General features: G+C 52.1%; 46 protein-coding genes, 14 tRNA genes and 2 rRNA genes (1 of these 62 running past the window's edge). 14 read left to right on the top strand and 48 right to left on the bottom strand.

Translation table 11 applies throughout. The annotated features are described in order from the left end of the window. The 8 genes from KNP95_RS10835 to KNP95_RS10870 form a co-directional block, all read right to left on the bottom strand. Nucleotides 1–736, bottom strand: partial view of a long-chain-fatty-acid--CoA ligase gene (locus tag KNP95_RS10835; RefSeq protein ID WP_214837088.1) — the start only. It extends 812 nt beyond the left edge of the window; 736 of the gene's 1548 nt are visible here — the first part of the coding sequence; the start codon lies at nt 734–736; its stop codon lies beyond the left edge, outside the window. Between the two features lie 103 nt (nt 737–839). Further along, nucleotides 840–1313 (bottom strand): PTS sugar transporter subunit IIA, encoded by a 474-nt coding sequence (locus KNP95_RS10840; protein ID WP_131472251.1) that lies wholly within the window; start codon nt 1311–1313, stop codon nt 840–842. Nucleotides 1314–1470: 157 nt separating this feature from the next. Beyond that, nucleotides 1471–2460 carry a lipoate--protein ligase gene (lplA, locus tag KNP95_RS10845; protein ID WP_021066701.1) on the bottom strand — a complete coding sequence of 330 codons (990 nt, stop codon included), beginning with the start codon at nt 2458–2460 and terminating at the stop codon, nt 1471–1473. Nucleotides 2461–2528: 68 nt separating this feature from the next. Next, a complete protein-coding gene (locus KNP95_RS10850; protein WP_241764605.1) occupies nt 2529–3416 on the bottom strand; it encodes a Cof-type HAD-IIB family hydrolase in 888 nt (295 codons plus the stop codon). A gap of 89 nt (nt 3417–3505) precedes the next feature. Next, nucleotides 3506–4891 (bottom strand): protoporphyrinogen oxidase, encoded by a 1386-nt coding sequence (gene hemG / locus KNP95_RS10855; RefSeq protein ID WP_214720269.1) that lies wholly within the window; start codon nt 4889–4891, stop codon nt 3506–3508. Next, nucleotides 4884–5813 (bottom strand): ferrochelatase, encoded by a 930-nt coding sequence (hemH, locus tag KNP95_RS10860; protein ID WP_021066704.1) that lies wholly within the window; start codon nt 5811–5813, stop codon nt 4884–4886. Before hemH ends, hemG begins: the two co-directional genes overlap by 8 nt. After that, entirely contained in the window at nt 5810–6859 is a 1050-nt protein-coding gene (hemE, locus tag KNP95_RS10865; protein ID WP_021066705.1) for a uroporphyrinogen decarboxylase, read from the bottom strand. Before hemE ends, hemH begins: the two co-directional genes overlap by 4 nt. Before the next feature lie 116 nt (nt 6860–6975). Beyond that, a complete protein-coding gene (locus tag KNP95_RS10870) occupies nt 6976–7281 on the bottom strand; it encodes a MerR family transcriptional regulator (RefSeq protein WP_214837091.1) in 306 nt (101 codons plus the stop codon). 129 nt (nt 7282–7410) lie between these two features. Here KNP95_RS10870 and KNP95_RS10875 point away from each other — a divergent pair, with 129 nt between their 5' ends. Further along, nucleotides 7411–8709, top strand: coding sequence for an ammonium transporter (locus tag KNP95_RS10875; RefSeq protein ID WP_214720270.1), 1299 nt, complete (start codon nt 7411–7413; stop codon nt 8707–8709). A 39-nt stretch (nt 8710–8748) separates the two neighbouring features. On the opposite strand, the gene KNP95_RS10880 is transcribed toward KNP95_RS10875, so the two are convergent. Both KNP95_RS10880 and KNP95_RS10885 read right to left on the bottom strand, forming a co-directional pair. Beyond that, entirely contained in the window at nt 8749–9879 is a 1131-nt protein-coding gene (locus tag KNP95_RS10880; protein ID WP_214837093.1) for an ABC transporter permease, read from the bottom strand. Continuing rightward, the gene (locus tag KNP95_RS10885; RefSeq protein ID WP_214720272.1) at nt 9876–10613 is read right to left on the bottom strand and encodes an ABC transporter ATP-binding protein; all 738 of its coding nucleotides are present in this window, start codon (nt 10611–10613) and stop codon (nt 9876–9878) included. Before KNP95_RS10885 ends, KNP95_RS10880 begins: the two co-directional genes overlap by 4 nt. 167 nt (nt 10614–10780) lie before the next feature. Between KNP95_RS10885 and KNP95_RS10890 the strand changes: the two genes are divergently transcribed. After that, nucleotides 10781–11035 carry a GlsB/YeaQ/YmgE family stress response membrane protein gene (locus KNP95_RS10890; RefSeq protein WP_021066710.1) on the top strand — a complete coding sequence of 85 codons (255 nt, stop codon included), beginning with the start codon at nt 10781–10783 and terminating at the stop codon, nt 11033–11035. 47 nt (nt 11036–11082) lie between these two features. Here KNP95_RS10890 and KNP95_RS10895 read toward each other — a convergent pair whose 3' ends face one another. Further along, complete coding sequence (locus tag KNP95_RS10895; RefSeq protein WP_214837095.1) at nt 11083–12132, bottom strand: hypothetical protein; 1050 nt, start codon at nt 12130–12132, stop codon at nt 11083–11085. Nucleotides 12133–12264: 132 nt separating this feature from the next. On the opposite strand from KNP95_RS10895, the gene KNP95_RS10900 reads away from it, so the two are divergent. After that, entirely contained in the window at nt 12265–12693 is a 429-nt protein-coding gene (locus KNP95_RS10900; protein WP_214837098.1) for an HIT family protein, read from the top strand. A gap of 54 nt (nt 12694–12747) precedes the next feature. On the opposite strand, the gene KNP95_RS10905 is transcribed toward KNP95_RS10900, so the two are convergent. Continuing rightward, nucleotides 12748–13077: a hypothetical protein gene (locus KNP95_RS10905; RefSeq protein WP_241764606.1), complete on the bottom strand. Its 330-nt coding sequence runs from the start codon at nt 13075–13077 to the stop codon at nt 12748–12750. A gap of 174 nt (nt 13078–13251) precedes the next feature. Here KNP95_RS10905 and KNP95_RS10910 point away from each other — a divergent pair, with 174 nt between their 5' ends. Next, on the top strand, nt 13252–13608 hold the full coding sequence (locus KNP95_RS10910) for a hypothetical protein (RefSeq protein ID WP_021066714.1): 357 nt from the start codon (nt 13252–13254) through the stop codon (nt 13606–13608). Nucleotides 13609–13667: 59 nt separating this feature from the next. Beyond that, nucleotides 13668–14231: an HTH-type transcriptional regulator Hpr gene (locus KNP95_RS10915; RefSeq protein WP_021066715.1), complete on the top strand. Its 564-nt coding sequence runs from the start codon at nt 13668–13670 to the stop codon at nt 14229–14231. Here the strand turns inward: KNP95_RS10915 and KNP95_RS10920 are convergent. Next, nucleotides 14215–14553, bottom strand: coding sequence for a DUF1878 family protein (locus KNP95_RS10920; protein ID WP_242679007.1), 339 nt, complete (start codon nt 14551–14553; stop codon nt 14215–14217). The two genes, KNP95_RS10915 and KNP95_RS10920, sit on opposite strands and share 17 nt — an antisense overlap. A gap of 151 nt (nt 14554–14704) precedes the next feature. On the opposite strand from KNP95_RS10920, the gene KNP95_RS10925 reads away from it, so the two are divergent. Next, nucleotides 14705–15703, top strand: a complete 999-nt coding sequence (locus tag KNP95_RS10925) for a peptidylprolyl isomerase (RefSeq protein WP_214720275.1) — start codon at nt 14705–14707, stop codon at nt 15701–15703. A gap of 40 nt (nt 15704–15743) precedes the next feature. Here the strand turns inward: KNP95_RS10925 and KNP95_RS10930 are convergent, their stop codons facing one another. After that, a complete protein-coding gene (locus KNP95_RS10930) occupies nt 15744–16616 on the bottom strand; it encodes an HD domain-containing protein (RefSeq protein ID WP_214720284.1) in 873 nt (290 codons plus the stop codon). Nucleotides 16617–16788: 172 nt separating this feature from the next. Between KNP95_RS10930 and KNP95_RS10935 the strand changes: the two genes are divergently transcribed. The 3 genes from KNP95_RS10935 to KNP95_RS10945 all read left to right on the top strand — a co-directional run bounded on the left by KNP95_RS10935 (nt 16789) and on the right by KNP95_RS10945 (nt 19118). Continuing rightward, nucleotides 16789–17700 carry a magnesium transporter CorA family protein gene (locus KNP95_RS10935; RefSeq protein ID WP_214752342.1) on the top strand — a complete coding sequence of 304 codons (912 nt, stop codon included), beginning with the start codon at nt 16789–16791 and terminating at the stop codon, nt 17698–17700. A gap of 68 nt (nt 17701–17768) precedes the next feature. Further along, nucleotides 17769–18860 carry a DNA polymerase IV gene (gene dinB / locus KNP95_RS10940; protein ID WP_251138528.1) on the top strand — a complete coding sequence of 364 codons (1092 nt, stop codon included), beginning with the start codon at nt 17769–17771 and terminating at the stop codon, nt 18858–18860. Nucleotides 18861–18899: 39 nt separating this feature from the next. Continuing rightward, on the top strand, nt 18900–19118 hold the full coding sequence (locus KNP95_RS10945; RefSeq protein WP_214720277.1) for a YhzD family protein: 219 nt from the start codon (nt 18900–18902) through the stop codon (nt 19116–19118). A 34-nt stretch (nt 19119–19152) separates the two neighbouring features. Here the strand turns inward: KNP95_RS10945 and KNP95_RS10950 are convergent, their stop codons facing one another. The 4 genes from KNP95_RS10950 to KNP95_RS10965 form a co-directional block, all read right to left on the bottom strand. Then, the gene (locus KNP95_RS10950) at nt 19153–19644 is read right to left on the bottom strand and encodes a hypothetical protein (RefSeq protein WP_214837100.1); all 492 of its coding nucleotides are present in this window, start codon (nt 19642–19644) and stop codon (nt 19153–19155) included. Between the two features lie 62 nt (nt 19645–19706). Next, nucleotides 19707–21455, bottom strand: coding sequence for an SLC13 family permease (locus KNP95_RS10955; protein WP_251138529.1), 1749 nt, complete (start codon nt 21453–21455; stop codon nt 19707–19709). A 157-nt stretch (nt 21456–21612) separates the two neighbouring features. Then, nucleotides 21613–21984 (bottom strand): YlbF/YmcA family competence regulator, encoded by a 372-nt coding sequence (locus KNP95_RS10960; protein WP_021066724.1) that lies wholly within the window; start codon nt 21982–21984, stop codon nt 21613–21615. 35 nt (nt 21985–22019) lie between these two features. Further along, nucleotides 22020–23111: a DUF445 domain-containing protein gene (locus KNP95_RS10965; protein WP_214720286.1), complete on the bottom strand. Its 1092-nt coding sequence runs from the start codon at nt 23109–23111 to the stop codon at nt 22020–22022. A gap of 76 nt (nt 23112–23187) precedes the next feature. On the opposite strand from KNP95_RS10965, the gene KNP95_RS10970 reads away from it, so the two are divergent. Together KNP95_RS10970 and KNP95_RS10975 are read left to right on the top strand one after the other, a co-directional pair. Beyond that, nucleotides 23188–24039 (top strand): PucR family transcriptional regulator, encoded by an 852-nt coding sequence (locus tag KNP95_RS10970; RefSeq protein ID WP_214837104.1) that lies wholly within the window; start codon nt 23188–23190, stop codon nt 24037–24039. A 103-nt stretch (nt 24040–24142) separates the two neighbouring features. Then, nucleotides 24143–25243: an ABC transporter ATP-binding protein gene (locus tag KNP95_RS10975; protein WP_214720281.1), complete on the top strand. Its 1101-nt coding sequence runs from the start codon at nt 24143–24145 to the stop codon at nt 25241–25243. A 46-nt stretch (nt 25244–25289) separates the two neighbouring features. On the opposite strand, the gene KNP95_RS10980 is transcribed toward KNP95_RS10975, so the two are convergent. The 3 genes from KNP95_RS10980 to KNP95_RS10990 all read right to left on the bottom strand — a co-directional run bounded on the left by KNP95_RS10980 (nt 25290) and on the right by KNP95_RS10990 (nt 28548). After that, the gene (locus KNP95_RS10980) at nt 25290–25940 is read right to left on the bottom strand and encodes an amino acid ABC transporter permease (RefSeq protein WP_214752337.1); all 651 of its coding nucleotides are present in this window, start codon (nt 25938–25940) and stop codon (nt 25290–25292) included. After that, nucleotides 25937–26695: a transporter substrate-binding domain-containing protein gene (locus KNP95_RS10985; protein WP_214837107.1), complete on the bottom strand. Its 759-nt coding sequence runs from the start codon at nt 26693–26695 to the stop codon at nt 25937–25939. The genes KNP95_RS10980 and KNP95_RS10985 overlap by 4 nt, the downstream gene beginning before the upstream one ends. Nucleotides 26696–26820: 125 nt before the next feature. Continuing rightward, a complete protein-coding gene (locus KNP95_RS10990; protein ID WP_214837110.1) occupies nt 26821–28548 on the bottom strand; it encodes a phospho-sugar mutase in 1728 nt (575 codons plus the stop codon). Between the two features lie 99 nt (nt 28549–28647). On the opposite strand from KNP95_RS10990, the gene KNP95_RS10995 reads away from it, so the two are divergent. Then, the gene (locus tag KNP95_RS10995; protein ID WP_029595991.1) at nt 28648–29466 is read left to right on the top strand and encodes a sulfurtransferase; all 819 of its coding nucleotides are present in this window, start codon (nt 28648–28650) and stop codon (nt 29464–29466) included. A gap of 13 nt (nt 29467–29479) precedes the next feature. On the opposite strand, the gene KNP95_RS11000 is transcribed toward KNP95_RS10995, so the two are convergent. The 4 genes from KNP95_RS11000 to KNP95_RS11015 are packed head-to-tail and all read right to left on the bottom strand — an operon-like array spanning nt 29480 to nt 35674. After that, nucleotides 29480–31912 (bottom strand): glycogen/starch/alpha-glucan phosphorylase, encoded by a 2433-nt coding sequence (locus KNP95_RS11000; RefSeq protein WP_214837113.1) that lies wholly within the window; start codon nt 31910–31912, stop codon nt 29480–29482. A 22-nt stretch (nt 31913–31934) separates the two neighbouring features. Further along, nucleotides 31935–33374 carry a glycogen synthase GlgA gene (glgA, locus tag KNP95_RS11005; protein WP_214832574.1) on the bottom strand — a complete coding sequence of 480 codons (1440 nt, stop codon included), beginning with the start codon at nt 33372–33374 and terminating at the stop codon, nt 31935–31937. A 10-nt stretch (nt 33375–33384) separates the two neighbouring features. Continuing rightward, a complete protein-coding gene (gene glgD / locus KNP95_RS11010; RefSeq protein WP_214837116.1) occupies nt 33385–34485 on the bottom strand; it encodes a glucose-1-phosphate adenylyltransferase subunit GlgD in 1101 nt (366 codons plus the stop codon). Between the two features lie 34 nt (nt 34486–34519). After that, the gene (locus tag KNP95_RS11015) at nt 34520–35674 is read right to left on the bottom strand and encodes a glucose-1-phosphate adenylyltransferase (protein ID WP_214837119.1); all 1155 of its coding nucleotides are present in this window, start codon (nt 35672–35674) and stop codon (nt 34520–34522) included. A gap of 152 nt (nt 35675–35826) precedes the next feature. Here KNP95_RS11015 and KNP95_RS11020 point away from each other — a divergent pair, with 152 nt between their 5' ends. Next, a complete protein-coding gene (locus tag KNP95_RS11020; protein ID WP_251138531.1) occupies nt 35827–37614 on the top strand; it encodes a transglycosylase domain-containing protein in 1788 nt (595 codons plus the stop codon). 30 nt (nt 37615–37644) lie between these two features. On the opposite strand, the gene KNP95_RS11025 is transcribed toward KNP95_RS11020, so the two are convergent. The 7 genes from KNP95_RS11025 to desA form a co-directional block, all read right to left on the bottom strand. Further along, the gene (locus KNP95_RS11025; RefSeq protein WP_214837124.1) at nt 37645–38535 is read right to left on the bottom strand and encodes a hypothetical protein; all 891 of its coding nucleotides are present in this window, start codon (nt 38533–38535) and stop codon (nt 37645–37647) included. After that, nucleotides 38532–39089, bottom strand: a complete 558-nt coding sequence (locus tag KNP95_RS11030) for a DUF5366 family protein (RefSeq protein WP_021066738.1) — start codon at nt 39087–39089, stop codon at nt 38532–38534. The genes KNP95_RS11025 and KNP95_RS11030 overlap by 4 nt, the downstream gene beginning before the upstream one ends. Nucleotides 39090–39315: 226 nt before the next feature. Beyond that, complete coding sequence (gene trmL / locus KNP95_RS11035; protein WP_021066740.1) at nt 39316–39789, bottom strand: tRNA (uridine(34)/cytosine(34)/5-carboxymethylaminomethyluridine(34)-2'-O)-methyltransferase TrmL; 474 nt, start codon at nt 39787–39789, stop codon at nt 39316–39318. A gap of 10 nt (nt 39790–39799) precedes the next feature. Then, nucleotides 39800–40243 carry a methylated-DNA--[protein]-cysteine S-methyltransferase gene (locus KNP95_RS11040; protein WP_214720468.1) on the bottom strand — a complete coding sequence of 148 codons (444 nt, stop codon included), beginning with the start codon at nt 40241–40243 and terminating at the stop codon, nt 39800–39802. Continuing rightward, entirely contained in the window at nt 40224–41372 is a 1149-nt protein-coding gene (queG, locus tag KNP95_RS11045) for a tRNA epoxyqueuosine(34) reductase QueG (RefSeq protein ID WP_214832619.1), read from the bottom strand. Before queG ends, KNP95_RS11040 begins: the two co-directional genes overlap by 20 nt. A gap of 78 nt (nt 41373–41450) precedes the next feature. Then, nucleotides 41451–41521 (bottom strand) — tRNA-Gly (locus tag KNP95_RS11050). A gap of 225 nt (nt 41522–41746) precedes the next feature. Continuing rightward, entirely contained in the window at nt 41747–42766 is a 1020-nt protein-coding gene (gene desA / locus KNP95_RS11055; RefSeq protein WP_214720467.1) for a Delta(5) desaturase DesA, read from the bottom strand. A 293-nt stretch (nt 42767–43059) separates the two neighbouring features. Here desA and KNP95_RS11060 point away from each other — a divergent pair, with 293 nt between their 5' ends. Then, nucleotides 43060–43719: a DUF6241 domain-containing protein gene (locus KNP95_RS11060; RefSeq protein ID WP_214837126.1), complete on the top strand. Its 660-nt coding sequence runs from the start codon at nt 43060–43062 to the stop codon at nt 43717–43719. A gap of 41 nt (nt 43720–43760) precedes the next feature. Here KNP95_RS11060 and KNP95_RS11065 read toward each other — a convergent pair whose 3' ends face one another. From KNP95_RS11065 to KNP95_RS11140, 16 genes are all read right to left on the bottom strand, one after another. Then, the gene (locus tag KNP95_RS11065) at nt 43761–44801 is read right to left on the bottom strand and encodes a DUF2332 domain-containing protein (RefSeq protein ID WP_214837132.1); all 1041 of its coding nucleotides are present in this window, start codon (nt 44799–44801) and stop codon (nt 43761–43763) included. Between the two features lie 160 nt (nt 44802–44961). Next, nucleotides 44962–45042: transfer RNA gene (locus KNP95_RS11070), tRNA-Leu, on the bottom strand. Nucleotides 45043–45051: 9 nt separating this feature from the next. Then, nucleotides 45052–45125 (bottom strand) — tRNA-Cys (locus KNP95_RS11075). Nucleotides 45126–45133: 8 nt separating this feature from the next. Then, nucleotides 45134–45208: transfer RNA gene (locus tag KNP95_RS11080), tRNA-Gly, on the bottom strand. 4 nt (nt 45209–45212) lie between these two features. After that, nucleotides 45213–45287, bottom strand: a tRNA-Gln gene (locus KNP95_RS11085). A 6-nt stretch (nt 45288–45293) separates the two neighbouring features. Beyond that, nucleotides 45294–45369 (bottom strand) — tRNA-His (locus tag KNP95_RS11090). Nucleotides 45370–45387: 18 nt separating this feature from the next. After that, nucleotides 45388–45458 (bottom strand) — tRNA-Trp (locus KNP95_RS11095). Between the two features lie 3 nt (nt 45459–45461). After that, nucleotides 45462–45545, bottom strand: a tRNA-Tyr gene (locus KNP95_RS11100). A 3-nt stretch (nt 45546–45548) separates the two neighbouring features. Beyond that, nucleotides 45549–45624: transfer RNA gene (locus KNP95_RS11105), tRNA-Phe, on the bottom strand. Between the two features lie 27 nt (nt 45625–45651). Then, nucleotides 45652–45727 (bottom strand) — tRNA-Asp (locus KNP95_RS11110). 7 nt (nt 45728–45734) lie between these two features. Further along, a tRNA-Met gene (locus KNP95_RS11115) sits at nt 45735–45808 on the bottom strand. A gap of 17 nt (nt 45809–45825) precedes the next feature. Next, nucleotides 45826–45900: transfer RNA gene (locus KNP95_RS11120), tRNA-Glu, on the bottom strand. A 19-nt stretch (nt 45901–45919) separates the two neighbouring features. Then, nucleotides 45920–46010: transfer RNA gene (locus KNP95_RS11125), tRNA-Ser, on the bottom strand. Nucleotides 46011–46023: 13 nt separating this feature from the next. Then, nucleotides 46024–46098 (bottom strand) — tRNA-Asn (locus tag KNP95_RS11130). Nucleotides 46099–46106: 8 nt separating this feature from the next. Continuing rightward, a 5S ribosomal RNA gene (gene rrf / locus KNP95_RS11135) occupies nt 46107–46222 on the bottom strand. Between the two features lie 98 nt (nt 46223–46320). Then, nucleotides 46321–46403 (bottom strand): 23S ribosomal RNA (locus tag KNP95_RS11140); the annotation flags it as partial.

A 46403-nucleotide genomic window follows, 5' to 3' on the forward strand; every position in this document is an offset into this window, starting at 1 on the left:
CGTCCTGCGGTGAGAATTTTGGCAAGATGACAATCGTCGCCCCGCGCAGGAGCGGTGCGTTGACGATGACCGTCAAACAGAAGACGTGGAACATCGGTAAGGCGGCGAGCGCTTTGTCTTCCGGCGTGATCTCCAAATACTCCCCGATCGAATGGGCGTTCGAGAACAAGTTGAGATGTGTCAACAAGGCGCCTTTCGGTTTCCCGGTCGTCCCGCTCGTATACAGGATGACAGCGACCTCGCCCTCATCGACTTCGACCACTTCAGCTTTCGTCGTCGCGAACGCCTCGCTGAACGGTAAGAACTCGATGTCCCCATCCCGCTTCAACGCCGGTACGTCTGCATACGGGACCGAGATGACGAGTCGGAGTCGCGGTAAGTTCGTGAGTGCGGCTTCCGCTTGCGCGACGAGCGGCGACAACGCGACAATCGCCTTTACGTCGCCATCGAGCAAGATGTAGGCCATCTCATCCGGTGTGTATGTAGGGTTGATCGGAATGACGACCCCACCTCGGGCGAGCACCGCGAAATACGAAATCAAGAACGCGGGGCTGTTGCCGAGGACGAGCGCGACGTGGTCGCCTTGACCGATGCCTTTTTGCTCGAGCGTCGCCGCCATCGCCTCGACTTGTCCATAGAACTGTCCGTAGCTGACCGTGTCTTCCCCAAACACGTAGGCCGCCTTGTTCGGATGCGCGGCCACCACGCCTTGTAGTGCCGTGACTAAGTTTGCCATGATAATCCCCCTTTGAAAATGAATGACTATTCACTTTTGAGCCGTAAAAAAGAGCACGGCAGCCGCGCTCTTTTTCAGTTATCTTCATTGTACATGAAACGCCTCAATAAGAAAACGCTTTCAAGTCCATCGTCTGCAAATGATACAATCCGGTCCGGCTCTGTACGTGCACGAGCGCCTGTAACGTCTCATCGTCCATGAGCAAGTCGTCCATCAACTTATGGAGCGCCGACTGTTTCGCTTCCGTCGTCGCCGTGATGAAGAAAATCGCTTCGGCCCGAATACTCTCTCCCGCAATCGTCTGCATCGCAAACGGTTGATTGAGATGCAACAAGGTGATGCCGTCTTGTTTTGCGACGTGAAGCGGTACATCGACGACAGCGACCGGTACGGCGACATCGGTAACGCCCGACGGGATCGTCCGCTCTTGCTCCGTCACGACGCGCGCGAACGTGTCATTGACGATACCTCGACCTTCGAGTTCAAGTCCAATCGCTTGGACGGCGAGATCAAATGTCGGTTGCTCCGTCACCCACATCAAATTCGTGTCCATCCATTCAGTGATAAATCGATACATATCGTTTCCTCCCATTGGTTGACTCCATCTCACGAAAGCGCTTGCACTGATTATGATACGCCTCGCCGGAACGACACGCAACGGTCCAGACAACCTGTCACGAAAACGCCAAAAAGAAAGACCTCTGTAGGGAGGCCCTTCTGCATGAAAACCCGCTTCAGCTAATGAGATCGACGAGTTCTTCGAGCTCGACGTTGCCGAAGTAATGTTTGACGTCAAGCTGTGACAATTGTTCCCGAATCGCGCCGCGTTCGAACCGCGTTCCGACGAGGGCTTGTTCGACGTCATGGATATCCCCGACACCGAAGAAGTCCCCATAGATTTTCGCTTCCGTGATTGTACCCTTGTTGACGTTCAAGCGGACGTCGATCGTACCAATCGGGAATCGACGTTTCGACTCGACATCAAACTTCGGCGATTTCCCGAAGTTCCAGTCCCAGTTCGCATAGCGCTCTTTCGAGATATCCTGAACGATTTCCCAGTCCTCATCGCGAAGCACGTAACGTTCTGGTTCCTGTCCGTCATAAATCGAATGGAGCAGCGCCTCGACAAAGTGCTCCATCGCCATCTCTTCTTCTAAGAACTCCGTGATGTTGGCGACACGGCTACGGACCGACTTGATGCCTTTTGAACGCATCTTCTCTTCCGAGACGTTGAGCGAGTTGACGACTTCCTCGATGTTCGAGTTGAACATGAGTGTTCCGTGGCTGAACATACGGCCGCGCGTCGTGAACTGGGCGTTCCCGCTGATTTTCCGTTCGCCGACTTGGATATCGTTACGTCCCGTCAACTCTGCCTCGACGCCGAGTTGCTTCAAGGCGTCGACAATCGGTTGCGTGAACTTCTTATAGTTGTTGAACGAGTTGCCGTCATCTTTTGTGATGAAGCTGAAGTTCAAGTTGCCCTCATCATGATAGACAGCACCGCCGCCTGACAAACGACGGACGACGTCGATGCCGTTCTCTTCGATATACTTCAAGTTAACTTCTTCTGATGTGTTCTGGTTCTTGCCGATGATGATCGACGGGCCGTTAATATAGAACAAGAAATAATCCTCATGCTCGACGTTCAAATGTTTGAGGATATACTCCTCGACCGCCAAGTTGAGTTTCGGGTCCCGGATATCCGGGTTGAAAATAAATTTCACAGTAGGTTCCTCCTAAGGATAATCGTTAATTGTATTATACGAGACGGCGGCCCGGCGCTACAACTTGTTTACTTCCATTCCCCGTTCATGACGCGCTTCAATGCGTTCGCGACGCCGTATTCGTCATGACGCTCTGTGACGTGGTGGCTAATGGCAATCAAGTCTTCGTGACTATTGCCCATCGCGATCGCTTTACCGGCCACCTCAAACATCGGGACATCGTTCAAGTTGTCCCCGATGACGACGACTTCCGATAAATCGACGCCGAAATGCTCGGCCAATTTTTTGACGCCGTGCCCTTTATCAGCCCCGTTCGCCATGACTTCGATATTGTCATTGCCTGAAGACGTGACGTAAACGCCTTCCACGCGCTCATCGATTTCCGTCCATAGTGAGGACATCTTCTCGAAATGACTCGAAAAGGCGATGAATTTATAGACGCGTCCGGCCTCATTCTTGATGAAATCCTCGATGTCTTCGACGAGACGGACGTCCTCGTTGACGTAATAACGTTTTTGGAAGAACTCATACATCTCGAGCGACCGCTCATCGCCGTTCTGCTTCAAGTTCTCCATCGTCGCATCGATCAAATCGAGTCGGCTCGCGACGAGGCCCGCCTCTGAATACATTTCATAGAAGACGTCCGAATATTTGTGGTCTTGATGCAACACCGACACGACCTCGAGCGCCTCTTCTGTCGTCAAATCGATTTCATGTAGCACTTCACCCGTTTCCGTCAGCACGCGACCGCCGTTCGAAGAGACGATCGGGCACGTGAGGCCCACCTCGTCGAGAATCTCTTTCGCGTTGAAGTAATTGCGTCCCGTCGCAATCGCAAAGCGAATCCCTTGTGCTTCTGCCGCACGGACGATTTCTGCCGTCTCAGGTGCAATTTTCGTGTGGTTGTGCAGAATCGTGCCATCCATATCGGATACGAACAATTTGTACGTTGTCATCAACATCCACTCCTCTTTTTCTGTTTCGCTTATAACTATAACAAAAAGAGAGGCCATCGGAATAATCCGACACCTCCCTTCATGAATCTTTAACCTTCTTCTGCGAGCGCTTTGATTTGTTCATGGACGCTCTTGATGCAGTCTGGCATGCCGATTCCGTCATAGGCGATGCCTGCGAGCAAGATCCCTGGATAGACGCGGCCCATCTCGGCGCGCAACGCGCGGACCCGATCGGAATGGAAGACGGCGTAAGGTGGCAACCCGTCCCGAAGCCGGCTGACGACCGTCTCGAGTGGCGCTGCTTTAATCGTCATCAAGCCGCCAAGGTCACGTAACGCCGTCGCGACAATCTCCTCATCTGACGCATCGACGATCTCATCGGCGCCCGGACGTCCGAGAAAGACGCGCAGGACGTGATACCCTTCCGGCACGGCATGCGGCCATTTTTGGTCGATGAACGTGCACGCCGTAATCGTCACATCCGCCTCTTGGCTCGTGACGAAGCCCGTCCCGATGAACGGCAACTCGATATCGTCTTCTTTGAATACGAGCGAACACGTCGCCGTCGCGTGCGGTTTCATATCCGCGAGAAAATTACTGTCGACTTTCGGTAAGAACTGACGGATGAGCCGAGGCGGGACCGTCAAGATGAGGTGGTCGGACTCGATATCGCCTCGATTCGTCAGCAGGCGATAGCCGCCTTCAATCTCCTCGACTTGTTCGACCGAACAGTTCAAGATGATCTCGGTGCGCTCTAGTCGCTCGGCAAGACGATCAGTGAGCGACTTCAAGCCTCGCTTGAGTGAAGCGAACTGTCCAACTTTCTTGGCGCCGACTTCCGCGACCCGTTGTTCAGGACGCAAGTGTCGCATCCCTTCATACAAGTTCCCATGTTTCTTCTCGCCTTCGATAAACTGAGGGAACGTCGACAAAGCGCTCATCTGATCGATGTCTCCCGCGTAAATCCCGGAAAGAAGCGGTTCGATCAGCCGGTCGACGATCGGGTCCCCGACACGTTCACGCAAGTACAAACCAAGGGAGACGTCCGTTTCCGGTGCTTCGACGTCCGGTGGCGATAAGAGCATCGCCCGGAGCGCGGCATGTTCTTCGTCCGATAAGAGTGTCGTGTCCTTGAACGCATCGACGTCGAGCGGGATGCCCATGACCGTCTGTTTCGGAATCGGATGCAGCCCGTCATGATGGAGCACGTACGCTTGCCCGACCCCGTTCCGGACGATTTCATCGCCGAGACCGACGTCATGAATCAAGTCCGTCATCGCTGTCTTGCGGAACACGTACGAGTCGGGACCTCGTTCGACCGCAAATTCCCCCGTTTCAAACGTATCGATTTTCCCGCCTAACCGTCCGCTCGTCTCGACGAGCTTGATCGTGACGTCGTTCGGTAAATAACGCTCGGCATAAAAAGCGGCGGTGAGACCTGTGATCCCACCACCGACAATCGTTACATTACGCATGATGTACAATCACGCTTTCCATGCGATCGGCGATGGCTTCAATGAAGCTCCGCTCCGCGTTTGGCATGTTAGGACGCGCGTAGTGAACGCCGAGGCGGTCACAGACGACTTTACATTCCACGTCGTTATCGAAGAGCACCTCGAGGTGATCCGCGACAAATCCGACCGGCGTGTAAACGAACGCTTCATAGCCATGCTTTTCATAAAGTTCAGCCGTCAAATCTTGGACGTCCGGCCCGATCCACGGGTCAGGCGTGTTGCCTTCCGACTGCCAACCGACCTCATAGTTCGGTACGCCCGCCGCTTGAGCGATTTTGTCAGCCGTCTCTTTCAATTGATCCGGATACGGGTCGCCACCTGCCAAAATCTTCTCTGGGAGACTGTGCGCCGAAACGATCAAGCAAGCCTTCTCGGCCGGCACCGGCAAGTTCGCGAACGTCGTTTTGATGGCTTCCGCCCACCAATTGATGAATTTCGGCTCATCGTACCACGATTCGACCGAACGGATCTCGATGCCGTATTTCGCGGCTTCTTCATGCGCCCGTCCGTTGTACGACTTGACGCTGTATGACGAGTAGTGCGGGGCCAATACGACCGAGACCGCTTCTTTGATGCCGTCGTTCGCCATTTGCGCGACCGCGTCTTCTACGAACGGTTCGATGTGCTTGAGCCCGATATAGAGCTTGAAGTCGATTTCGCCCACGTGGCGCTCGTTCAAGATGTCACGGAGCGTCTCCGCTTGATCGATCGTGATTTTCGCGAGCGGCGACACGCCACCGATGGCCTCATAGCGCTCCGTCAAGTCTTGGAGTGCTTCCGGTGAAGGCTTGCGACCATAACGAATGTGCGTATAGTAGCGCTCGATATCTTCAGGTTTGTACGGTGTCCCATAAGCCATTACGAGTAATCCGACGGTTTTCATAATGATTTGCCTCCCATTTTTTCACGTGAGTAGTCATGGATAAATGCTGTCAATTTGACGAGCACAGACGGATCGACTTCCGGGAACACCCCATGTCCCAAGTTGAAGACGTATCCAGGTTGTTTCATCCCCTCATCGAGGATTTCTTTCACTTTCGCTTCGATGATCGGCCACGGAGCTAGCAAGAATGACGGGTCAAGGTTACCTTGGACCGCTTTCGTGATACCGCGGTCGCGCGCTTCTTGAATCGACAGGCGCCAGTCGAGTCCGACGACGTCGAGCGGCTGGTCTTGCCACTCTTCGACGAGATGGCTCGCTCCGACACCGTGCATGATGAGCGGGATGTCGAGCTTGCGCAACTCGGTGAAGATCCGTTCTGTCGTTGGTTTAATATAACGAACATAATCTTTGCGGCTGAGCGTCCCGACCCATGAGTCGAACAACTGGAACGCTTGAATGCCGGCCTCCGCCTGCGCCGTCGCATACGTGATGACCATGTCGCCAAGCTTCTCCATAAGTGCGTTCCATACGTCTGGCTCTGCGTACATGAGCGCTTTCGTCCGATGGTAACTCTTCGATGGACCGCCTTCAATCATATAACTCGCGAGTGTGAACGGTGCACCCGAGAACCCGATGAGCGGTACTTCCAATCGTTCCCGAAGCAAACGAATCGTCTCGAACACGTACGAGATGTCGTCCGTGTTGAGCGGTTTTAAGCGTTCCACGTCTTCCATCGTCCGGTACGGGTTATCAATGACCGGACCGATGCCGCTCTTGATTTCCACATCTACGCCCATCGACGGAAGTGGCGTCATAATATCTTTATACAGAATGGCCGCGTCGACTCCTAGTTGTTTTACCGGGAGCTCTGTCACGTAGGCACACAATTCGGCATCATGAGTGATTTCGAATAATGTCCTCGTTTTTTTGATCTCACGATATTCTGGTTGGTAGCGTCCGGCTTGGCGCATGTACCAAACGGGCACATAGTCTGTCGCCTCTCCTTTAAACGCCTTCAAAATAGTATCGTTCATACGTCGCGTCATTCCCCTCTATAATTCTCCTACACTCTTCTTCTATAGGTATGTGAACTCAAAAACATTATACAGAAATTAATTAGAATAATGCTAATGTGAAGCATTTTCATTGTGTTTTCTTTGTGTCATTTCTTTGGCGGATACGCGCGGAAGGCCGAATTAAGCTGACCACGAATCAAATCGTCACGCTGTTTCGTCGACAAGCGCTTCTCGCGATCTTTGATGTCTTGAATCCGCCAACCATCTTCGAGCTTCGAGGCCACATCAATCAATCGTTCCACATCATGGAAAGAATATTTACGTGAACCGCCTTTGGTCCGTTCTGGAAAGACGAGCCCTTTTGACTCATAATAGCGGACTTGTCGCTCCGAAAGTCCCGTCAGTTCAGTGATGACGCCCATTCCAATCACTTTCTTCGACTTATAGTCCATCTCTCGCCCTCCTCCCTCATAAAAAAACTATGTCAGATAATCTGACAATTTGCAATCCAAGTCGAATTTTTCGCCTTACACTGAAAACAACTTTTGAATCATCAATCGTTAAAAAGGAGGAATCGCAACATGGAAGACATCTTATATTATATGGACACGCTGTTCGTACTCATCGCCGCCTTGCTCGTCTTGACGATGCAACTTGGATTTGGGTTGCTCGAGACGGGGACGCTCCGGGCTAAAAACGCCGGGCACGTCGCAGTCAAACAAATCATCAGCCTCTCTGTGGCGGCACTCGCCTTTTGGGCTGTCGGCTTCGGCCTCTCATTCGGGGACGGGACCCGTTGGTTCGGGACAGAAGGATTCTTCATGAACGGATCGTTCACGAGCCTCGATTGGGCCAACGTCTCGATCGACATCAAATTCTTGTTCCAGTTGTCATTCGTCGCTGTCGCGCTCGCCATCGCCTGGGGCGGTTTCGCAGAGCGGGCTAAATTGTCTGCTTACGTCTTGTTCGGCGTCTTCTTCGTCGCCATCCTGTATCCAATCGTCGCCCGCTCGGTATGGGCTGGTGGACTTCTCGGGACGATGGGCATGCAAGACTTCGCCGGTTCGGCTGTCGTCCACCTTCAAGGCGGAATGGCTGCCCTTATGGCCACAATCATCTTGAAACCACGTCGTAAAACGGAATCACTCGCCGGTCATAACCACGTCTTGACGGTCGTCGGTGGACTCGTGCTCTGGCTCTGCTGGTTCGGTTTCAATGCCGGGTCGACGATGTCGGTCGCGGACGGATTCTTCGGTTACGTCGCTCTTACGACGATGCTCGCCACGGCTGCTGGTGCGCTCGGTGCGCTCGCCATCGTCATGATTCACAAGAAAACGGCAGACATCCCGACAATCGTCAACGGTGTCCTCGGGGCACTCGTCGCCATCACCGCTGCTTGCGCCTTCGTCGAACCTTGGGCCGCCATCGTCATCGGTGCCCTCGCTTCGATCGCCACGTATGGTACGAGCATCCTTATGGCGAAATATATTGACGATCCGCTCTGCGCCTTCTCAGTACACGGTGTTGCCGGTATCATCGGGACGCTCGCGCTCGGATTCTTCGCCTCGCCTCGCTTGGTCGAGATCACAGGCATCGGTTCGGCCGGCCTCTTCTACGGCGGCGGCTTGACTCAACTCGGTGTGCAAGCACTCGGTGTCTTGATCGCGATGGTCATCGCCGGTGGCGGTAGCTACGCCTTCTTAAAACTCCTCGATGTCACGATTGGTCTTCGTGTCACAGAAGAACAAGAAGATATCGGCCTCGACATCGCCGAGCACGGTGTATCTGCTTACGGTGAAGTCGAGACAGAACCAGAAGCACCGGCACGTCTTCCGAAAATTCTCGGGTCGAGCGTATCGGTCATGTCACCTAAGAAATAACGACAACAGTCAGGGACACCCAATCCGGGTGTCCCTGTTTCATGTCAATCGACTCAAGTAATATCGGACGACCAAATACGCGAGGCCGAGACCGACGAGCGCGTCCCACGTCGCCCCGAACAAGAGCGAGGCAACACCGAGGGCGAGCAGTTGCGCGAACAATAACCGCGTCGCCCACCATTTATAGGCGACGAGCCTTTCGGTACGTGTAATCGGTAACCACGACGCCATCGATACCGTGTCGAGCCGTTTAAATAATGGGACGAGTTGGAGAGCCGTCAACCCGACGAAGAGCGGGACGACCAACCCGACATACCATCCGCCCGAGAGCCACATGACGACGAGCGCGACGGCGGAAAGACGCAACACGAGGTCGAGCGAATCGTTCGAGCGCATGACCCGGAGCCCGTACACGTAACGGGCGGCATCAGCCCGTTTCAACACAGACCGCTCGAGCAGACTGACGATGAACGACCGCTCCCTCACATCTTCCCGCATCGCCGGCACATCGACGAACCAACTGACGACCCGGTTGAACTGGGCTTTGCTCTTTTCTTCGAGCGTGAGCCAGTCAAGCAGCGGGATGCGCCGATTCCTTCGCACATGGAGCAGGACAAACGGGACGAGTGCGGGCACTGACGTCAACAGTGGCACACCGAACAGCATGAGGAAGCCGCTGGCGAGCGCGCTCGGCAAGACAACGTATTTAATACCCTCTAACTTAGCGAGACGACCCGCGGCCGAGATGAGAACACTCGTTGCGAGGATGGCCCCGACTTCGACCGACGTGAGCACTTGCGTCCGGACGAGCAGCGGCAACACGACGAGCATGACAAGGATGGCACGGACGGCGGCAAAGACGACGTTGAATGCGCGAACGCCTGTCATGAACGCTTGAATCTCACCGAGACGCGGCAATAAGAAGACTTGATCTGCTTCTTGAATCAACGTTCGGGGACGATGGCCGAGAGGCAATAGCAACCAAATCAGCGCCACGATCCATTCACTCGGAAAAACCGGGTCCAAATTCGTCAAAAATTGGTTATACACGAACGCCCCGTAGATGAGCGTGAAATAAAGCGTGAATAACAAGCCGCCGTTCGCGACGTAGCGGCTGTATTTCACGACGTCTTCCATCCAGACGCCAAATCGTTGTTTGAATACGTTCATCGTTTCCGCTCCTCGGTCTCAATCGCCTCGACATAGATGTCATCGAGCGTGGCGTCCGGACGCAGACCGTATGTGTCACGAAGTTGCGCGGCCGTCCCGGTCGCGATGACCGATCCTTGGTGCAAGAAGACGAAACGGTCGCAGTGGCGCTCGGCCGTCTCTAAGATGTGCGTCGACATCAAGATGGCGCAGTCTTCCTTATACTCGTCAAACAATCGCAACAGTTGGCGAATCGCAAGCGGATCGAGTCCGACGAACGGTTCATCGACGATGAGGAGCGGTGACTTCGTCACGAGCGCACAGAGAATCATCGCTTTTTGGCGCATCCCTTTCGAGAAGACGGACGGGAACCAGTCCAGTTGCTTCTCCATCCGCATATCTCGTGCCAATCGCTCGGTCCGGGTCGTCAAATCCGCCACGTCGATGTCATACGCTTTCCCGATCAACGTCAAATGTTCACGCAACGTCAGCGTGTCGTACAAGATAGGGGTCTCGGGTATATAACTAATTTTCTTACGATAATTCTTTTCTGACGAGCTGAGTGTTTGACTATCGACTTCGACCGATCCTGAAATCGGATCAAGCAATCCTAAAATATGTTTGATTGTTGTCGATTTTCCGGCTCCGTTTAGCCCTATCAGCCCGACGAGCTCACCTTTTTTTACATCAAACGAAATATCGTGTAACACTTGTTTACCTATATAACCGCCATTCAAGTGGTCGACGTGCAACATGAAAACTCCACCCCTCATTTTCAACTTTTTTTTGTGATATATGTTTTAAAAGCTGTCACATGGGAATAATCTGAACTGTAAGGCATTTTAAAACTTATTCAGTACTTCCATTGTTCCATAAAATTGTTAGTGAGAACAATGGACAAAACAGAAAGGAGAATGTTTTTATGGGTTGGATTATCACTTTAATCGTCGGGGGTATTATCGGTTGGTTAGCAGGTCTTATTTTAGGTAAGGATGTACCAGGTGGCGTCATCGGGAACATCATTGCTGGTATCATCGGTGCTTGGCTCGGTGGCCTCATCTTCGGAGACTTCGGTCCTGCAGTTGGCGGCATCGCGATTATCCCAGCACTTCTTGGTGCGATTATCTTAATCTTGATCGTATCGTTCGTTATGAAATCAATGAACCGTAAACGTTAATCTACGGCTCACGTAAAAGGGACCCTCGCCGAGGGTCCCTTTTTTTGTCATGTCAAAATGAGATAGATGGCTTCATCCCGCTCGATGAACCGTTTCTCGCTCTGTAAGCGCAAGAACGTGAAAATTGACTCGAGCAACGTCCGGTCGTAGCGCCATTCGAGGCCGAGGTCCGTGTCGACTTTTTCATTCGGTTCGCCCAAGAGCGCGAGCAGGTCGTCGGGCCGTTTCTGTAAATCGATATCAATGCGATCGACCCGGCCGTCGACAAACCGGAGTTCCATCCCATCATAGCGCCAGACGTCGCCCCGTTCCATCGGTTCACCAATCTCGTCGACGACTTTCTGTTCCCGTTTGTTCATGAGCGCCTCAAGCGTCTCAATCGAATGACCGGTTTGCGCCTCGACCTCGATTTCAATCAATTCGGCTCGTTCGAGGTCGAATTGTCCGGCCACCGTCTCGTCCTGGTCCGGCAATAACCCAAACGCCAGTTGCGCTTCTTCCGTCAATGTCACGGCCTCGGTTTCGGTCACTGTTTCCCCATCGACGACGGCGACGGCTTTGACGTCGTAACGGCCCGGCATGCGAACCACCTCAACTGCTGTGCCTGCCTCATCAATCCGTCCCGCCTGCACCCCATCTATCCAAATATTCGTCAGTGGAACGTCTGCCGAAGCACGCAACGTCTTCGGCAACAACTCAATCCGATAATCTGCAAAGCCGAACCGCCCTTCGCCCGTATCGACGAGCCGGAACAATCCGTCCGTCTCTATGCCTTGTGCCCGGTCCGACCTGTCCTGCGCCACTTCCGAGATGGCCTCACCACGGATCGACTTCTCTTCATTCAACCACTCCATGAAACGGAGCGCTTCGGCTCGCGTGAGCGGTTCCGCTTCATATTCGACGTTTTCCTGGAAGAAGCTGACGTCTTCGGTCAACAGTGCGTCCTTGAAGCGGACGTGAATCTTGTCGTTGGCAGCAGCCGGTTTATATCCCCATTGATAGAACGCACCGACCGCGAGGCCGACACCGAGCGTCACGAGCAGCCCGAGATAGATATTTCTTCGACGTGACGGTTTCTTCGATCGTACATACGCCATCCGTTTTCTTCCTCTCTCTACTTGCTATTGGTTTCAGTGTAAGGGGCATCGTCTGTCCGGACAATCGTTCTTCCGCCCGAATTTCCATGTTATGATGAGATGGATTATTCATTCATGAATGGAGGAGTCAGCATGCACACTGAGGACAACTGTATCTTTTGTAAAATCGTTACCAACGACATCCCGTCGTATAAGGTATACGAGGATGACGCCGTCGTCGCGTTCCTCGATATCTCTCAAGTCACGAAAGGACATACGCTCGTCATTCCGAAACACCACGCCCGTAACATCTATGAATTGCCGACCGATGTGGCCCGTGACGTCTTCCAAGCCGTCCCTGCCGTCGCGAACGCGATTCAGCGTGAAACAGGCGCGATCGGGATGAACGTGTTGTCTAACGCCGAAGCGATTGCCGGGCAGACCGTCTATCACTTCCACATCCACCTCTTGCCGCGCTACGGGGAGACGGACGGATTTGGCGCCAAATGGGAAACGCATCAAGACGCGTACTCATCTGACGACATGCAGGCAATCGCTGCCGGTATTAAAGCAAACCTGTAACAAATAAATGGACCGATCGCCCAATGTGCGACCGGTCCATTTTTGTCTCGCGCCTCATGACGAGTTGATTGAATCGAGATGGCGCTTCCGCTCCTCTTCGATTTGGGCACGCTCGACTTGTAATTTAATCGCCTGCTCGTATAACTGTTGCCGCGATTTGACAGATTCCGCTTGTTCGAATTCTTTTCTTAACAAATTTAGACGGGCGTCTATTTCAATAAGTCGCTTTTCAAGCAAAGTTTGTTTCCGCGTCTGTTCGTTCTGTTCCGACGCTTCATATCCCGCCTCGAGTGCTTCCATTATTGTCTGTGCCCAAGGGTCATCTCCCAGTCGTTTGGCCGCGTTATACAGGTCTAACATGTCATCAACCCAACGCTTTTGCATATTCACTGGAGGTCACCTTCCTTTACCCATAGTTTAAAATAAAATGATTTTTCGGTCAAAATTGAATGTTCTGAAAAATTTTATTTAAGATATAGGTTTTTAATCTCTCTTTTTTGGTAAAATAATATGAAAAGAATGTATTCTAGTATCAGCGTGCTCGAGGAGGGGAATGTATTGTCGAATCACAATCGTCGCGATTGGGTTGCTTTCGGCTTTGTCGTAGCGTTTCTAGGAGCTGTGACCGTGAAAAAACTCGCCCGTGGAACGGCGAATGACGCGGCGGCCAATCAACACCGAGCGTCTACAATCACTACGTTGAAAGAACAATTCCAAAAAGTCGCTAAAGATGCGTCGCAAGTTGCGGCGGCAGGTAAGTTACAAGGTAAAGAATTGACAGATCAAGTAAAAGCCGAAGTCGAACGCTATCAACAAGACATTCAGCCTTCAATCGAGCGGATCCAAGGAAACCTAAACGAGCTTTCGAACGTACAGTCAGATGCGACCGAAGCGAAAGCGGAAAAGGCCAACTGACCGGTCTGTCGTCATCGCCCGTCGTTTTAGTCACATTGTATCGGAAAGGATGGATCGACATGGAACACGAAAAAGAATTCACTGGCCCTGAGGCCATGCTCTATAGTCATAAAATCATTCAGCTTAGTAAGGCACTGTGGAAGACGGTCGAGAAAGACTGGCAAAATTGGATTAAACCGTTCGACTTGAACATAAACGAGCACCATATTTTATGGATTGCTCACGCCCTCGGCGGCGCCTCGATCTCAGAGATCGCCAAATATGGGGTCATGCACGTATCGACGGCGTTCAACTTCTCGAAGAAGTTAGAAGACCGCGGTTTGCTCACGTTCTCGAAAAAGGAGACGGACAAACGAAATACGTACGTCCAATTGACGCCTGAAGGTGAAGCGCTCTTGCTCGAGACGATTCATGCGTTCGACCCGGAAGAGAACGGCGTCTTCCGCGCCTCGCTCCCGCTTCAAGAATTGTACGGGAAATTCCCGGACTTGACGGACATCACCGCGATCGTTCGCCGATTGTATGGCGACAACTTCATGGACATCTTTGCAGAAACGTCGAAGATGATCACGGAAGAAGCCGGACGTCGCCCCGAGGACGACGAGATCAGTAAAGAAGCTTGACCTGCCGATACAGCGGTTCCGTGACGTCTAGCGCCATCCCTTGGCGCACGCACGCCGCGAGAATCGTCTCGGCCTCTAACTGAGGATGAAGCATCCCAACGAAATGAACGAGCAAAGGTTCCACGGACGACAGCCCGTAGCGCATTTGCTCGTTTTGTCGTTCTCGGATATCATCCAGCAACGCGAAAAATGCGACGACGTCTTGCCTCGTCAAATTCGCCTTGAGCACCTCATGTTCAAAGGGCCGCTCCGACCAATCGACCGCCCCGAGCAACAGTTCCATTTGAAACGATAATTGATTGATTTTCTCTTCTAACGACACGTTCTCCACCCCATCATTTCACATTCTCTTTCATCATTATACGACACGTTTCTGTGCTATGATACTACACAGGCAAGAGAACAGCTGTTATCATTAACAAAATGTGGTATAGTCGGATTTAGAAACTTATAGATTTATAGGGGTGGAATATATGTCAAACGGAATGACGAATGAACCGAACAAACAGAACAAGAAGTTTTCAACAGGCGCCCTCGTCGGCGCGTCAGCGATTGCACTTCTCATCGGTGTCGGCGGCACGTATGCGGCGACAAGCGGCGGGGCTTCTGACAACTCAACAGTTGTTTCTTTTGAAGGCGGCGAAGTGACACGCGGCGAAATCGTAGACAAGAGCTACGATAGTATGGTCCCACAACTTGCGTTCCAAGAAACGATGAACGAATTGCTTGAAAAAGAGTATGGCGACAAAGTCGAACAAGACAAAGTCGATGAAGAGTTCAGCAAGACCGAAGAGCAGTTCAACTCGAAAGAAGAGTTTGAGCAAGCGATTCAACAAGCCGGCATGACTAGCACGGACGAGTTCAAAGAAGCGCTCCGCGGTCAAATGCTCGTCGATGCAGCGAAATCAGAGCTCGTCGAAGTAACAGACGAAGATATCGAAGCACAGTTCGCGAAAGAGAACGTCGAAGTCAAGGCGAGCCACATCCTCGTCGAGACAGAAGAAGAAGCACAAGCGATCATCAAAGAGTTGAATGACGGTGCCGACTTCGCTGACGTCGCGAAAGAAAAATCGACAGACACAGGTTCTGGTGAGAAAGGTGGCGACCTCGGTTACTTCTCAGCCGGCGCCATGGTCCCTGAATTTGAAGAGTATGCGTTCCAAGAAGACGTCGTTGGCAAAGTTTCTGACCCGGTTCAGTCACAATTCGGCTTCCACGTCATCAAAGTCATGGACCGTAAAGAAAAAGACCTTAAACTCGAAGATGAGAAAGATCGTATTCGTGAAGAATTAGCGACTGAAAAAGCCGCTTCTGTCGACGCGAATAAAATCTATGCCGAGTTGATCGAGAAATATAACGTCGATGTGAAAGATGCGAAAGCATCGAAGCAGTTCGACGCCGTGAAAGATGCGCTCAAAGCAGAAAAAGAAGGTACAGAAGAAGCTCCTGCCGAGGAATCGACAGAGCAGTAATAATAAAAGACGTCCCGCGGGACGTCTTTTTTGTATGCCTTCATAACTTCGGTTTATAGAACGCCCGGTTGTCGAGCGCCATGACCCGTTCTGTGAACGTCCCTGGCTCGACGCCTTCGAACGCCTTATCGAACATATTCATCCGGGCATCGATATTGTCGATGAAGAAGAGCATCTCGGCTTCCGGGAGCTGCGGCGCGTTCGCCGATCCCCATTCCGGTTTCCCGTGATGGCTGAGGACGAGGTGTTGGAGCAACGTCACGACTTCACGGTCGGTGCCGAGCTCTCGGGCCACGACTTCGATTTCAGTTGCCATGAGCGCTAAATGACCGAGCAGCTTGCCTTCGAGCGTATACTCCGGTGTGATCGCGTCCGATAACTCGATCACTTTCGCCAAGTCGTGGAGCACGACGCCCGAGACGAGCAAGTCTCGATTCAATTGCGGATAGAGGTCGCACATCGTGTCAGCCAGCTTCAGCATCGACAGGACGTGGAACGCAAGCCCTGAATAGACCGCATGGTGATGGCGCACCGCTGCCGGATACGTGAAGTAAGCTTCCTCGTTCCGGTCGACAAGCGCCGTCACGAGTTGTTTCATCCCCACGTGCTCCATCGCCTCGATATAGCCGCGAATCCCTGTCTCGAGTTCTGACTTCGGCACTGGGGCCGAGCGCACGTATGGCGCGATGTCCGTCTCACCTTCGATGATGGAGATTTGTTTCAACTTCAACTGGGTCCGGCCACGGTAGTCCATCACTTCCCCGGAAGCATGGACAATCTTTTTCGTCGCATATTTGTCCGTATCGGCACTGTCCCATACTTTCGTCTCAATCTCTCCGCTCTCATCGCATAGGATGAGCGTCAAATATGGTTTGCCGTTTCCGGCGAGTCCACGATACGATTGTTTAATCATCACATATTGGTTCAACGTGTCGCCCACTTTGAGCTGACCGATTTTAGTAGTCGTCAAAAAAAGCACCTCTCTTCTTGTCAGTACCTACATCTTAACGAAAGTTCAGGTCAGATGCCAACTTTCTAAGAAAAGCGGGAATACTTCAGAGAGAAGCATATTGGGGGAATGAAAGATGAATTGGAATTGGTATACACGACCAGAAGAAATCGTACATGTCGACAATCACTATGAGGAAGCGTACACATATTGGCTCGAACAATTGACGACGGCGAAAGTCACAAAAATCATCGTCGAACGTGATTATATGTACGGGTCGCTCACGCTCGACTACGAACAACTCGAACGCGAACCACAAAAAATCGGGCACTATTTCGTGACCCGGGACTTTTTATGGACAATCGGATTCGATGAGCTGTATTGCGAGACAGTGGCCGCGAAGCAGTATGACTCGCCAATCGAGGCATTCTATGACCTGCTCTCTGAAAAGATGGACTATTATTTCCACGGTATCGATGAGTATGAAGAACGCTTGATGATGACCCAACGCGAGATGAGCGGGCAAGTCCCGCCCGAATTTATGAATGAGATTTTCGGGCTCCGCAGCGAGATTGAACGATGGTCCGACACTGTCGTCCCATATCGTGAGTTACTCATGGCCGGACGTGAGGCGTTCCTTGATGTCGACTTAGATGAATTGAAAGCCTATCGCCTTGCCACGTATCGGGTCGACCGTCTATTGACGTTAATCGAACATTATCAAGCCGATGTCATCGCGTTAACCGACCTCGCCTCGACGCTGTCGAACTTTCGCGGCAACGAGATTATGAAGGCGTTGACCGTCTTCACGGCTTTGACGACCCCGGTCGTCGCCTTCGGTGCCATCTGGGGAATGAACTTCAAAGAGATGCCTGAACTGAAGTGGCCGCTCGGTTATCTGTTCGCCTGGATGATGATTATGCTCTTCACAGGCTTGGTCTATGCGTGGTTGAAACGAAAGAATTGGATTGGTTCGCTCTTACAGTTCCCAAATCAAATTCGGAACCAAGAACGATTGGAAAAACAACGTAAGAAACGAAGTGAGTGAAAAGACTAAAAAAACGAACAAAAGTTCGGTATACTGAAAGGAGCAGATGAGACAGAAAGGTGATGTACATGGAACGATTGATTATCCACGTCGATATGGACGCGTTTTACGCCTCGGTCGAACAACGGGACCGTCCTGATTTACGTGATAAGCCTGTCATCGTCGGTGGCGCCCCCCACAGCCGTGGGGTGGTCGCCACCTGTTCGTATGAGGCGAGAAAATACGGGATTCACAGCGCCATGTCATCACGGCGTGCGTTCGCTCTCTGTCCCCAGGCGACGTTCGTCAAACCGCGGTTTCACGTCTATCGGCAAGTCAGCCAGCAAGTGATGGCCATCTTCAAGTCCATCACGCCGCTCGTCGAACCGCTCTCGCTTGACGAGGCGTATTTGGACGTGACCGAGAACACACTTATGAGCACGTCCGGCCCTTATATCGCGCGCTATATCCTCGGCGAAATCAAGCGCCGGACGGGGCTGACGGCCTCGGCCGGAGTCGCCCCGTCAAAGTTCGTCGCCAAAATCGCCTCCGGGTTCAACAAACCGAACGGACTGACGGTCGTCGAAGCGGCCGATGTCAAATCGTTCCTCGCCCCGCTCCCCATCACGACGATGCACGGCGTCGGCAAAGTGACGGCCCAAACGCTGTTCAAACACGACTACCATACGATTGCTGACCTCCAGCGCGCACAACCCGAACAGGTTAAGGCCATCTTCGGCCACGACCGCGGCACCCAACTGTACGAACTCGCCCACGGCCGTGATTTCCGCCCCGTCGTCCCGACGCGGGAACGCAAATCGATCGGTTCCGAGACGACGTTCGCATTCGACCTCGATGACCCGGAGGAAGTATATGAACGCGTCGTCCCGGAAATCGAAGATGTGCTCCATCAACTCGACCGGCGTGAACTCAGCTGCCAGACGGTGACGATTAAAATCAAGACAAGCGAGTTCCAGGCCCGGAGCCATCAAATCAAACTGAACCATCCGACGCACGACCACGACGAGATTAAACGGCTCGCCCGCCGCCTGTTCGACGAGATGGCAATCACTGAACCGGTCCGCTTAATCGGGATGACGGTGTCCGATTTAATCACCCGTACAGAGACGGCACGTCAGCTCACGTTCGAAGAGCTGACAAAACCTTCGCTTGAAGAATGAATGACCATTCAGTACAATGAAAGAAAAGGGGGCAGACGGATGGAACAGTATACGATCACAGCGTTCGAGAACGACGGCACGACCGTCTTGAACGATTCATTTACCGCGGCAAGCGATGACGAGGCCAAAACGAAAGGCCTCACGTTGCTCGAGGAAGCCGGGCACCTCCACAAGGGAGCCCGCATCGCACGTCGCGGCCAACTGATCTACTTCGAGCGCTGTAAACTGCCAGGAAAACTGAAAGGCACGGCCTCATAACAAAAGCGCCTCGGGAATCCCGAGGCGTTTTCGTTCATTCGCTATATTTAGCTTCCCACTCGCTGCGCCACTCCGTGTAATCGGGATGCAGCTCTTCCGCCGTCTTCCCATCGAGTGAATAGCTCGATCCGGTAAGCGGCTCGGCCGAATCCGGATATGACGTCCCGCCGATGATTTTGCCGTCCACCATCATGACCGAGACGTTCGTCTGGCCGAGTTCTGCGACGTCATCGAGCGGATGGTTGCGGACGATAAAGTACTCATGTCGAATGTCACGTCCAATATAGTCATCCGGCGGCGTCGTCTGGACTTGCCACGTACTTTCCGTAGGCAACTCAAGCAGATCTTCCTTTTCAAAACTCGACGTTCTATTCCCTCTATAAGAGACGACGTCATAGCCTTGCTCCTCTAAATACGCCTTGGCTACTTTGGCATCCGCCCCGAGCGTCGGTGTCGATTGCTCGCCCTCATTCGAGCAAGCCGCAAGCAAGAGTGCACATACAATGATTCCGATTCGTTTCCACATCGTCTTTCCACCTCATCATTTAGCATTTATTTACATGTTCAACGGAGAGATCCACATGTCCTTCAAAACGGGAAGATGAGTAAAATCGTGAAAATCGCGATGACCGCTGTCACCACTTGCAGCGGCAAGCCGACTTTGACGAAATCGAAGAAACGGTAGCCCCCGATTCCGAACACCATCGCGTTCGTCGGTGAACCGAACGGGGTCATGAATGCGAGTGATGCCGCAATCGCGACGGCAACGACGAACGGGACCGGACTCACTTGAAGCGCCGCGGCGAGCGATACGGCGAGCGGTGCGAACAAGACGGCCGTCGCCGTGTTCGAGATGATTTGACTGAGCCCCATCGTCGCGAGGAAAATGGCGACGAGCACCCAGACCGGTCCGGCTTGACCGAACGAATCGCTGATCCACGCGACGAGCCAGGTCATAATCCCGGCATTGTCGAGTGCTTGACCGACGGGAATCATCGCGGCAATCAATAATAGCGAGGACCACTGAATCGATTCATAGGCGACGTCCATGTGGCGCACGGCTCCCGTGAGCACCATCGCCAGCGCCGCGAGCCATACCGCCACGGTCGGGTCGACCCATTCGAAGACGAGGAGCGCAACCATCATGAGCATAATCAGCCCCGCTGCCAGCTGATGACGCTCCGACACAGCCCGGTTCGCGACATCGGTTACCCGCTCATTGGCGAGCAATAAGGCCGTCTCGTCCCCGGCTCGCTCTAAGTCGTCCCACTCCCCTTGCGCGACGAGCATATCTCCGCGCTCGAGCGGGACGTCTTTCAATCGTGTGAGGGCAATCTCTTCGTTCGGACGGATGACTTGAAGCACGTTCAACCGATATTCGTTGCGCAAGTGACTATCCGATAAACAACGGCCGACGAGCGGGCTATCCGTCGGGATGGTGAAGACGGCAACGCCGCCCGCTTTCCCGTAGACGGCCTTCAAGTCGACCTGTTCGACCGCCACTCCTTCCCTTCCAGCAATCCGCCGGACATCCGCCTCCGCTCCGCTGACATACACTTTCCCTTCGATCAGACGTGTTTCCGCGCGAGCCGTGACGAAGCGGTGCGTCACGCTTTTTTCTTGTTCGCCGACGACGATCAGACCGTCTCGTGACCAGTTGACGTCGCGGAGCGTCCGCCCGATTAATGGGTGCCCTTTCGAAAGGGATAAGGCGAATAGGCTTACGTGCGGCACCGCCAAGCGTGGCGTCGCCGCGGCGCGCACATCGCTCGTACCGAGAAGCCGATTGCCGATGACATAGAAATAGAATAGGCCGACGACTGCCATGACGAGCCCGATTGGTAAGAGCGCGAAAAAACCGAGCGTGCCGGCGGACGTGTTCCGTAACGTCTCAGCCGCCACCAGGTTCGGCGGCGTCCCAATCAGTGTCATCGTCCCGCCGATACTCGAGAAGAACGCGAGCGGCATCAACAGTTTGGCAGGACTCGTCCCCATCTGTCTCGACATGGCGAGGACGACCGGAATCAATAGGGCGACCGTCCCCGTATTCGACATGAGACTCGACAATAACGTCACCGTGACCATCAAGACGAGAAAAAGACGCACCTCACTCCCTTTTGCGAACGGGATAAGCGCAGCACCTAACCGTTCGGCCAAACCCGTGTGAAATAGGCCGGCCCCCACAATGAACAGCCCAGCAATCATGAGCACGACCGAATTCGAAAAACCGGCCATTGCTTCAACCGGCGTCAATTGATTCGTCAAGACGAGCAACAAGAGACCGATGAGCGCAACCAAGTCGGCTCGGAGCCAGCCTCCAATAAACCCGATAATCATGATTGTTAAAACCACCAAGGTGACCATTACGTCCACCCTTCCTTGTGAATAATTCTACAATCTTACTATACCACGTATATTGTAAGCGTTATCATCGCCGGCGTGACAATCTCGGCAACAAAAAAACGGATGGCTCGATTGCCATCCGCATTACGTCTTATTGAACTTCGTGATCATTGACCATCGGAGCGTAAAGCTCTTCAAGTGGCTTCATGATAATTTTCGTCACTTCTGTGACGAGTTGATGCATGCGTTGCTCTTCTTGCATGAGCTCCATGATCAATTCGTTCTGTTGAACGCCCATCATTTTCGTTTGTGCGTCCATCATCTCTTGTTCAGAGATTTCTTCGCCTTGCATCTGCTTCTGTTGAAGCGTCATTTGGATGTCACGGAAGTCAGCGAATAACTGGTTCGCTTCTGCATCCGCATTGACACGATCGTATAGTGAAGAGAGATTTGTGAACTCCTCAGAATCGCGAAGTGCTTTTTCCAATTGGTAAGCATGATCGTACAAGTTTGTTTGTGACATGTGACGTCCTCCTAAATACTATTAGGGCGTGCCCCTCAAATAATGGCAATCAACCCTTGAATCAACCCAATCATACCACCTAACAAGGCGCCAAGCCATGTTATTGCCCGGAACTCTCGTTTCGAGATCGAGAGAACAATCTCTTCGAGGTACGATGTATCGAGCGAGCTCACCTGCTCTTGCACGATTTGGTCGATTTTGAGGCGGTCCATGACAGTCTCCATTTGATCCGTGAAACGCGTGATGACAAGTCGCACTCCAGCCGGGACGAGCTCGTCGACAACGCGGTCTTCAATGTCCCGTGTGTACGAGTGGACCGTCCGATCGAGCAACTCCCCGACCGGCAAGCGCGAGACGACTTCTGTCGTCACTCCATCAATCAACCGTTCCTCGAGACGGTCGTCAAGCAACGTGTCGACCGACCGTTCGCTGAACCGTTCGAACTCACGTGTAATCATTTCCGCCATACCCGATCGCGTCGAGCTGCCACGTAGAATATTGATAATCTCCGGTCGAATCATCTCGACAAAATTCAAGTTCTGGACGAAACCGGCGATGAACCCAAGCCGACGCTGGACGAACGAGTCGACCATGTGTCGAAGTTGGGCCTCTCCCTCGACGGAATAGAAATATTCCTCCGACTTGACGAGCAAGGTATCGACTATTTCGGGAATGATACCCCGGACACGGTCCATGCCGTCTTCACCGAGAATCTCATACAGTTTACGCGTCTTCACATCCGCGAGGACGAGCCGGAGCTCTTGGCGGAGCTTCGTGTCCGCTTCTGCCAAGACACGAGTCTCGGCATCCGGATAAAGTGGTTCGATGAGCGACCGAATCGTCTGATCCGAGCGTAGCATCGTCCGTACCTCGCCTTGGACGTAATACGTGATGTGGCCACCGACCTGTTCATCGAGCAGGCGCTTGCGCATCCCTTCCGGCGTCAACAAGTGTTTGACGACGGTCTTACCGAGACTCGTCGCTAACTCATCGCGCCGTTTCGGGATCAAGCCTGGCGTGAATGGGACGCGCATCTTCCCAATATATTTAGGATGATGGGGCCGGAATAACATTTTGATGGCGAGGAAGTTGGTCACTCCCCCGATTGTCGCACCGATGGCGATCATAATGAATACTTTGACTAGACTCTCCAAACTGTCTGCCTCCGATCTGAAATATGATACATTTATTGAAGAGGTGATTGTGTTGACTACGTTTGAACGAATTAAATCGATTTTCCCAATGGCTGTCCATCGGTCAGAAAAAGCGTCAAGTGAAGTCCGCTGGTATCAAGCCCCGGACGGCACAGTTTTCGGGCTCCCTAAGCTGGAGCTGACGGAGCGTGAGCGACAGTTGCTCGAATGGTCCGCCACCCCGCTACTGACAAGGCTCGACCCCCGACAAGCCAAATGGCAGGATCGACTACTCACCGACACGTACCGGTTCGCCCGGCCGTTTCGTCTCATGTCACTCGTCCTGCATTATCAGGATGCTGAGGCGCTCGAACAATTTTTAGACGTGTTAGCTGACTTTATGCCTGAAGCAGAGATTGTTCTCATGACCCGGTCACACGTTGAAATCATTGAGACTGATCAGTTCGTCGAGCTGACCGAGTTCGAGGACGTCTTGCGGGCGATTGCGAGCGATTGTTACGTCGAGGCGCACGTCGTCTATAGCGCACGTCCTCTCGGTGACCTAGGGCCACTTTATCACCAGCATCAGGCGCTACTCCCACTCGCCAAGCTCTCTACTAAAGCTTACCCTGCTAGTCAATTATTATACCATTATTTACTACAACGCCATGAGACTTTTGATGTACGTCCCCGTCTGACGGCCCCTGTCGTCGAGTCGCTCGATAAGACGACAATCGATGTATTGGAGGCGTTGTTCGCCCACTCGTTGAACGTGTCGCATACAGCGAAGGCGTTATTCATGCATCGAAACACGCTCAACTATCGGCTCGATCGCCTCTATGAAGCGACCGGTTATGACGCCCGAACCTTTTATGATGCCAGTCTGCTCCAATTGATTGTCACGTTGCACAAATCTGAGTAATCGTTTTTGTGCAACGTGTACATATTCGATGCAAGCGGTTTCATCGTATAATCATTCTTGTAAGCGCTATTATACAAGAACAGATTCTCAGGAGGCTAACGACATGGCAGAAATTCAATTGAATCATATCGATAAAATCTACGCTGGTGGCGACTCGAAGGCAGTCAGCGATTTCAACTTACACATCAAGGACCGTGAGTTCATCGTTTTCGTCGGACCATCTGGTTGCGGTAAATCGACGACGCTTCGTATGATTGCGGGACTTGAAGAAATTTCGAGCGGTGACTTCATCATCGACGGCAAGCGCATGAACGATGTCGCACCGAAAGACCGCGACATCGCGATGGTCTTCCAAAACTATGCCCTCTACCCGCACATGAGTGTCTATGACAACATGGCGTTCGGTTTGAAACTTCGCAAGTTCCCGAAAGATGAAATCGACCGTCGCGTCCAAGATGCGGCCCGTATCCTCGGACTTGAAGAATACCTTCAACGTAAGCCAAAAGCACTCTCGGGTGGTCAGCGTCAACGTGTTGCCATCGGCCGTGCCATCGTTCGTGATGCCAAAGTCTTCTTGATGGATGAGCCGCTCTCAAACTTGGATGCCAAGCTTCGCGTTCAAATGCGTAAAGAAATCATCCAATTGCACAACCGTCTCGACACGACGACGATTTACGTTACCCATGACCAAACGGAAGCGATGACACTCGCGACTCGGATCGTCATCATGAAAGACGGGATCATCCAACAAGTCGGTTCGCCGAAAGAAGTTTACGAAAACCCGGACAACATCTTCGTAGCCGGCTTCATCGGATCACCTTCGATGAACTTCTTCCGCGGAAAATTGGCTGATGGGAAGTTCCTCGTCGGCGGTGAAGAAATCAATGTCCCTGAAGGCAAAATGAAAGGACTTCGTGACCGCGGTTACGTCGGCAAAGAGCTCGTGCTCGGAATCCGTCCAGAATCAATTCACGATGAGCCGATCTACATCGACTCGCCAACGACGCACACGTTCCGCACGCACATCGACGTCGCCGAGCTCATGGGCGCTGAGTCGTACTTGTACGCTGAACTCGGTGGCCACCAGTTCACGGCACGGATCGATGGACGTTCGAACATCCACATGGGTGACGACGTCACACTCGCACTTGATATGACGAAAGCTCACTTCTTCGACACGGAAACAGAACTCGTCATCCGTTAATACAAAAACCCCTTCGATTGCAACCAATCGAAGGGATTTTTTTGTGTCAGCGAATCGCATACCGACGTTCGAGACGATGCTGCCCCGCTTGGATGAGCGTCGACAAGATCCAATAGATCGATGCCGAGAACAAGAGGAGCGGCATGACGAGATACGTCGTCGCTGCGATTTGGTCTGACACGTACGTCAACTCTTGGACGGCGATGACCGAACCGAGTGACGTCGATTTGATGATGTCGATGACCGAGTTGGACACCGGTGGGATTGCACGGGATAACGCCTGTGGAAAGATGATATCCTTGAAGCGCTTCGCACGCGGAATCCCGAGGGCGACACTCGCCTCGACTTGTCCGCGGTCGACCGAATTGATGGCCGCCCGGAACGCTTCCGAGATATAGGCCGCAAAGTGAAGGCCTAACCCAAAAATGAGCGCCTGCATCCCGCTCAGCTGGACGAAACCGGTCAGACCGACGTACAAGATGAGCAATTGCAACAGGAGCGGTGTGCCCCGGAAAAACGAAATATACGTACGCGTGAACAAACGAACGACCTTGACAGGACTGCTGTGCAAGACAGCGATGATCAGACCGAGCACCAAGGCGAGGAGAATCGACAGGATACTGGCGATCAACGTCAATTGTACGGCTTCGATATAGGCCGAACGGTTCTCGATGACGGTCGTGATCAGTTCATTCATTGACTGATGTCCTCACCGAAGTATTTCTCACCGATTTCAGCCATCGTGCCGTCTTCTTGCATTTCAGCCAACGCCTCGTTCAAGCCTTCGAGTACGTCAGAGTCTTGACGCGTCATGTAGCCCGCTTCACTCTTATTGAAGACGTCACCGACTGCTTTCACGTCGTAACCTGTCTTCTCAAGCTCCGTCAAGATGAAGAGACGGTCGTTGAGTGCCGCATCGAGACGACCGACTTGAAGGTCTTGGAGCACTTGGTTCGCGCCTTTGTAGAACTTCACTTCAGCACCGGCTTCTTCAGCGAGCTGAGCGTAAACTGAACCTTGTGTCGAACCGACGACTTTACCGTCCAGGTCGTCGATACCTTGAATGTCTTCGTTGTCCGAAGCGACGATGACTTGAGCACCTGATACCGCGTACGGCGTTGAGAACGCGTATTTCTCTTCACGTTCTGGTGTGATGCTCATCTGGTTGGCAATCATGTCGATGCGTTCTGCGTCAAGAGCCGGTACGAGTCCTTTGAAGTCCATCGGCTCGTATTCGACCGTGTAACCGGCACGCTCGGCCGCTTCGTTCAATACGTCGATGTCATACCCTGTGATTTCACCTTTATCTTTGTACGTGAACGGCGGGTACGTCGCTTCTGTCCCGACTGTGATGACGGCTTCTTCTGAACCGCTGTCTGTCTCTGTCCCGCAAGCCGCGAGCACCCCGAACGATGCTCCAATTGCGAGGACTGCTGTTAATGATTTTTTCATAGTAATTTCCGCCTTCCTGATAATCCTTATACGATTACATGGTTATGAACAATATACTCATCATACTGAGGGGGGCATAGCTTGTCAAACAAAAAACACCACCCTCGTCAGGGCGGTGTCTTCCATTAATCGATTGCTTTCGCTTGCTTCATGACATCGCGTTCAATCGCTTCCCGTTTCAAGGTCGTTTTCTCCGCGCTATCAGCGTGGACACTGAAATAGAATTTGATTTTTGGCTCGGTCCCAGACGGACGCAGGCAGAACCATGAGCCGTCCTCGAAGATGAACTTGAGCACGTTCGACGACGGCAAATCGATCGCTTCCGTCTCGCCTTGCTGCAAGTTTTTCGCGACTTGTTGCTTATAGTCCTCGAAACGGACGACTTCATAGCCGCCGACTTCTTGCGGTGGATTGGCGCGGAACGCCTCCATCATGCGACCGATCTGTTCGAGACCGGCCTTTCCTTTCAACGTCATCGATTGGAGCGACTCCTCGTAGAAGCCATACTTCTCATAGACGGCTTGAAGGGCATCGTATAACGTGCGCCCGTGCTGTTTGTGGAAAGCCGCCATCTCCGCGCCGAGCAAACACGCTTGGACGGCATCTTTGTCACGACAGAAGTCCCCAATCAAATAGCCATAGCTCTCTTCATAACCGAATAAGAACTCATACTGACCCGACTCTTCATACTGCTTGATTTTCTCACCGATGAACTTAAAACCAGTGAGCGTATTCTCGAGGTGGACCCCATACGCCTTGGCGATGGCTGCCCCAAGTTCGGACGTGACGATCGTCTTCGCAACGAAACCGTTCGTTGGAAGCGTGCCCGTCTCCACTTTTTGAGACAGGATGTAATCCATAAGGAGCGCCCCGGTCTGGTTCCCCGTCAAGACGAACCATTCGCCGTTGCGGTCACGGACCGTGAAACCGACACGGTCGGCGTCCGGGTCCGTCGCCATGAGCAAGTCGGCCCCGACGCGATCGCCGTACTGCATCGCGAGTTCAAAGGCAGCCCGTTCTTCCGGGTTCGGATAACTGACCGTCGGGAATGCCCCGTCCGGCTCAGCCTGTTCGTCGACGATGGTGACGTGTTCGAAGCCGTATGCTTTCAATCCTTCCATAACCGGACGACGTCCTGTCCCATGAAGCGGTGAATAGACGATTTTGAGCGGATCGCCTTGGACGTCCGTATGAATCCGAATCGATTGGAGGGCTTCCATGTAAGCTGCATCGACCGATGAGTCGACCGTGACGAGTGTGCCCTCGGCCCGAAGCGGTGCCTCCTCTTTGACGGCAATCGTCAATTCATCCTCGATGGCATTGACGTACGAGACGAGTTCATCGGCCTCGGCTGGTGGCAATTGCCCACCGTCGGCGCCATACACTTTGAAGCCGTTATATTCAGGCGGATTGTGGCTCGCCGTGATGACGATGCCGCCGAACGCGTTCAAGTGACGGACCGCGAATGACAACTCTGGCGTCGCTCGCAAACTAGGGAACAAGTATGTCTTAATCCCGTTCGAGGCGAGTGTGCGTGCCGCCTCAAGTGCGAACTCCGGTGAGAAGTGGCGCGAGTCATGGGCAATGACGACGCCGTGACGTTTCGCTTCTTCTCCCGATGCAGCGATAAAGTCGGCAAAGCCTTGCGACGCCTTGCGGATTGTATAGATGTTCATCCGGTTCGCCCCTGGACCGATTTCACCGCGCATACCGCCCGTCCCGAATTCGAGCGTCTTATAGAAGGCATCCTCGAGTGATGTCTCGTCTTGTTCGAGCGCTTCGAGTTCAGCGCGTAAATGTGGCTCGAGTGCCTCGTGTTGTTTCCATCGGTCATATGTCTGTTGCCATGTCATGGTCAGTTCCCCTTTCGACATTCAAAAATTCAATCGAAGTACTCGCCAATTTGTTCCATCTTGTATACGATGGGAGTAACGAAACTTCGAGGTGATACTATGTTTCCAACAATGCGTGCCCAAGAATTGAAACACATCGTCCATACGGACTCGATCCGCTTCATTGATTGCCGCTATTCATTAAATGACGCCTCATACGGAAAGTATGCATATCGACAAGGACATCTGCCGAACGCCGTCTTCCTTGATTTGATGGAAGACTTGTCCGGACCGTTGTCCGAGCACGGCGGACGCCATCCGCTGCCGTCTAAACAGGCATGGACCGAAACGCTCCGCCGCATCGGGATTCAACGCGATGACTTGGTCATCATCTACGACGACGGCTTCCCGTTCGCCGCTCGTGCGTGGTGGTTATTTAAGTGGGCCGGCCATGAGCGCGTCATCGTGCTCGAAGGCGGCATCCAATCCGGCATCACTTACTGCGGGGAGACGACGACGGACGTCCCGTCCTATCCCGTTTCCGACTATACACCCGTCTTCCAAGACGAGATGATCGCGACGATTGAAGACGTACGCGCCGCCACCGTCACTGGTGGGTTATACGATTCAAGAACGGCCGACCGTTACGACGGCAGCCATGAACCGATTGACCGCAAGCCCGGGCATATCCCGAACGCCGTGCTTTGCCCATATACCGAGGCCGTCACCGACCTCGGGACGCTTCAAGACTTCCATGATTTGAAAGAGCATTACGCCGACGTCCTCGATGTCCCGAATCCCATCTTTTATTGTGGGAGCGGTGTCACTGCCTGCGTCAACATTTTGGCGCTACACGCCCTCGGTAAAGACGATGTGCGTCTGTACCCCGGCTCTTACTCTGATTGGATTAGTTATCCAGAAAACAAGGTCCACCCGTAACGGGTGGATTTTTTTATTTAACGCTCGTCGGTTTAATGTTCCAAACGGCGTTCGCATATTCTGTGATGGTCCGGTCACTCGAGAAAATACCCGATTTGGCCGTATTGACAATCGAACTCTCGGCCCAACGTGCCTTGTCGGCGAATACTTCATCGACACGACGCTGTGCCTGCATGTATGACGCGAAATCTTTCAAGACGAGGAAGTCGTCATTATAGACGAGAAGCGAATCAAAGATCGCTTGGAATTGGTATTCCCCGACCTTGTCGAACGTCCCGTTGACGAGCGCGTCGACGACGTTGCGCACTTCCATGTTCGCATGGTAGATGTCGGCCGCATGGTAACCGCCGAACTTCTTATAGTTCATGACTTCTTGCGGCGTCAATCCGAAGATGAAGATGTGGTCGTCGCCGACCGCATCGCGAATCTCGATATTGGCCCCGTCAAGCGTCCCGATGGTGAGCGCCCCGTTCATCATGAACTTCATGTTGCCGGTACCTGACGCCTCATAGCTCGCTGTCGAGATTTGCTCACTCAAGTCTGAACCAGGGAAGATGCGCTCGGCCATCGAGACGCGATAGTTCTCGAGGAAGACGATTTTGATGAAGCGGCTCGCCCGTTTGTCATTGTTGATCATAGCTGCGAGCGCGTTAATGTATCGAATAACTTCTTTGGCGTAATAATACCCTGGTGCCGCCTTCGCCCCGAAGATGAACGTCCGTGGGACCATCGTGAACGTCGGATCGGCTTGAATCTTTTGATAGAGCGCATGAATGTGCATCGCGTCCATCAATTGACGTTTATAGGCGTGCAACCGCTTGACTTGGACGTCGAAAATCGAGTTTGGGTCGACGGCGATGCCCGTCTCGGCTTGGATATAGCCGGCCAAATCCAGTTTGTTCTGTTGTTTCACGTTCATGACCTGCTCTTGGAAACTCGCGTCTTTGGAGACACCCATCAACTTCTCAAGATCGTTCGGATGTTCGATCCACGATGGACCAATCGCATCGGTAATCAAGTTCGAGAGACGTGGGTTCGACTTGAGGAGCCAGCGTCGATGCGTGATACCGTTCGTCTTGTTGTTGAACCGAAGTGGGAACATCTCATACAAGTGACGCATCTCACGCTGCTTCAGGATGTCCGTATGAATTCGGGCCACCCCGTTCGTCGAGTGTGAGCCGACGACGGCAAGGTTCGCCATGTTGATGTGTTCGTTCGACACGATGGCAATCTCGCCCATATGCGGCTCGAGATGCGGGTAGTTGACGAGGACGTCTTTACAGAAACGGCGATTGATTTCCGTGATGATTTGATAAATACGCGGCAATAACCGCTCATACATCTCGACCGGCCACTTCTCAAGCGCTTCGGCGAGGAGTGTATGGTTCGTGAACGACATGACGCTCTTCGTCACGCGCCACGCTTCATCCCACCCGTAACCGTGGTCGTCCATCAAAATCCGCATGAGTTCAGGGATAGCCACGACCGGATGTGTGTCGTTAATATGGACGGCATAATGGTCGCCGAGGTGTTTCAAGGATTTATTATGACGTAAGTAAGACGCGATCATCGACTGGACGCCCGCCGAGACGAAAAAGTACTGTTGTTTCAAACGCAACACTTTTCCTTCGTATGTCGTGTCGTCCGGATATAGGAACTCAGAGATGGTCGCAATCGATTGTTTGTGTTTGAGCAGGTCTTTGTACGAACCTTTCGTCCGTTCCATGTACTCCTCGTCGTCAAACGGTGACTCGGCGTTCCAAAGACGGAGCGTATTGACGACCTCATTTTTGTAGCCGATGATCGGCATATCGTAAGGTACCGCTCGAACGACTTCATCCGGATGGTGAACGACGCGAAGCCGGTCGCCGATTTGCCGCATCTCGATCCAACCACCGAAATTGACGTCGACGGCTCGATCGGCACGGCGCGTCTCCCACATGTTCCCGTCACGAAGCCAGTTGTCTGGTAACTCGACTTGATAGCCGTCGACGATTTTTTGTTTGAACAAGCCGTATCGGTAGCGAATCCCGTTTCCGTGCCCTGGGAGACTGAGCGCTGCGAGCGAGTCGAGGAAGCAAGCGGCTAGGCGGCCGAGACCGCCGTTGCCGAGACCTGGTTCTGGCTCATACTCGGTGATGTCGGTGAAGTTGAATCCGAGTTCATCGAGACCCTCTTGCACGACTTCGAGGACGTCCATACTGAGCAAATTGTTATACAGAAAACGACCGAGCAAAAATTCAAGTGAGAAATAAATGACTTGTTTGCTCTGTTTTTCTTCTTGTTTGTCGCGGGTGTTGATCCATTTCGGGATTGCCTGCTCACGCACCATCGTTGCCAACGTTTGATACACTTCCTGCTCGGTCCCTTCATCAAACGACTTCCCGTTTAATGCGACAAATCTCTTTTGGAATGAAGTGACGAAGCTCTGTTTGTCTGTAAACATATGTGTGTAAAACTCCTTCCGGTCATGCAAATAGGTGATACAACTCACGGTATTGCTTCGCAGATTGTTTCCAGCTGAAGTCCGCGGTCATCGCTTGATGGACGAGCGCGTTCCAATTGTTATCATCATAGAAGACACGAATCGATTTCTCAATCGTCGCGAGCATCTCGTGGGCGTTATAGTTCAAGAAACCAAAGCCTGTGCCTTCCTGTGTGTATTCGTTATACGGTTTGACCGTATCGCGCAGTCCTCCCGTCTCTCGTACGATCGGGAGCGTCCCGTAACGCATCGAGATGAGCTGGCTGAGACCGCACGGCTCGAAGCGGGACGGCATGAGAAATGCGTCCGATCCGGCATAAATCAAGTGTGCGAGTTCGATATCGAAACCGATATACGACCCGACCTTGCCAGGGTGCGACGCCGTCATGTGATGGACGATGCCCTCATACTCCGGTTGACCCGACCCGAGGAACACGAACTGACAGTCCAAGTTCCCGAGCTCCTCACTCACCGCTTCAATCAAATCAAGACCTTTTTGTTCGACGAGTCGACTGACGAAGCCGATCAACATGACATCGTCACGTACCTCGAGGCCGAACCGCTCTTGAAGCTCACGCTTGTTGGCGAGCTTCCCTTCTTTGACTGTATCGAGATTGTACGTCTGGGCGATGCGCTTGTCCGTGCTCGGATCATTGGTCGCCAAATCGAGGCCGTTCAAGATGCCTCGGACGTCGACAGACCGGTAACGGAGTGTCGCATCGAGTCCCTCTCCGTAATACGGTTCCATGATCTCATCGCGATAAGACGGGCTGACCGTCGTGATTTGGTCAGAGTGGACGATACCCGCCTTCATGTAGTTGACGAGACCGTTATGTTGAATCCCTTCCGCCGTGAAGTGTTCCGGACCGAACTGTAACAACTCGCCGAGGACCGCTTCCGGGAAGATGCCTTGATATTGCAGGTTATGGATGGTAAAGACGGTACGAATGCGTTGATACGCCTCGATATGTTGATAATGGATCCGCAAGAAGGCTGGGACGACACCGGTCTGCCAATCATGACAGTGGAGCACGTCAGGTACGTCTTCCGCTTCGAGCTTCCCGATCATCTCGAGCACGGCACGAGAGAAGAATGCGAAGCGCTCGGCATCATCGTAATGGCCATAGAGCACGCCTTCTCGTTTGAAGTAATATTCGTTGTCGATGAAGTAATACGTGATTCCATCGCGTTCAAGCTTGAGGACGGCACCGAACTGCTTGCGCCAGCCGACCGGAACGATCAGATCGAACATGTACTCCATCTCATCTACGTATTCTTGAGCGATCGTGCCATATTTCGGCATGATGACACTCACTTCTTCACCAAGGCTAGACACCGCTTGAGGGAGCGAGCCGATGACATCGGCAAGCCCCCCCGTTTTCATGAACGGTGCCGCTTCTGAAGCGACATACCATATTTTCATAATATCCCCCTTACACCGTTGTCCGTTTTCCGATTACGATCGGCTCATCGACCGTACCACGAATGACTTGTCCTCGTTTGACGACCACTTCTTTATCTAAAATGGCGTTCTCGACGACAGCACCTTCTTCGATGATCGATTTGGATAGAATGATTGAATTTTTGACGCGGGCGTATTCGCTGACGACGACACCGCGGAAGAGAATACTGTTTTGGACTTCGCCGCTGATTTTACACCCGTTCGCGACGAGCGCCTCATTCACTTTCGACCCGTTCAAATAGCGCGTCGGCGGCTCATGTTTAATCTTCGTATAGATGTGCGGGAAGTCGTAAATGATTCCCTCATGACGAAGTAAGCGCATACTCTCATTATAGTATGAAAGTACAGAGTGAATCACCTGCATTTTGCCAGTATAGTGATACCCGTGAACGTGAAGGCGGTGCAGCTGCGGACGGATGACACCGTCGAGCAAGTCGTACTCTCCTTTTGATGTCGCTTCATCGACGAGACGAAGGAACAGGTTTTTCGACATGACAATCGTCTCCGTATACGTATACTCATCGCTCGGGCTGTATCCGCGCTCACCGATGCCGACGACACGGTCATTCTCGCCGAGGCGGATTGGACGGCAATAGCCACATTTCTGTTCATGTCCTGTATAGGCGAGGGTGATGTCCGCCCCCATCGATTTGTGGTGCTCGAGCATGTCTTGGAAATCGATTGTCGTCAACACGTTCGAACCTGTGATGACCACATACGGTTGCTTGCTGCGCACGAAATGTTCGCGGTGCATCGAGAAGTTGGCCAAATCGCCGAGGTATGCTTCTCCGTCAGGCTTGAGTGCCGGCGGGAAGATGTGCAGGCCACCTTGTGAGCGGTCTAAATCCCATTCTTTCCCTGATCCCAAGTGGTCCATGAGTGAACGGTATTTATCAAGTGTGAAAATACCAACTTGGTTGATACCTTGGGTGATCATGTTCGTTAATGTAAAGTCAATTAGGCGATAACGCCCTGAGAACGGGACAGCCGCTAAATTGCGGTGCCCCGTGAATTCAGGAAATAAGCCCTCTTCAGTTCCTAAGTTGATGATCCCTAACAAATCATTCGTCAACAGTAACGCCTCCTTGCGTCGGTCTTTTTTTAAATCAAACACGTTGTTTGAAGACTGTGCCGCTCTCGATATTTTCATGTGGTTCAATGACAACGATCTCACCACCCGGCTCGCCAACTGTCGCCCCGTCTTGAATGACGGCACAGCTCGCGACGATCGCTCGATGAATCGTTACATCTTTTCCAATCCGTGCTCCCGGCATGATGACCGAGTCTTTGACGAGCGAGCCTTCACCGACACGTACATCGTAGAACAAGACCGAATGTTGGACCTCGCCCTCGATTTGGCAGCCTTCGTTAATGACCGACTGTTCGACACACGCATCTTTCCCGATGAATTGCGGTGTTTGGTTCGGGTTGACCGAATAGATTTTCCAGTTCGGATCGTAAAGGTCGAACGGTGGATCTTCTTCGAGCAAGTCCATGTTGGCTTCCCAAAGCGATTGGATTGTTCCAACGTCTTTCCAGTAGCCTTTGAATTTATAAGCGAACACGTTTAAGCCGTCAAGGAGTGTGTTCGGAATGATGTTTTTACCAAAGTCGAAACTTGATGTCTCATCTTCTGCGTCTTGAATCAAATGCTCCCGAAGTACTTTCCAGTTGAAGATATAAATCCCCATCGAGGCCAAGTTGCTCTTCGGCTTCTCTGGCTTCTCGTCGAACTCATTGATGCGAAGATCGTCGCTCGTATTCAAAATCCCGAAGCGCGGCGCCTCGTCCCATGGAACTTCCATGACCGAAATCGTGACGTCGGCTTGCTTCTCTTTATGGAAATCGAGCATCTTCTCATAGTCCATCTTGTAAATGTGATCCCCCGATAGGATCAGCACGTACTCCGGATCGTAGTCGTCGATATAGCTCAAGTTCCGATAAATCGCATTGGCCGTACCCTCGTACCAGTTTTTTCCCGACTGTGCTTGGTATGGCGGTAAGATGGCCAAGCCTCCGTTGCGGCGGTCCAAGTCCCAGGCTGACCCGATGCCTAGGTAACGGTTCAATTCTAGCGGCTCATATTGTGTTAACACGCCCACCGTCGTGATTCCCGAATTGGTACAGTTCGATAATGGAAAATCAATGATCCGGTACTTCCCTCCAAAGTTGACAGCAGGTTTTGCCGTCTTCCGTGTGAGAGGCCCGAGTCGTTTCCCTTCTCCTCCTGCGAGGAGCATCGCAACCATTTCTTGCTTCATAGTACAGCCTCCTAAATTCATAATATAATCATCTATTACCCTCTTTCTCTATTTCCTAATGTATTCCTGCCCAAATTATTATATGATAACGTTTACATTTTGAATTTTTTTGAAAGATTGACGATATAATGTATGAAGAGAGAGGTGAGACGATGCGAGCGTGGATTGGGACACTATTTTTTGCTGGACTGTTAGCCGTCGGCGGGACGATCAGCGGAGCGTTAAAAGAAGAGATTGAGCAAGCGAAACAGATTATGACGTGGGGTGAAAAGACGGTCAACGCGACCCCGCTCGCGTCGAAACATGCCGTCACGTTGACGTACAAAGGCGGGACGGAACGGCTCTATTTGAACGGTCGTCGCGATGACGTCTCTGTCGCGCGCTTTCCGGCCCACCTCCGTGAAGCCATCATGACCATCGAAGACCGCAAGTTTAACGCCCATCCGGGATATGACCTCGGCGGTATCGCTCGGGCTTTCATCAATAACGCCAATGAATCCTCGCGCCAGGGCGGGAGCACAATCACCCAACAGCTCGCCCGGAACGTCTATTTGACGCACGAGCGGACTTACGAGCGCAAAGTGAAGGAATTATTGCTCGCCCGGGCACTTGAAAAACAATATAGTAAAAAAGAAATTATGACGGCCTACAGCAACGTCATCTTCTTCGGACATAACGTTTACGGGATTCAAGCGGCGGCCGAGACGTATTTCGCTCGTCCGCTCGAAGATTTGAACTGGAATCAAATCGCTTTCCTGTTAACCGTTCCGAACAATCCATCTTTATATGATCCGCTCGATCCATCGGAATCGTTTTATGAGCGTAAAGATCGAATCCTCACCCAGCTCCGTGATGCCGGCGTCATATCGAGACAAGCGTATGAGACGCATCACGGGGTGAAGCTGACGGCGACGTATCGTCAACACGTCGTCCGATATCCCGATTATATGGATACGGTCATGAAAGAGGCAATCCGACTCGTCCGCTCGCGTTACGACCTCGATGAAGAGGCCGCCAGAGACTACTTGGCGACCAATCAAGCGACAATCGAGACGCATCTGTCCGTCGCCCGGCAACAACAGGCGAAACAAGTCATGACGAAATTGCCGAACGGTTTGAACGGCGGCTATGCCGAGCTGACGCCGAACGGACGCATCATCGCCCTCGTCGATTCAGAGATGACCCAATCGGGTGAATTCAATCGGGCCACGCAAGCGTTCCGCCAACCTGGGTCGGCCATCAAGCCTGTCCTCGTGTTTGCGCCCTATATAGAAGAGACCGGAGCGAAACTCGATACCATCCTCGACGGTCGGCCGGTATGTTACGGGACGTATTGTCCGACGAATAGCGGTAATCGTGTCCTCGGTGATGTATCGTTCCGTGATACGGTCGCATATTCCTACAACACGCCGGCGCTCGCCGCCTTCACCGCAATCGATCAAGAAGTAGCGTATACGACGGCGGACATGATGTTCAGCCAGTGGGACGCTAAGACCGATAACAGTCTCGCCAGCGCACTCGGCGGGTTGACCCAAGGCGTGTCGCCCAAAGAGCTCGCCGCCGCCTATACCCCGTTTCTCAACCAAGGCGTGTACGTGTCCGGCCAGACGATTAAACAGATTCGCTTCGAGTCGGGCGCAGTTACAATCACGCCAAGCATGAGGAAGCAAGCCGTCTGGTCGAAAGCGACCGTCACGACGATGCGGGAGGCGTTGTCCGCTGTCACCACATACGGGACAGGACGTTACGCCAACCAAATCAAAGCGCCTTATATCGGTGGAAAGACCGGCACGACGAACTCGCATAAAGACATGTGGTACGTCGGCTTAACCGATGAGACGATCACGGCCATCTGGCTCGGCGCCGACACGCCGCGGCCGTTCCCGGAGCTCGCCAACCGAGCCTATCCTGCTATCGTTTGGACGGAGGCGCATCGCTAAAAAGCCAGGGACATCGCTGTCCCTGGCTTTTTATAATCGTCGATACGTATGGCACGTGTGATTTCCCCATTCCTCGAACAGTTCATGTTGTTGAATCAGTTTCCACGGATTGAACAGCGTCTGTCCGTTCTTGTTGAAGAAGATCCCGGCGCCGATGCAGTACGTCGCGTGTTGGACCCGCCCTGCCTCATCGACGAACGTGAGCACGTCCCCTCGTTCGGTCAGTCCCGAATCGGTTCTCATGTAACCGGCCTGACCGAGTGTCTGGAGGAACGTGCCAGGATGGACCCATTGCGTGGCCATCCATTCGGCACCGGTCACCGCGAACAGCGTGGCCGCGAGGCAATTGCTGCCTGACGTGACCGGGAAAGTGTTGGCAAAACGTCGCACATGGTCAGGGCAAGTATCGGGAATAGAACTCGCCGTCCACTCGTCCCAGGCTTTGGCGTACTCAAACGTCAGTTGACGACGCATCTCGTCTGGCATCACCTGAAAGGCTGACTGATGTAAGATGAGATACGGCACACCGTTTACCGTCACAATCGAAGTCGCCAACGAATCGATCTCCATGTCAGCCGCCGGGAAAACGAGCCCCCGTCCGACCGTGACTTGATAGGTAAGCAACTCGCTCCTCACTGCTGGCGGTAATGTGGCAATCCAACCAGGTGGCGCATGCAAGACAAAGGCGGCCTCGCGGTCGATGGTCCAATATGTATAGGCGTTGGCGAGTCGAATATCCCGATAAGACGGATGGACGTCGAATTCCGCTCGCGGGACAATCAAGACGTTCTCATCTGTGCCAAGTAGCGCAACCAGGCTCTCATCCGCCATGAACAAGTCCATCGGTGGCACCATCGACCTCATCCATGCCCGGACGACTTCTTCGGTCGGCATGAGGGGAATCGTCATGTTCACCGTCATAGGATGATATCCCCGACCGAGTTAAACAAGCGGAGCATCGCCCAAGCGAGGCCGCTCAACAAGATGGCCCACATCATCGCTTGAATCAAGAGCAGACCGATCGCCCGAAACGTCGACATCAACTGACTGACTTGCCATATGTAATAGAACAAATAGAGGACGAATGTGCCGAGCAATACCGCGATGACGGCAAGGAGCGAGTTCAGGAACAAGAAGCTGATTCCCGATCCGACCAAGAAAATCGTCGCCCCTGGCTTGAGACGATGGAGCGAGCTGCCGTTCGTCTCACGCGCGAAGAAGGCGAATCCGAGTTGATTGAACGTGTCGGCCACGAGCTTGAAGGCGCTGAACAGCATGAAGTAAATGGTAAAGAACACGACGAGCACGAGCACTTTTGACTCTTGGACGGACAACAGCGCGATAATCTCGCTGTAGACACCGACACGGGTCAACCATTGAATCACATACTCGCTCGTGGCGATCGCAAGCGACATCGAGAACAGAATAATCCCAATCAACGGGGCATAGCTTAACAAGTACACGTTTGTTTTCATATCGGCTCCAATTTCACAAGAATTTCTCATATTCAGTGCAAATCTATTATCAAGTATATTATAATATTTGTAGTCACGGAGAACAAAAGGGGGATTTTCAGATGGGTTTGTTACTAATGGTCGGAATCAGCGTCGTCTTCCTCGCAGCTATCTTTACAGCTGGATACAACAGAAAACCTGAAGGTAATCAATAAGAGCCGAGATTCTCACGAATCCGGCTCTTTTTTTATTTCAACCCAGCATATCCTTGTTGGCGGAGCGCCTCATAGACGATAATCGCCGCCGTGTTCGAGACGTTGAGCGATCGTACGAGGTTCGATTGCGGCAAGCGGATGCAACGGTCAAGGTTATTCTCGATGACTTCCATCGGCAACCCTTTCGTTTCGCGTCCGAAGACGAAGAAATAGTCTTTGTCGACCGCAGACACGTCGAGGTCACTCGGGTACTGTTCCCCGTACTTGGTAATGTAGAAGAACTCTCCGTCCGGGTGCTTGGCCCACAGTTCGTCAAGCGAATCGTGATACCGTACGTCTACGAACTGCCAATAATCGAGCCCGGCGCGTTTGAGCATTTTATCGTCTGTCGAAAAACCTAAAGGACGAATCAAATGAAGCACCGAATTCGTCGCGGCACATGTGCGCGAGACGTTACCTGTATTCGCCGGAATTTCTGGTTGGAACATTACTACATGGATTGCCATAATCTACTCCTCACTTCACTTGTTCGAGATCAAGTAATCGTTGTTTTTGATGAATACCGCCTGCGAAACCGGTCAATTGCCCCCCGCTACCGACGACCCGGTGGCACGGGAAAATGACAGGCAACGGATTCCGGTTCAGTGCCTGACCGACCGCACGAACCGCTTTTGGTCGTCCGATCTGTTCGGCGATTTGTTTGTACGTCCGCGTCTCTCCGAACGGGATCGTTAAGAGCGCATCCCATACTTCTTGCTGAAAGACGGTCCCATGCATCTCAATCCACTCGCGGTCAGACGATTGAAGCCCGTATTGTTCGACACGTTCAATCAGTTCGGTCAGCCAAGCTGGTGCCGAACCATCATCCGCTTCCGTCTCCGCAAAGTCTAACGCACATAGCTTTCCATCGGCGTTCAATTCATAGGCTAACGTTCCCCATTTAGATGACACGGTCTTCATGACTCCACTCCTCTCGGAATAATCGAATCTCTTCATGTACGAGCTCCGACGTCTCCGTCGACTCAATCTGTTGATAAATCGTCTCGGCTTCGGCTCCGAGAATCGCCCCGATCGCCCAGACGGCTGTCGCCCGCATGTCTTCGCGCTCATCCTGTTGGATGAAGTCTTCGAGCACCGGCACGGCTGACGGTTCCCGATAATGGGCCAACGCTAGAATTGCATTTCGCTGAATCGGTTTTTTCCCGCGCCATGCGCCAGACAGATGACCGAACTTTGCTTTGAACTCGCGATTGCTCATATTCAAGAGCGGGACGAGCAACGGTTTGACGATTTCCGCTTCCGGAAGCAATTCTTCATGATGACGCCAGTCCTTCTTCCGATTATACGGACAGACTTGTTGGCACGTGTCACAGCCGTATAGCCGTCCGCCGAGCTTCGAGCGGAACTCACGTGGCATGAGTGTCTTCATTTGCGTCAAATAGGCGATGCAACGTTTTGCGTCGAGCACACCCGGTTCGATGAGCGCCGTCGTCGGACATGCCGTCATGCATTTCGTGCATTCTCCGCACCCGTCCTCAATCATCTCGTCCGGTGGTAAGTATGTGTCCAGGATCATCTCGCCTAGGTAGAGGTACGACCCCTTCTCGGGCGAAATGATGGAACAGTTCTTGCCGCTGAAGCCGATTCCGGCCCGTTCGGCCACCGCCCGATCGACAAGCTCTCCCGTATCGACCATCGAGCGTGTCCGGACGCCCGGGACGAGCTGTTCAATATACGCCTGCAACTGTTCGAGTCTCGAGCCGACAGCGCGATGGTAGTCGAGCCCCCACGATGCCCGGGCGAACAAACCGCGGCGCTCATCGGCCACACTTCGCGGCGCGTCCTTCAATTTGCTCGGATACAGGATAGCGATTGCAATAATCGACTGCGCTTCTTCAAGTAGCAGCGTCGGTGTCGTCCGTTTGTCCAAGTCAGGCTCCTCGAACCCCGAAGCGAATCCCTTTTCTTGCTGCTTCACGAGACGTTGCTTCATGACGATGAACGGGTCGGCCGTCGTCACTTTCAACTCGTCAATCCCAATTGTCGTTGCGTACGCCACAATCTTCTGCTTAAGTGTTTCCGGGGTCATCCCATTCATCGAATCACCTCTTTCATGCCTATTTTCGCATACAAAAAATCTCCCCGCCAGTCGGCAGAGAGATGATGAAGCGGGTGAAGAGAATCGAACTCTCGTCATCAGCTTGGAAGGCTGAGGTTTTACCATTAAACTACACCCGCATGGTTCATATGAGTCGGCTGTAAAAGCGACTACAATCAATATACATCTATACCTTTCGGAAGTCAACACTTTTAAAGAAATTTCTTTGATGGCTTATCAAGTCTATACGTTTATTGTCTGAGTACATCTAGTTCCCTTATTCATTTTCTTTAAATCATATCTCAATATAAGATAGCTGTGGCGATATAAAAATATCCTGCCGACAAAGTCGGCAGGAATGTGCGTCACAACGATGACGTCTTCGGTTCCCGAAGCAAGTGCTTAATATCGCGGAACGTGACGAACGTCTTGTTCTGAGCATCGTACAGTTTGTAGCGTAGCGACTTCAAACTAGACCATAGACCAATCGTCGTCGCTTTTTGGAGCGGCGGCGTCGACGTATGGGCTTGTTCAAGGTTGTAGTTCGGTACACGCGGGCTCAAGTGATGAACATGGTGGAAACCGATATTCCCGGTTACCCACTGCAACACTTTCGGCAACTCGTAATACGAGCTTCCTTCGATGGCAGCCTTCACATAGTCCCACTCGCTCTCGTCCTCGAAATATGAGTCTTCGAACGTATGCTGTACGTAGAACAACCAGATTCCAAGGACACCGGCTGTGAACATCGTCGTGCCTTGAACGATCAAGAACGCTTTCCAACCGACGAGCGCGATGACGAGCGCATAGAGCACGACGAGCGACAAGTTAATGAGATATGTGTTGTTCCGTTCTTTTTTACGCGCATCTTTCCGATTAAAACGGCTCGTGATAAGAATCAAGAACAACGGGCCGAGACCGAACATGACGAGCGGGTTACGGTATAGACGATATTGCAATCGAGTCCATCTCGATGCCTCGACGTATTCTTCAATCGTCATGACCCAAATGTCACCGACGCCACGTTTGTCCAAGTTACCACTCGAAGCATGGTGAATCGAATGCTCTCGTTTCCATTTCTCATATGGGAACAACGTTAGAATCCCCATAATCGTCCCGACGATGGCGTTCGCCTTCTTATTCTTGAAAAACGAACCGTGCGTACAGTCGTGGAAAATGATGAACATCCGGACGACGAAGCCAGCTGCGACGATGGCGAGCGGGATGGTCAAGAAGACCGAGATTTGGAGCGCCTGATAGGCAAGAATCCAGGCTGCAAGAAACGGCAAGATCGTGTTGATCATCTGCCGGACGCTCTTCTTCACGTCGGCCTTTTCAAACGGCGAGACGTGCTTTCGGAGCTGGGCGATTTTTTCTTTACTCATGTACAACTTCCTCCTCAATTGCAAATAGCGATAACGACAACAAAAATGAAATATGAAACCAAATGCACTATGAGATTGACGAGCAACGTGACCGTCACTAAAATTTATTCATCATAAAATATTATTACCAGGTAATTATATCACATCACAGACGGAAAATCGTTCATTCCAAATGAGTTATCAAATCATTTTTTTGTTTTTTTATCTATTTTCCCATATTAATCCCTTATATGGGATTAATGGTATTTGAAGTATGTTAAAATCCAACTATGTACAGATAGGAGGCAATGATATTGTTCAAAAAACTGAAACAGGTATTTACCCCGAAGCGACTCATCATCACGACTAGCGTCCTCATCTTGCTCATTCCAGTCTTTTGGATCAGCTACACGTTTTATAAAAACTTAAGTCAAGGTGTCGAGAATGAGAATCTTGATGACAAATACGCAAAGCGCGTCAAAGAACTACAAATCGAAGTATCCAAGGAAGACCCATTAGACCGCAGAGGCAACTCCACCGCAAAGACTCGCGTTGAACTAGAGGTCTCTTTCAATGAAGAGAAACCAAATCGAACTGAATTGATCAAAAGCATGCACTTGATGACACATCAAAAAATATCAGCTCGTGCTAAATGGGGGGCGATTCCGATGACACCACAGAATATTCAACAATCGGCTGAATACTTGAATCTTCTAAAATCAAAATTCAAGATCGAAGATGACATATACGCCGAATTGAACATCATGCTCGAAAATTGGTCACAAGGCGACTTCTCCAAAGCCGACACGGAGCAAGATCGTTTGTTGCATTTCCACCAAGCGAATAGAGGATTCTCAAACGGATTGGCGACTGAGAACGAAGAAGAACTCTTTATCCTGAACAATTTTGGACCCGATTACTTACATACTTTGGACGAAGCGACGTACACGTCATATGAAGAATCATCTCCGTGATGGTTCTTTTTTTCATTAATCCTAAAAAGCTCTAACCGAGGTTAGAGCTTACCAAATCTTTGCTCAAGATTTTCTTCCGTTTCTGGTGATAGCAACCAGTTGAACCAACGTCCATGCCCATCCGTTTCAGCGAGCACGTACTCACTCTTCCTGCCATCGATAATAAGATCGAGGTGGAGCAACTTGTCTTGGACATTATTATAGATGTGATAGACGTCCCGGTACTCCCCGATACAGTCGACTTGACGCAAAAGCTCATACTTGGTTTCAAGTGGCATTTGATTCGCCACGTGTGTATGGAAGATACAGACGATGCTGTCCGTTTCAATCGAATCGACTCGTGTTTTTAATAATTGAACTCCATCCCCTTGAATCAACTCCAATGGTTGTGATCCGATCAACGCACTCGCCTGTTCAAATAGCTCGAGACGAGTTGTATGTTCCGGCCATATAAGCGAATTCAACCATAATTTTTCATCGCCATCGGTCAAATCGACGATATTCAAATCAAACCCGATTCGTTCCCGGACTGGAGGAAGCGGTAGATTCAGTCGAGGTCTTCCTTCGCCAATCACCTCCGCTGAAATCTCGAGGGATGACGTGACGTTCCCGACCAGTTCGCTGTCGTCATATCGATAGCTGTACTGGTCCCATAAGAGCTGTAGACCGGCGCTCGTACCAATCTCCACTAAAGACAACGGTTGCTTTGAGTATCTAGAAATCATACCGAACACTGGATATAAATACGCACACCGTCTCACTTCGTTCGTTTGAACGAGCCTAGTCTGTAAGAGAGCAACCAACTCAGTTTCATAAGTTGTGCAAAATTGCTGAAAACTCGGAAATAGTCCTTCATCTACCTCTTTCGCTTCAATGGCCACGCTTGGGTAATAGTCGCCTAATGGATGCTGGTGCCCACTCAAGAGCAGATAATGGACTGCTCCAAACAACAGGTTCGGAATAGGCTGTCCTGGATTGGCTTGCTCACATAATGTGAGAATCGACACGTCTGTCGCTATCTCGTTCGACAATGATTCATAAAGAACACTCGAACCTCTACACTCGTTTGCAGCAAATCTCATAAAAGCTTGAGCGATTTGATCTGTCGGCAATGTACTTCCCCCTTCGTCCCCTTGCACAATCGTACACTCCTTGCTTATTCCTTACGCATCGCTCACTTCCCTTTATTTTTAAATTTTCACATACAAAAAAAAGACCCTAGCCTCAGCTAGGATCTACGGATACCGGTGGTCGGAGTCGAACCGACACTCCAGAGGAACACGATTTTGAGTCGTGCGCGTCTACCAATTCCGCCACACCGGCATATTATGTTGGAGGCGCCAGTCGGAATCGAACCGACGATAGAGGAGTTGCAGTCCTCTGCCTTACCACTTGGCTATGGCGCCAAATTTAATGGAGCGGAAGACGGGATTCGAACCCGCGACCCCGACCTTGGCAAGGTCGTATTCTACCACTGAACTACTTCCGCATAATGGCTGGGCTGGAAGGGATCGAACCTACGCATGTCGGAATCAAAATCCGATGCCTTACCACTTGGCTACAGCCCAATAAAATGGGGCGACTGAAGGGAATTGAACCCTCGAATGCCGGAATCACAATCCGGTGCGTTAACCACTTCGCCACAATCGCCATAATTATATTAGAAAGCAGGGGCAGCAGGAATCGAACCCGCGCTGACGGTTTTGGAGACCGTAGTTCTACCGCTAAACTATGCCCCTAGGTGGTGGGGGGGGGCGGATTCGAACCGCCGAACCCGAGGGAGCGGATTTACAGTCCGCCGCGTTTAGCCACTTCGCTACCCCCCCACATGGTGGCTTTGGACGGAATCGAACCGCCGACACAAGGATTTTCAGTCCTTTGCTCTACCAACTGAGCTACAAAGCCATGTATGTAGTAATTTAATTGAAAAAATGGCGGTCCTGACGGGATTCGAACCCGCGATCTCCTGCGTGACAGGCAGGCATGTTAACCGCTACACCACAGGACCACACTAATTGCGGGGGCTGGATTTGAACCAACGACCTTCGGGTTATGAGCCCGACGAGCTACCAGACTGCTCCACCCCGCGACGATATAAAATTTAAATGGTGACCCGTACGGGATTCGAACCCGTGTTACCGCCGTGAAAGGGCGGTGTCTTAACCGCTTGACCAACGGGCCATACTATTGATTGAAAAACTGGCGGAGAGCAAGGGATTCGAACCCTTGAGACGGTTTTGCCGCCTACACGAATTCCAATCGTGCTCCTTCGGCCACTCGGACAGCTCTCCAAAAAGAGAAAAGTGGCTCCGCAAGTAGGATTTGAACCTACGACCTACCGGTTAACAGCCGGTTGCTCTACCACTGAGCTATTGCGGAACGATCTTGCCTGGCAGCGTCCTATCCTCACAGGGGGAGACCCCCAACTACTTTCGGCGCTGAAGCGCTTAACTTCCGTGTTCGGCATGGGAACGGGTGTGGCCGCTTCGCTATCGCCACCAGACAAGTATTATATTAACATTATTTAGTCATAACGTCAATATTTTTTAAGAGATTGTTCTCTCAAAACTGAAGACTCATCAATTCATGCAAACCTTAGACTAGATCAAAGCCTCGACCGATTAGTATCATTCAGCTCCACACGTCGCCGTGCTTCCACCCATGACCTATCTACCTCATCGTCT

Origin of the sequence: Exiguobacterium sp. s36 (genome assembly GCF_018618345.1) — a bacterium.
In the GTDB taxonomy this organism is placed as follows: Bacteria; Bacillota; Bacilli; order Exiguobacteriales; family Exiguobacteriaceae; genus Exiguobacterium; species Exiguobacterium chiriqhucha.

What these genes read in the sequence shown, in the direction of transcription:
- KNP95_RS10840 (WP_131472251.1), bottom strand. Translation starts at nt 1,313, where the DNA reads ATGTATCGATTTATCACTGAATGGATGGACACGAATTTGATGTGGGTG.
- KNP95_RS10850 (WP_241764605.1), bottom strand. Translation starts at nt 3,416, where the DNA reads ATGACAACGTACAAATTGTTCGTATCCGATATGGATGGCACGATTCTG.
- hemG (WP_214720269.1), bottom strand. Translation starts at nt 4,891, where the DNA reads ATGCGTAATGTAACGATTGTCGGTGGTGGGATCACAGGTCTCACCGCC.
- hemH (WP_021066704.1), bottom strand. Translation starts at nt 5,813, where the DNA reads ATGAAAACCGTCGGATTACTCGTAATGGCTTATGGGACACCGTACAAA.
- hemE (WP_021066705.1), bottom strand. Translation starts at nt 6,859, where the DNA reads ATGACGCGACGTATGAACGATACTATTTTGAAGGCGTTTAAAGGAGAG.
- KNP95_RS10870 (WP_214837091.1), bottom strand. Translation starts at nt 7,281, where the DNA reads ATGGACTATAAGTCGAAGAAAGTGATTGGAATGGGCGTCATCACTGAA.
- KNP95_RS10875 (WP_214720270.1), top strand. Translation starts at nt 7,411, where the DNA reads ATGGAAGACATCTTATATTATATGGACACGCTGTTCGTACTCATCGCC.
- KNP95_RS10880 (WP_214837093.1), bottom strand. Translation starts at nt 9,879, where the DNA reads ATGAACGTATTCAAACAACGATTTGGCGTCTGGATGGAAGACGTCGTG.
- KNP95_RS10885 (WP_214720272.1), bottom strand. Translation starts at nt 10,613, where the DNA reads ATGTTGCACGTCGACCACTTGAATGGCGGTTATATAGGTAAACAAGTG.
- KNP95_RS10890 (WP_021066710.1), top strand. Translation starts at nt 10,781, where the DNA reads ATGGGTTGGATTATCACTTTAATCGTCGGGGGTATTATCGGTTGGTTA.
- KNP95_RS10895 (WP_214837095.1), bottom strand. Translation starts at nt 12,132, where the DNA reads ATGGCGTATGTACGATCGAAGAAACCGTCACGTCGAAGAAATATCTAT.
- KNP95_RS10900 (WP_214837098.1), top strand. Translation starts at nt 12,265, where the DNA reads ATGCACACTGAGGACAACTGTATCTTTTGTAAAATCGTTACCAACGAC.
- KNP95_RS10905 (WP_241764606.1), bottom strand. Translation starts at nt 13,077, where the DNA reads ATGCAAAAGCGTTGGGTTGATGACATGTTAGACCTGTATAACGCGGCC.
- KNP95_RS10915 (WP_021066715.1), top strand. Translation starts at nt 13,668, where the DNA reads ATGGAACACGAAAAAGAATTCACTGGCCCTGAGGCCATGCTCTATAGT.
- KNP95_RS10925 (WP_214720275.1), top strand. Translation starts at nt 14,705, where the DNA reads ATGTCAAACGGAATGACGAATGAACCGAACAAACAGAACAAGAAGTTT.
- KNP95_RS10930 (WP_214720284.1), bottom strand. Translation starts at nt 16,616, where the DNA reads ATGATTAAACAATCGTATCGTGGACTCGCCGGAAACGGCAAACCATAT.
- KNP95_RS10935 (WP_214752342.1), top strand. Translation starts at nt 16,789, where the DNA reads ATGAATTGGAATTGGTATACACGACCAGAAGAAATCGTACATGTCGAC.
- dinB (WP_251138528.1), top strand. Translation starts at nt 17,769, where the DNA reads ATGGAACGATTGATTATCCACGTCGATATGGACGCGTTTTACGCCTCG.
- KNP95_RS10945 (WP_214720277.1), top strand. Translation starts at nt 18,900, where the DNA reads ATGGAACAGTATACGATCACAGCGTTCGAGAACGACGGCACGACCGTC.
- KNP95_RS10950 (WP_214837100.1), bottom strand. Translation starts at nt 19,644, where the DNA reads ATGTGGAAACGAATCGGAATCATTGTATGTGCACTCTTGCTTGCGGCT.
- KNP95_RS10955 (WP_251138529.1), bottom strand. Translation starts at nt 21,455, where the DNA reads ATGATTATCGGGTTTATTGGAGGCTGGCTCCGAGCCGACTTGGTTGCG.
- KNP95_RS10960 (WP_021066724.1), bottom strand. Translation starts at nt 21,984, where the DNA reads ATGTCACAAACAAACTTGTACGATCATGCTTACCAATTGGAAAAAGCA.
- KNP95_RS10965 (WP_214720286.1), bottom strand. Translation starts at nt 23,111, where the DNA reads ATGATCGCCATCGGTGCGACAATCGGGGGAGTGACCAACTTCCTCGCC.
- KNP95_RS10975 (WP_214720281.1), top strand. Translation starts at nt 24,143, where the DNA reads ATGGCAGAAATTCAATTGAATCATATCGATAAAATCTACGCTGGTGGC.
- KNP95_RS10980 (WP_214752337.1), bottom strand. Translation starts at nt 25,940, where the DNA reads ATGAATGAACTGATCACGACCGTCATCGAGAACCGTTCGGCCTATATC.
- KNP95_RS10985 (WP_214837107.1), bottom strand. Translation starts at nt 26,695, where the DNA reads ATGAAAAAATCATTAACAGCAGTCCTCGCAATTGGAGCATCGTTCGGG.
- KNP95_RS10990 (WP_214837110.1), bottom strand. Translation starts at nt 28,548, where the DNA reads ATGACATGGCAACAGACATATGACCGATGGAAACAACACGAGGCACTC.
- KNP95_RS10995 (WP_029595991.1), top strand. Translation starts at nt 28,648, where the DNA reads ATGTTTCCAACAATGCGTGCCCAAGAATTGAAACACATCGTCCATACG.
- KNP95_RS11000 (WP_214837113.1), bottom strand. Translation starts at nt 31,912, where the DNA reads ATGTTTACAGACAAACAGAGCTTCGTCACTTCATTCCAAAAGAGATTT.
- glgA (WP_214832574.1), bottom strand. Translation starts at nt 33,374, where the DNA reads ATGAAAATATGGTATGTCGCTTCAGAAGCGGCACCGTTCATGAAAACG.
- KNP95_RS11015 (WP_214837119.1), bottom strand. Translation starts at nt 35,674, where the DNA reads ATGAAGCAAGAAATGGTTGCGATGCTCCTCGCAGGAGGAGAAGGGAAA.
- KNP95_RS11020 (WP_251138531.1), top strand. Translation starts at nt 35,827, where the DNA reads ATGCGAGCGTGGATTGGGACACTATTTTTTGCTGGACTGTTAGCCGTC.
- KNP95_RS11025 (WP_214837124.1), bottom strand. Translation starts at nt 38,535, where the DNA reads ATGACGGTGAACATGACGATTCCCCTCATGCCGACCGAAGAAGTCGTC.
- KNP95_RS11030 (WP_021066738.1), bottom strand. Translation starts at nt 39,089, where the DNA reads ATGAAAACAAACGTGTACTTGTTAAGCTATGCCCCGTTGATTGGGATT.
- trmL (WP_021066740.1), bottom strand. Translation starts at nt 39,789, where the DNA reads ATGGCAATCCATGTAGTAATGTTCCAACCAGAAATTCCGGCGAATACA.
- KNP95_RS11040 (WP_214720468.1), bottom strand. Translation starts at nt 40,243, where the DNA reads ATGAAGACCGTGTCATCTAAATGGGGAACGTTAGCCTATGAATTGAAC.
- queG (WP_214832619.1), bottom strand. Translation starts at nt 41,372, where the DNA reads ATGACCCCGGAAACACTTAAGCAGAAGATTGTGGCGTACGCAACGACA.
- desA (WP_214720467.1), bottom strand. Translation starts at nt 42,766, where the DNA reads ATGAGTAAAGAAAAAATCGCCCAGCTCCGAAAGCACGTCTCGCCGTTT.
- KNP95_RS11065 (WP_214837132.1), bottom strand. Translation starts at nt 44,801, where the DNA reads ATGAGATTTGCTGCAAACGAGTGTAGAGGTTCGAGTGTTCTTTATGAA.